This is a genomic window from Pseudonocardia bannensis (assembly GCF_012911875.1).
Taxonomy (GTDB): Bacteria; Actinomycetota; Actinomycetes; order Mycobacteriales; family Pseudonocardiaceae; genus Pseudonocardia; species Pseudonocardia bannensis.
Genome location: NZ_JAAXKZ010000047.1, coordinates 1 through 41,189, shown reverse-complemented (window position 1 = coordinate 41,189; position 41,189 = coordinate 1). Strand labels below are relative to the sequence as shown.

General features: G+C 72.7%; 43 protein-coding genes. 24 read left to right on the top strand and 19 right to left on the bottom strand.

Features of this window, described 5'->3' with window-relative positions; all coding sequences use genetic code 11:
* Positions 1-9 precede the first annotated feature (9 nt).
* From HF519_RS14575 to HF519_RS14560, 4 genes are read right to left on the bottom strand one after another with little or no spacing between them, the layout of a single operon-like run.
* The gene (locus tag HF519_RS14575; protein ID WP_169413478.1) at positions 10-369 is read right to left on the bottom strand and encodes a hypothetical protein; all 360 of its coding nucleotides are present in this window, start codon (positions 367-369) and stop codon (positions 10-12) included.
* On the bottom strand, positions 366-3,119 hold the full coding sequence (locus HF519_RS14570) for an FtsK/SpoIIIE domain-containing protein (protein ID WP_169413477.1): 2,754 nt from the start codon (positions 3,117-3,119) through the stop codon (positions 366-368). Before HF519_RS14570 ends, HF519_RS14575 begins: the two co-directional genes overlap by 4 nt.
* Positions 3,120-3,129: 10 nt before the next feature.
* Positions 3,130-3,384, bottom strand: a complete 255-nt coding sequence (locus HF519_RS14565; protein ID WP_169413476.1) for a hypothetical protein — start codon at positions 3,382-3,384, stop codon at positions 3,130-3,132.
* A 23-nt stretch (positions 3,385-3,407) separates the two neighbouring features.
* A complete protein-coding gene (locus HF519_RS14560) occupies positions 3,408-3,668 on the bottom strand; it encodes a hypothetical protein (protein ID WP_169380632.1) in 261 nt (86 codons plus the stop codon).
* Positions 3,669-3,958: 290 nt separating this feature from the next.
* On the opposite strand from HF519_RS14560, the gene HF519_RS14555 reads away from it, so the two are divergent.
* Positions 3,959-5,317 (top strand): Nramp family divalent metal transporter, encoded by a 1,359-nt coding sequence (locus HF519_RS14555; protein WP_169413475.1) that lies wholly within the window; start codon positions 3,959-3,961, stop codon positions 5,315-5,317.
* An 18-nt stretch (positions 5,318-5,335) separates the two neighbouring features.
* Here the strand turns inward: HF519_RS14555 and HF519_RS14550 are convergent, their stop codons facing one another.
* On the bottom strand, positions 5,336-5,989 hold the full coding sequence (locus HF519_RS14550) for a DUF5134 domain-containing protein (protein WP_169413474.1): 654 nt from the start codon (positions 5,987-5,989) through the stop codon (positions 5,336-5,338).
* A gap of 238 nt (positions 5,990-6,227) precedes the next feature.
* Between HF519_RS14550 and HF519_RS14545 the strand changes: the two genes are divergently transcribed.
* From HF519_RS14545 to HF519_RS14460, 19 genes are all read left to right on the top strand, one after another.
* Positions 6,228-7,295, top strand: coding sequence for an NADH-quinone oxidoreductase subunit B family protein (locus HF519_RS14545; protein ID WP_169413473.1), 1,068 nt, complete (start codon positions 6,228-6,230; stop codon positions 7,293-7,295).
* 13 nt (positions 7,296-7,308) lie between these two features.
* Positions 7,309-9,117, top strand: a complete 1,809-nt coding sequence (locus HF519_RS14540) for a nickel-dependent hydrogenase large subunit (RefSeq protein WP_169413472.1) — start codon at positions 7,309-7,311, stop codon at positions 9,115-9,117.
* A 1-nt stretch (position 9,118) separates the two neighbouring features.
* Positions 9,119-9,658 (top strand): NifU-related iron-sulfur-binding protein, encoded by a 540-nt coding sequence (locus HF519_RS14535; RefSeq protein WP_169413471.1) that lies wholly within the window; start codon positions 9,119-9,121, stop codon positions 9,656-9,658.
* A gap of 89 nt (positions 9,659-9,747) precedes the next feature.
* The gene (locus HF519_RS14530; RefSeq protein WP_211170024.1) at positions 9,748-10,377 is read left to right on the top strand and encodes a DUF5947 family protein; all 630 of its coding nucleotides are present in this window, start codon (positions 9,748-9,750) and stop codon (positions 10,375-10,377) included.
* A gap of 2 nt (positions 10,378-10,379) precedes the next feature.
* On the top strand, positions 10,380-11,006 hold the full coding sequence (locus HF519_RS14525; protein ID WP_312860111.1) for a DUF6084 family protein: 627 nt from the start codon (positions 10,380-10,382) through the stop codon (positions 11,004-11,006).
* 31 nt (positions 11,007-11,037) lie between these two features.
* Positions 11,038-12,447, top strand: coding sequence for a hypothetical protein (locus tag HF519_RS14520; protein ID WP_169413468.1), 1,410 nt, complete (start codon positions 11,038-11,040; stop codon positions 12,445-12,447).
* Positions 12,444-12,992 (top strand): hydrogenase maturation protease, encoded by a 549-nt coding sequence (locus tag HF519_RS14515; protein ID WP_312860110.1) that lies wholly within the window; start codon positions 12,444-12,446, stop codon positions 12,990-12,992. Before HF519_RS14520 ends, HF519_RS14515 begins: the two co-directional genes overlap by 4 nt.
* A complete protein-coding gene (locus HF519_RS33550) occupies positions 12,989-13,102 on the top strand; it encodes a DUF6893 family small protein (protein WP_438826394.1) in 114 nt (37 codons plus the stop codon). The genes HF519_RS14515 and HF519_RS33550 overlap by 4 nt, the downstream gene beginning before the upstream one ends.
* An 8-nt stretch (positions 13,103-13,110) precedes the next feature.
* Entirely contained in the window at positions 13,111-13,404 is a 294-nt protein-coding gene (locus tag HF519_RS14510) for a HypC/HybG/HupF family hydrogenase formation chaperone (protein WP_169413467.1), read from the top strand.
* Positions 13,405-13,417: 13 nt separating this feature from the next.
* On the top strand, positions 13,418-14,545 hold the full coding sequence (gene hypD / locus HF519_RS14505) for a hydrogenase formation protein HypD (RefSeq protein WP_169413466.1): 1,128 nt from the start codon (positions 13,418-13,420) through the stop codon (positions 14,543-14,545).
* Complete coding sequence (gene hypE / locus HF519_RS14500; RefSeq protein WP_169413465.1) at positions 14,542-15,717, top strand: hydrogenase expression/formation protein HypE; 1,176 nt, start codon at positions 14,542-14,544, stop codon at positions 15,715-15,717. The genes hypD and hypE overlap by 4 nt, the downstream gene beginning before the upstream one ends.
* 7 nt (positions 15,718-15,724) lie before the next feature.
* Positions 15,725-16,111, top strand: coding sequence for a hydrogenase maturation nickel metallochaperone HypA (locus HF519_RS14495; protein WP_169413464.1), 387 nt, complete (start codon positions 15,725-15,727; stop codon positions 16,109-16,111).
* Positions 16,054-16,851, top strand: coding sequence for a hydrogenase nickel incorporation protein HypB (hypB, locus tag HF519_RS14490; RefSeq protein WP_169413463.1), 798 nt, complete (start codon positions 16,054-16,056; stop codon positions 16,849-16,851). The genes HF519_RS14495 and hypB overlap by 58 nt, the downstream gene beginning before the upstream one ends.
* Before the next feature lie 189 nt (positions 16,852-17,040).
* Entirely contained in the window at positions 17,041-18,438 is a 1,398-nt protein-coding gene (locus HF519_RS14485) for a uracil-xanthine permease family protein (protein WP_169413462.1), read from the top strand.
* 105 nt (positions 18,439-18,543) lie between these two features.
* Positions 18,544-19,386: a nitrilase-related carbon-nitrogen hydrolase gene (locus tag HF519_RS14480; RefSeq protein ID WP_169413481.1), complete on the top strand. Its 843-nt coding sequence runs from the start codon at positions 18,544-18,546 to the stop codon at positions 19,384-19,386.
* Positions 19,383-20,723: an aspartate aminotransferase family protein gene (locus HF519_RS14475; RefSeq protein WP_169413461.1), complete on the top strand. Its 1,341-nt coding sequence runs from the start codon at positions 19,383-19,385 to the stop codon at positions 20,721-20,723. Before HF519_RS14480 ends, HF519_RS14475 begins: the two co-directional genes overlap by 4 nt.
* Positions 20,720-22,129, top strand: a complete 1,410-nt coding sequence (hydA, locus tag HF519_RS14470; RefSeq protein WP_169413460.1) for a dihydropyrimidinase — start codon at positions 20,720-20,722, stop codon at positions 22,127-22,129. Before HF519_RS14475 ends, hydA begins: the two co-directional genes overlap by 4 nt.
* A gap of 9 nt (positions 22,130-22,138) precedes the next feature.
* Positions 22,139-23,128 carry a TIGR03842 family LLM class F420-dependent oxidoreductase gene (locus HF519_RS14465; protein ID WP_169413459.1) on the top strand — a complete coding sequence of 330 codons (990 nt, stop codon included), beginning with the start codon at positions 22,139-22,141 and terminating at the stop codon, positions 23,126-23,128.
* Positions 23,129-23,231: 103 nt separating this feature from the next.
* Entirely contained in the window at positions 23,232-24,173 is a 942-nt protein-coding gene (locus HF519_RS14460; protein ID WP_169413458.1) for an SDR family oxidoreductase, read from the top strand.
* A 36-nt stretch (positions 24,174-24,209) separates the two neighbouring features.
* On the opposite strand, the gene hypF is transcribed toward HF519_RS14460, so the two are convergent.
* From hypF to HF519_RS14400, 12 genes are all read right to left on the bottom strand, one after another.
* Complete coding sequence (hypF, locus tag HF519_RS14455; protein WP_169413457.1) at positions 24,210-26,663, bottom strand: carbamoyltransferase HypF; 2,454 nt, start codon at positions 26,661-26,663, stop codon at positions 24,210-24,212.
* Entirely contained in the window at positions 26,660-27,313 is a 654-nt protein-coding gene (locus tag HF519_RS14450; RefSeq protein ID WP_169413456.1) for a D-sedoheptulose-7-phosphate isomerase, read from the bottom strand. The genes hypF and HF519_RS14450 overlap by 4 nt, the downstream gene beginning before the upstream one ends.
* A complete protein-coding gene (locus HF519_RS14445) occupies positions 27,310-27,549 on the bottom strand; it encodes a HypC/HybG/HupF family hydrogenase formation chaperone (RefSeq protein ID WP_169413455.1) in 240 nt (79 codons plus the stop codon). Before HF519_RS14445 ends, HF519_RS14450 begins: the two co-directional genes overlap by 4 nt.
* Positions 27,546-28,124, bottom strand: coding sequence for an SIS domain-containing protein (locus HF519_RS14440; RefSeq protein ID WP_169413454.1), 579 nt, complete (start codon positions 28,122-28,124; stop codon positions 27,546-27,548). Before HF519_RS14440 ends, HF519_RS14445 begins: the two co-directional genes overlap by 4 nt.
* Entirely contained in the window at positions 28,036-28,488 is a 453-nt protein-coding gene (locus HF519_RS14435) for a helix-turn-helix transcriptional regulator (RefSeq protein ID WP_169413453.1), read from the bottom strand. Before HF519_RS14435 ends, HF519_RS14440 begins: the two co-directional genes overlap by 89 nt.
* 127 nt (positions 28,489-28,615) lie before the next feature.
* Entirely contained in the window at positions 28,616-29,416 is an 801-nt protein-coding gene (locus HF519_RS14430; RefSeq protein ID WP_169413452.1) for an MOSC domain-containing protein, read from the bottom strand.
* A gap of 132 nt (positions 29,417-29,548) precedes the next feature.
* Positions 29,549-30,472 (bottom strand): ABC transporter substrate-binding protein, encoded by a 924-nt coding sequence (locus tag HF519_RS14425; RefSeq protein WP_169413451.1) that lies wholly within the window; start codon positions 30,470-30,472, stop codon positions 29,549-29,551.
* 28 nt (positions 30,473-30,500) lie between these two features.
* Entirely contained in the window at positions 30,501-31,217 is a 717-nt protein-coding gene (locus tag HF519_RS14420; protein WP_169413450.1) for an ABC transporter permease, read from the bottom strand.
* Entirely contained in the window at positions 31,214-31,828 is a 615-nt protein-coding gene (locus HF519_RS14415; RefSeq protein WP_169413480.1) for an ABC transporter permease, read from the bottom strand. The genes HF519_RS14420 and HF519_RS14415 overlap by 4 nt, the downstream gene beginning before the upstream one ends.
* Before the next feature lie 56 nt (positions 31,829-31,884).
* A complete protein-coding gene (locus tag HF519_RS14410) occupies positions 31,885-32,976 on the bottom strand; it encodes an ABC transporter ATP-binding protein (protein WP_169413479.1) in 1,092 nt (363 codons plus the stop codon).
* A 144-nt stretch (positions 32,977-33,120) separates the two neighbouring features.
* The gene (locus HF519_RS14405) at positions 33,121-35,964 is read right to left on the bottom strand and encodes an EAL domain-containing protein (protein WP_169413449.1); all 2,844 of its coding nucleotides are present in this window, start codon (positions 35,962-35,964) and stop codon (positions 33,121-33,123) included.
* 193 nt (positions 35,965-36,157) lie between these two features.
* Positions 36,158-37,327, bottom strand: a complete 1,170-nt coding sequence (locus tag HF519_RS14400) for an NAD(P)-dependent malic enzyme (protein ID WP_169413448.1) — start codon at positions 37,325-37,327, stop codon at positions 36,158-36,160.
* Positions 37,328-37,545: 218 nt separating this feature from the next.
* Here HF519_RS14400 and HF519_RS14395 point away from each other — a divergent pair, with 218 nt between their 5' ends.
* Complete coding sequence (locus tag HF519_RS14395; protein WP_169413447.1) at positions 37,546-38,145, top strand: dTDP-4-dehydrorhamnose 3,5-epimerase family protein; 600 nt, start codon at positions 37,546-37,548, stop codon at positions 38,143-38,145.
* A 25-nt stretch (positions 38,146-38,170) separates the two neighbouring features.
* On the opposite strand, the gene HF519_RS14390 is transcribed toward HF519_RS14395, so the two are convergent.
* Positions 38,171-38,482 carry a S26 family signal peptidase gene (locus HF519_RS14390; RefSeq protein ID WP_281358529.1) on the bottom strand — a complete coding sequence of 104 codons (312 nt, stop codon included), beginning with the start codon at positions 38,480-38,482 and terminating at the stop codon, positions 38,171-38,173.
* 143 nt (positions 38,483-38,625) lie between these two features.
* Here HF519_RS14390 and sodN point away from each other — a divergent pair, with 143 nt between their 5' ends.
* Positions 38,626-39,042 carry a superoxide dismutase, Ni gene (gene sodN, locus HF519_RS14385; protein ID WP_169413445.1) on the top strand — a complete coding sequence of 139 codons (417 nt, stop codon included), beginning with the start codon at positions 38,626-38,628 and terminating at the stop codon, positions 39,040-39,042.
* Positions 39,043-39,103: 61 nt separating this feature from the next.
* On the opposite strand, the gene HF519_RS14380 is transcribed toward sodN, so the two are convergent.
* Positions 39,104-39,460 carry an ArsR/SmtB family transcription factor gene (locus HF519_RS14380; RefSeq protein WP_169413444.1) on the bottom strand — a complete coding sequence of 119 codons (357 nt, stop codon included), beginning with the start codon at positions 39,458-39,460 and terminating at the stop codon, positions 39,104-39,106.
* Between the two features lie 59 nt (positions 39,461-39,519).
* Between HF519_RS14380 and HF519_RS14375 the strand changes: the two genes are divergently transcribed.
* A complete protein-coding gene (locus HF519_RS14375; RefSeq protein ID WP_169413443.1) occupies positions 39,520-40,569 on the top strand; it encodes a cation diffusion facilitator family transporter in 1,050 nt (349 codons plus the stop codon).
* A 10-nt stretch (positions 40,570-40,579) separates the two neighbouring features.
* Positions 40,580-41,185, top strand: coding sequence for an acid phosphatase (locus tag HF519_RS14370; RefSeq protein ID WP_169413442.1), 606 nt, complete (start codon positions 40,580-40,582; stop codon positions 41,183-41,185).
* Positions 41,186-41,189: the final 4 nt, after the last annotated feature.

Here is a 41,189-nt window from a genome sequence, read left to right as displayed (position 1 = left end):
GGCCGGGGCTCAGCGGCGGCGTAGGGCGAAGCCGCGCCGCCGGATGGCGTCGCGCAGTTCGGCGAAGCGCTGCTCGACGGCGGCGTCGAGGGCGTCGATGTGCGCCGGGTCGACCCGCTCGTCCGGCGCCGGCAGCGGGCGCAGCGTCATCCACGACTCCGCCCACAGCATCTCCAGCGCGGCCTCCCAGTGCAGGTGCACCCCGAGCCGGGTCATCGCCGCCCGCTCACCCGCCCGGACCATCGCGTCGTCGAGACCGACCAGGTCGCGGGACAGCTCCACCGCGCGCTCCCGGTCCCGTTCCCGCAGCTCGTCGGCCGCGGCGGTGATGCCCGCGATGATCGCCTTGTACTCCCGCGCTGCGCTCATGACGACTCCAGCTCCGGAACGATGACGACCTCCGGGCGCGCGTGCTGGGCCCGGTCGAAGAACAGTCCGCGCCCCGGTCGCGGCGACCAGTTCAGCAGCGGCCCCGGGGCGAGCACCCCCAGCTCGGAGCCCTGCACGTCGAGGCCCACCCAGGCGCCGAGGTCGTCGGCGGACGCGCCCATCGTGAGGACCGTCTTGAGCCGCTGCGCGCTGCGCCACCAGCCGAGCACGTGCACGTCGGTCTCCGGCCCGAACCGCAGCACCTGACGCAGGGCCTCGGTACCGGGCCGCTCCAGGACCGCGTCGGCGGCGTCGGCGGCGTAGAGCACCACGAACACCGGACGCCGCGGCGCTCCGGACAGCCGTGCGCTCACCTCCGCCGCCAGCGCCTCGATACGTGCCCGGACGCCGTCGAGCCGGACGCTCTCGGTCTCGTGACCGGCCGCCGCCAGCGCGCTCGCCAGCCGTTCGGCCGGCTCCGCCGCCTCGGCGACCAGGGGCGCCAGCACGAAGTCGGCCGCTCCGGGCGGGTACTGCACGCCCAGCGACGCCGCCGCCGCACCCAGCACCCGGACCGAGTCGACCGTCCCGGACCCGATCACCCCGACGTTGCGGCCCGGCGCGGCCGGCAGTCGGACCGTGGCCGCGCTGCCCGCGACGTCGATGACCTGTCCGAGCAATGCCCGCGGCGGCGACTCCCCCGCTCCCAGCCCCGCCTCCGCCAGCAGGTCGGCGAACCGGGGTGTCCGCGACCCGTCGAAGAGCAGCGGTTCGGCCCGGCCGTCGGCGTAGGCCTCGTGCAGGGCACGCTGCACCTCGTCGACCGAGCCCTTGCCCGTCGCGTCCGGCACCCGGAGGACCTCGTTGCCGTGCCGGATCCCCGACTCGTGGTTGACGATCGCGTGCCAGCGCGGGAGGTCGAGCGCCGCATCGTTGAGGTCGGCGAGCACCCGGCGGGCCCGTGGCAGCGCGATCCGCAGCACGAACTGCTCGAAGATCGCCGGGCGGCCCCAGAACGCCTCGATGCCGGAGACGTCCTGGCTGGCGAACACGAGGTGGATCCCCTGGGAGCGGCCGCGCCGGGCGACGTCCTCCAGCAGGGTCGTGGCTGCCTTCGTCACCGCGTCGCGCTCGGCGAACAGGTACTGGAACTCGTCGACGATCGCGACGATCCGCGGCCACCGCCCGTCCGGGTCGGCCGCGCGCAGCTCTTCGAGCTTGGTGACCTCGTGCGCCTTGGCCGCCTGCGCCCGCCGGCGCATCTCGTCGGCGAGGAACTGCAGTAGTGCCAGGCCGAACTCACGATCGGTGTTGATGTTGACGCCGACGAGGCGGGCGTGCGGCAACCACGTGCGGTCCCGGCGACCGGGCGCGAACTGCGCGAAGGACACGCCCTCCTTGAAGTCGAGCAGGTACAGCTCCAGCTCGTCGGGGTCGTACCGGGCAGCCATGGAGCTGATCATGGTGAGCAGCAGGTTGGTCTTGCCCGAGCCGCTCGGACCGCCGATGAGGGCGTGCGGAGAGGCGTCGTCGAGCGCGATCTGCACCGGCAGCCCCTCGGCGAAACCCACCGGGACGTGGATCCCGCTCACCGAGGTCGACCGGCCCCACTGGCCCGCCGCGGGGAGCAGGTCGGCGAACGCCCCGATCCGGCTGCGCCAGTGCTCGTGCTCGTCGGAGATCGCGTGACAGGCCCGCGTGACCTCGTCGCGCGGGAGCGGCGGGTCGGGGGTGACCGTCGCGTACGGCCCGGTCATGGACGACACCGCGTACGGCGTGCCCGCCTCCGTCTCCCTCAGCTTGACCGTCTCGACGGGCGCGCTGACCGTCATCGGCACGTCGAGCAGCACCAGTTGGATCCCGCAGGCCGGTCCGCCGCGGGCCACCCGCTGCAGCTGCCGATGGTCGTCCTCCGACAACGCGGACCGGTTGCCGGCCAGCACCACCACGATCCACGGCTCGGTGCGCGCGCCGGTCGCCTCGGCCAGCGCCCGCAGCGACGGGTGGCCGTCGACGAGAACCCGGGTGTGCACCCGGCGGATCCGGTCGGACAGCTCCTCGAGCAGCTGCGGCAGCCGTCCCGGGTCGTGCACGGTGAGCAGACCCGTCCGGGTCAGCGGGTACAGCCCCGGCATCGAGCCGGTGAACTGGCCGACGTCCCACACGTGCACCGCGACCATGCCCGGCCGGAAGTAGGAGACGACGCGCATCAGCAGCGATTCGACCAGCGACTCGGCCTGCGCGCGGGTGCCCGGGGTCGAGCTGATCTGCAGGTGCGACTCGTCGAGCAGCGGGACGCCGACCCCGAAGCCCTCGTCGTGCTGGCCGATGCGGGCCGACCCGATCCGCCACAGCTCGGGGACCGGTCCCGCCCCGTCGACCTTGCCGGCCTGGCCCAGCCACCGCTCGGGCTCGAGGCCGGCCGCGTCGGGCGCGGCCTGCTCGAGCAGCGCGGCCAGCCGGTCCGGCCCGGTCGCCAGCCAGCCCTCGAAGGCTGCCGTCCGGTCGGCCTCGACCCCGGCGACGGCGCCGGCCAGCGCCGGGTTGCTCAGCCCGTTGCGCAGCCCGGCGTCCGCCCGGGCGGCGTCCAGGCCTTCCGAGCGCAGCCACATCTCGAACATGGCCTCGGCGTGCGCGCGGACCGCGGCCCCCCGCAGCCGGCTCGCGGCACCCAGAGCCGCCCCGACGGCCCGCACGAAATCCTCGAAGGCCGCGGTGATGCGCTCGCGCCGCCCGGCCCGCCGTGCCACCACCCCGCGCCTACAGCCGGGCGTCGATGTCGGCCACGACGGTCGCCGCGGCGGCGATCAGCCGCAGGCCGTTCTCGAGCTCGGCGACGGCCCGGCTCAGCTCCGCCGGCACGAGCGGCTCGGAGTGCTGTTCGCCGAGCTCGGCGAGCACGGCCGCGGCGTCGGCGAGCCGGGAGCGGGCGACACCCGCGTGCTGGTACGCGCTGTGCGTCTGCTCGGCCACGTCGGCCAGCACCGCCTTGATCTCACCGAACGACGAGTTCACACCCCACCCCGATCGCGCCCCGCTCACAGGCGGTTCGCGACGCCTTCCGAGGCCTGGATCGCGGCCGACACGGCCTGCTGCACGTCGGCGATGCTGCCGGCGGCCTGCGCGTAGAGCGCGTTGGCCTCGTCGACGTCGCCCTGCCCGCTGCCCTCGGTGACCTGCTGCAGGGCCGCCTGGGCCTGCTCGATGCAGGTCTGCGCCTGCTGCAGCGCGCCGATGCTCTCGGAGGCCTTGTCGTTGGCCAGCGCGATCCCGGCCCGGACCTCTTCGATGCTCGCCATGGCGGGGGTGGCCTCCGTGTTCTCCGCGTTCTGCGCGTTCTGCGTGTGCGTTCGGTGTGTTCGCGCACGATGTCCGTGCGGTTCTCCGAATCTAGCGCCCGGGCCACCCCGGACCCGCGCAGCACGCCAACACGTCAGAGGGGACGAGGTACGTCACTCTCACGGGGGGAGTCCGACGGATCGTCCGGTCTGGTCCCGGCGGCCGCGTTCGGGGCGTTGCGCCTGGCTCGACCACGCGAGGTCCCGATACCGTCGCCCCTCGAGGTGTCCGACCATCGGGGGGCGACGGTATGGCCGGCGATGTAACGCGAGCCGAGGAGCTCACGGCGGCGCCACAGGGCTGGCACGCGAAGATCGCGCAGGTCGGCCCGGGGCTGCTGGCCGCGGCCACCGGGGTCGGCGCGGGTGACCTGGTGGCGACGATGGTCGCCGGGGCCCGGTTCGGCACCGTGCTGCTGTGGGCCGCGGTCCTGGGCACCGTGCTCAAGCTCGCGCTGGCGGAGGGTGTCGGCCGCTGGCACCTGGCGTCGGGCACCACGCTGCTCGACGGCTGGCGCCGGCTGGGCTACTGGGCCACCGTGTTCTTCGGCGTCTACATGGTCGTCTGGGGCTTCGTGTACGGCGCCACCGCGATGTCGGCGGTCGGGCTGCCGCTCAACGCGCTGTTCGGCGGGTTGTCGGTGCGGTACTGGGCGATGATCGCCGGCGTCGTCGGGCTCGTGCTGGTGTGGGCGCAGCGCTACGCGGTCTTCGAGAAGTTCATGACCGTGCTGGTGCTGATCAAGTTCGTGTCCGTGGTGTCGGTCGCCCTGCTCGTCTCCCCCGATCCGGGGGCGCTCGCGGCCGGGCTCGTGCCGCGGCTCCCGGAGGGCTCGACGATCTACGTCCTCGGTCTCATCGGGGGTGTCGGCGGCACGATCACGATGGCGGCCTACGGCTACTGGATGTTCGCCAAGGGCTGGCGGGGCACCGCCTGGCTGCCGATGATGCGGCTGGACAACGCCGTCGGCTACATCATGACCGGCATCTTCGTGGTCGCGATGCTGATCGTCGGGGCGGAGATCCTGCTCGGCCAGGACCTCACCGAGAGCGACCGCGGGCTGCTCACGCTGGGCACCGAGCTCGGCGAGCGGTACGGCGAGTGGGCCCGGATCCTGTTCCTCGTCGGCTTCCTGGCCGTCACCAGCACCTCACTGCTCGGCGTCTGGAACGGCGTCGGCCTGCTGTTCACCGACTGGGCCCGGACGATCCGGCTGCCGCACGGGGCCAAGGCCGAGACCGGCACCGCCGCGGTGGCCGCGGGCTCGCCCGCCACCACGGCCGTCGGAACCGAGGAGGTGGCATCCGGTACGGCGTACGAGGCGCAGGCCGCCGAGCGGAGCCTGCCGTTCCGGGGCTACCTGCTCTGGCTGACGTTCCCACCGATGCTGCTGCTGTTCATCGACCGGCCGTTCGGGCTGACGCTGGTGTACGGGGTCCTCGGGGCGGCGTTCATGCCGTTCCTGGGGCTCACCCTCCTGCTGCTGCTCAACTCCAGGCGCATCGAGCGGAGCGGCCGCTCGGGCTGGCTGTCGAACGCACTGGTGACCGTCGGGGCGATGCTGTTCCTGGTGCTGTTCGTGGTGGATCTGGTCGAGCGTTTCTCCTGAGCGGGGACGCTGCGGGCGTCAGACCATGCCGAGCAGCATGACGGTCATCGCGCCCCCCATCACCAGGTGCGCAACGGCGGCCGTCCGCGGCGTCCGCAGCGACAACCGGACCGGCCGCAACGCGACGGCACCGCCGCCGTCGGCTGCCGGCCGCGGGGACGCGGCGGCCCCCGCACACCGGTCCGGCCGCGACACCCGGTCGATGCAGCGGAGCACATGCCAGGCGAAGTAACCGACGAGGACGATGGCCGCGACCGACGCCAGGCCGAACCCGCCGACCTCGGCGTGGGTGCTGTGACCAGCGGCGTGGCCGGCGCCCGCGCCGTGCCGGTGCGCACCGGTGAGCAGCATGAACAGCATCGCGCCGCTGCAGATCACGTGGTGACCGGCGTCGGCGGTGCCGAACCCGGAGCGCAGCGCCAGCGCCGCGAACCAGGCAGCGGTGAGCACGAAGACCGTGGTCCAGACCGGGGCGGGAACCGGGTCACCCAGCGGGGAGAACATCGCCGCCATCCCGAAACCCATGGCCGCATGCGAACCCTCGCCGACGACGTCGGTCCGCAGGGCCACCAGCCGGATGATGTGCAGCACACCCAGGACGAGGCACACGATGGCGAGGAATCCGGACAACCACTCCATGTGCACCTGGCCCTCCTCGCCCGTCCGGGCCACGCAACGTTTTCGACCCTAGAGGACCGGTGCCGTCCAACTCCATACGGTGAGGGGGTAGGGACAACCCGTCGAGCGCCCTCGCCGCTAGTGACACGCTGCACCCAGCGGCCCACACCTACCCCCGCACCCTTAGCTGCCGCGGTCACTTACCCCGCCTCCTGCAGGCCGTTACAACGGTGATCTCCCACCAGCCGGCACCGGCGCTGTCCTCGCCGACGGCGCCACGAGGGGCGACGACATGTCAGCACCGACTGCGCAGCCAGCCAGTACCGGACAGGACGAACCGGTCATCCATATCCTGTGGATCAACGCGGGGCTCAGCTGCGACGGCGATTCCGTCGCCCTCACCGCGGCCACCCAGCCGACCATCGAGGAGATCGCCCTCGGCGCGCTGCCCGGCCTGCCCAAGATCGCGGTGCACTGGCCGCTCATCGACTTCGAGTGCGGTCCGGACAAGGGCGCCGACACCTTCATCGAGTGGTTCTTCAAGGCCGACCGCGGTGAGCTGGAACCGTTCGTCCTGGTCATCGAGGGGTCCATCGCGAACGAGGCGATCAAGCCCGAGGGCTACTGGACCGGCTTCGGCAACAACCCCGAGACCGGCCAGCCCATCACCGTGAGCGAATGGCTGGACCGGCTGGCCCCCAAAGCACTGGCCGTGCTCGCCGCCGGCACCTGCGCGACCTACGGCGGCATCCACGCCATGCAGGGCAACCCGACCGGTGCCATGGGCGTGCCCGACTACCTGGGCTGGAGCTGGAAGTCCAAGGCCGGGATCCCGATCGTGTGCGTGCCCGGTTGCCCCACACATCCGGACAACCTGTCCGAGACCATCCTCTACCTGCTCTACCAGGCCGCCGGGTCCGCCCCGATGATCCCGCTGGACGAGGCGCTGCGCCCGAAGTGGCTCTTCGGCGCCACCGTGCACGAGGGCTGTGACCGCGGCGGCTACTACGAGGAGGGCCAGTTCGCGAGCGAGTACGGCTCGCCGGAGTGTCTGGTCAAGCTCGGCTGCTGGGGACCGGTCGTCAAGTGCAACGTACCCAAGCGTGGCTGGATCAACGGCGTGGGCGGCTGCCCGAACGTCGGCGGGATCTGCATCGGCTGCACGATGCCGGGCTTCCCGGACAAGTTCATGCCGTTCATGGACGCCCCGCCCGGAAGCCTCGTCTCGGCGACCGCGAGCAGCGCCTACGGCGGCATCATCCGCCGGCTGCGCCGGATCACCGAACGCAAGCTCGACCAAGAGCCGAAGTGGCGGCGCAAGGGCCGCGAGCTCGCCACCGGATACGCGAAGTCCTGGTAAGGAGCCCGACGCCATGACCACCACACAGCCGACGACCACGCCGACGACGAAGGACGAGACCGGTCTCGTCGAGATGGCGTGGGACCCCATCACCCGGATCGTCGGCAGCCTCGGCATCTACGCGAAGATCGACTTCTCGAACAAGCGCGTGGCCGAGTGCCACAGCACGTCGTCGGTCTTCCGCGGCTACTCGATCTTCATGAAGGGCAAGGACCCGCGCGACGCGCACTTCATCACCAGCCGCATCTGCGGGATCTGCGGGGACAACCACGCGACCTGCTCGGTCTACAACCAGAACATGGCCTACGGCGTCCGCCCGCCGCACCTCGGGGAGTGGATCATCAACCTCGGCGAGGCCGCCGAGTACATGTTCGACCACAACATCTTCCAGGAGAACCTGGTCGGGGTGGACTACTGCGAGAAGATGATCTCGGAGACCAACCCCGGGGTGCTGGAGCTCGCCAACCGCGCCGAGGCCCCGCACGCCGCCGAGCACGGCTACAGGACCGTCGGCGACATCATGCGCGCGCTCAACCCGTTCACCGGTGACTTCTACCGGGAGGCCCTGCAGGTCAGCCGCTACACCCGGGAGATGTTCTGCCTGATGGAGGGCCGCCACGTGCACCCCTCCACGCTGTATCCGGGTGGGGTCGGGACGCACGCGACGATCCAGCTGTTCACCGACTACTACTCCCGGTTGATGCGTTACGTCGAGTTCATGAAGCGCGTCGTCCCGATGCACGACGACCTGTTCGACTTCATGTACGTCGCGCTGCCCGGCTACGAGGAGGTCGGCCGGCGGCGGGTGCTGCTCGGTTGCTGGGGCTCGCTCAACGACCCGGCCTACTGCGACTTCGACTACCGGCACATGACCGACTGGGGCCGGAAGATGTTCGTGACCCCGGGCGTGGTGGTCGACGGCAAGCTGGTGACCAACGACCTCGTCGAGATCAACCTGGGCATCCGGATCCTGCTGGGCAGCTCCTACTACCGGGACTGGGAGGACCAGGAGACCTTCGTGACGCACGACCCGCTGGGCAACCCGGTGGACAAGCGGCACCCCTGGAACCAGCACACCATCCCCGCTCCGCAGAAGCGCGACTTCGACGACAAGTACAGCTGGACGATGTCGCCGCGCTGGTTCGACGGCAGCGACTACCTGCCGCTCGACACCGGCGGCGGCCCGCTGGCCCGGCTCTGGGCCACGGCACTGGGCGGTCTGGTCGACTGCGGGTACGTGAAGGCGGACGGCAAGGCCATCCAGATCAACCTGCCGAGGACCGCGCTGAAGCCCGAGGTCGGCTTCGAGTGGGCCCCGCCGACCGACAAGCAGGGCCGGCCGCTGTCCAACGCCATCGAGCGCAACCGCGCCCGGACCTACTTCCAGGCCTACTCCGCGGCCGTGGCGCTGCACTTCATGGACAAGGCGCTCGCCGAGGTGCGCAGCGGCAACAGCAAGACCTGGGAGAAGTTCACCGTCCCGGACGAGGCGATCAGCTGCGGGTTCACCGAGGCCGTGCGCGGCGTCCTGAGCCACCACATGGTGATCCGTGGCGGCAAGATCGCGAACTACCACCCGTATCCGCCGACGCCGTGGAACGGCAGCGTGCGGGACTCGTTCGGCACGCCGGGCCCGTACGAGGACGCGGTGCAGAACACGCCGATCTTCGAGGAGAACAAGCCGGAGAACTTCAAGGGCATCGACATCATGCGAGCCGTCCGCAGCTTCGACCCGTGCCTGCCCTGTGGGGTGCACATGTACCTGGGGAACGGCAAGCCGCTGCACAAGATGCACTCGCCCGGCTCACTGAACATCATCTGAGATGGGTGATCAGCTGGATCCACAGGACGTCGCGCAGCGTATCGAGGCGGTGCTCGACGACATGGACGACGGTGCCGACGGTGCCGACGGTGCCGACGCGGGTGGGGCGCGGCAGGCCGGCGAGGAGCTGGTCCGCCTGCTGATGCGGTTCTACGGCGCCGGCCTGGAACAGATCGTGACGATCGCCCGGGCCGGCGGCGGAGACGCGATGGTGCACCGGCTGGCATCGGACCCGCTGGTCGGCGGGCTGCTCGCGCTGCACGAGCTGCATCCGGTGGACGTGCGGACCCGGGTCGAGCACGCGATGGCGACCGCGAAGCGCAAGCTGGGCTCGCACGCCTCGGACGCCGAGCTGCTCGGCCTGGACCCGGACGGCACCGTGCGGGTCCAGCTGTCGGCCGGCGGCTGCGGTGCGCAGACGGTGCGCCAGGTCGTCGAGGAGTCGGTCGCGGCGGTCGCGCCGGACACCGCGGGGGTCGCGTTCATCGAGGCGGAGCGCGGGCCGACCCTGCTCCAGATCGGGCTGCGCAGTGCCCGGTGACCGCGTCCGGCAGCCGTGTCGTCCTTCCGAGGCCCTGAGGCCGGCGACGCGGCGGCCGATCGTCGTGGGGGGACGACGTGGTTAGCGGGTTGCGACGGTTCCTCGTCAGCTCGGCCGAGCCGGTCCCGGAGCGCTGCGACATGTGCGCCACCCCGATCCCGCCGGATCATCCGCACCTGGTGCAGGTGGCCGAGCGGCGGATGATGTGCGTCTGCGGGCCGTGCGGGTTCCTGTTCAACAACCCCGGCGCCGGGGGTGGCGGCTATCGGCGGGTGCCGGACCGGTACCTCGCAGATCCCGGCTTCACGCTGTCCGAGGCGCAGTGGGACGAGCTCCAGATCCCGGTCGGGATGGCGTTCTTCCTGCACAACTCGGCGAAGAGCAGCGTGGTCGCGTGCTACCCGAGCCCGGCCGGGGCCACCGAGAGCGAGCTGACGCTCGACGCGTGGAGCGCCGGGATCGGAGCGAGCCGGCTGGCCGCGGAGCTCGAACCGGACGTGGAGGCCCTGCTGGTGCGCCGCAGCGGGCCGGGCGGCGGGTCCGGTGACGGCGGCGAGTGCCTGCTCGTGCCGATCGACTCCTGCTACCGGCTCGTCGGCCTGGTGCGGATGCACTGGCGCGGGTTCGACGGCGGGTCGGAGGCCTGGCGTGCGATCGACGGCTTCTTCACCGAGCTGTCCGGCCGGGCCCGGGTGCTCGATCCGGAAAGGCGGGGTTGACCGTGCTGCGGTTCACCTGCACCGGGTCCCGCGCCGAACCCTACGCCGCCGGACCGGCCCTGCAGCTGGACCTGCAGGTCGACGAGGGCAGTGGACGGAAGGTGCACGCGGTCGCGCTGCGCTGCCAGATCCGCATCGACCCGCGCAGACGCCACTACTCCCCCGCGGAGACGGCCCGGCTCGGTGACCTGTTCGGCGAGCCGTCGCGCTGGGGCGAGACGCTCAACCTGCTGCAACTGGCCACCGTCTCGGTGATGCTGCCGCCGTTCACCGGCCGGACGACCGTGCCGGTCTCGGTTCCGCTGACCTACGACCTCGACGTCGCGGCCACCAAGTTCTGCCACGGCCTGTCCGACGGCGAGATCCCGTTGCTGCTGCTGTTCTCCGGGACGTTGTTCTACGCCGGCGACGCCGGGGTGCAGGTCGGCCTGGTGTCCTGGAACGAGGAGGCCGAGCACCGGTTGCCGGTCGCGGTGTGGCGGGCGGTGATGGACGAGCACTTCCCCGGCTCGACCTGGATCCGGGTCCGCCGCGAGACCGTCGACGCACTGGCCGCCTACCGCTCCGCGCACGCCATCCCGAGCTGGGACGACACGTTCTCCCGGCTGCTCAAGGAGGCCACGGAATGAGCACGGAATGAGCACGGGTAGGAGCTCGGGAATGAGCACGGGTCCCGACAGCTGGGCCGAGGCACTCGACGAGGTCGCGGCGGTCGCCGACGCCGTGCTGTTCGAGGGGTACCTGCTGTATCCCTACCGGGCGTCGGCACAGAAGAACCAGCTGCGCTGGCAGTGGGGCGTGCTCACGCCGGAGGGTTACGGCACGCACAGCAACGAGCCCTCGTCGTCGCGCACGGAGTGCCTGCTCGAACCCCGGGCCACCTCGGAGCTGCACGTGCGGGTGCGGTTCCTGCAGGTCCAGGAACGCACCGTGCTCGACGCCACCGGACGCGAGGTCGAGGAGCTGACCGTCGCCGGCACCCGGCACCTGCGCTGGGAGGAGGGCATCCCGCGGCAGGTGGACGTCACCGTCGCGGTGTCCGACCTGGCCGGTGGGGTCACCGTCCCGATCCGGATACCGGAATCGGAGACCGGAGAGGACATCGTCGACGCCACGGGGACGACGGCCGGTCGCCTGATCCGCCGCTGCCGGCCGCTGACCGGGCGCATCGTCGTGTCCACCACCGAGCTGCCCGGCCCGTACGACGTGCTGCGGCTGCGCCTCGACGTCCACAACGACGCCGGGTGTGCGGCCGAAGTACCACGCGAGGAGGCGCTGCGTTCGTCGCTGATCGGGACGCACGCCGTGCTCGCCGTGGCGCCGGGCGCGTTCCTGTCGCTCACCGACCCGCCGGAGTGGGCCCGGCCGGCGGCCGCGGAGTGCGTCAACCAGCACACCTGGCCCGTGCTCGCCGGGCCGAAAGAGCGATCCGACCTGCTGCTGTCCTCCCCGATCATCCTGGAGGACCATCCGCAGCTCGCCCCGGAGAGCACCGTCGACCTGTTCGACGGCACCGAGAACGACGAGATCCTCACCCTGCGCACGATGGCCCTGACCGACGCGGAGAAGGCCGAGGCGCGGGCGACCGACCCGCGGGCCGCGGCCGTGATCGACGCGGTCGATGCGCTGCCGCCGGAGATCCTGGAGCGGCTGCACGGCGCGATCCGTTCGATGGGGCCCGCCGCTCCCGGACCGACGATCATCAGCGGCGCGGGGTTCGGGGCGGACAGCCCGGCCGACCGGCCGCCGGACCACGTGCCGTGGTGGGATCCGGCCGCCGACGCGGCGGTCGACCCGGAGACCGACTCGGTGCTGGTCGGCGGCGTCCCGGTGGCCAAGGGCAGCACCGTGCGCCTGCGGCCCGGGCCCGGAGGCGATGCGCAGGACCTGTTCCTGATCGGTATGCGGGCGACCGTGCAGGCCGTCGTGCACGACGTCGACGGTGGGGTGCACGTGGCCGTGACGATCGACGACCCGGGCAGCCCCGACGGCGACCTCGAGACCGACCTGCAGCGCGCGCACGGCCGCTTCCGCTACTTCCGGCCCGACGAGCTGGAGGTGGCGCCGTGAGCCCGCGGGTGCTCGTGGCCGGGGTCGGCAACGTCTTCCTCTCCGACGACGGCTTCGGCGTCGAGGTCGCGCAGCGGCTGCTGGTCCGCGGCGGGCTGCCGGAGGGGGCCGAGGTCGCCGACATCGGCATCCGGGGGGTGCACCTGGCCTATCAACTGCTCGACGGCTACGACGGGCTGGTGCTGGTCGACGCCGTCCCGCGTGGCGGCCCCCCGGGCACGATCTACCGCTTGGAGCACGACCTGAACGCGTCCCGGGACGGCACCGAGCCCGGTGCCGCACTCGACGGACACGGCATGGACCCCGCCACGGTGCTGGCGCTGCTCGCCGAACTCGCCGCCGCGAACGGGGTGGCGCGACCCGTCCGCCGGGTCCTCGTCGTCGGTTGCCAGCCCGCCGTCCTCGACGAGGGCATGGGCCTGTCCGAACCGGTGGCGGCGGCCGTCGAGCCGGCGCTCCACGCGGTCGACGAGCTCGTCGGGCTACTGCTCGGCAGCACCGTGCGGCGCGCCGCCCAGAACGCTTCGGAAGGAGTCCCGTCGTGATCCGCAAGTTCCTGCTGCTGCTGGTGTTGGCCATCCTGGCCGGTGCCGCGGTGCTGGCCGTGGAGTCCCGGCACGAGATCGAGCGCTACCTCAAGATCAGCCGGATGTAGGAGGACCCATGTGCCTGGGCATACCCGGTGAAGTGATCGAGCTGATGACCGAGCACGAGGACCTGGCCATGGTCAGCGTCGAGGGGGTCAAGCGGGCGGTGAACGTCGGCCTGCTCCGCGAGGACTTCCCCGACGGCAGGGCACTGGATCTGCAGCCCGGCGACTGGATCCTCATCCATGTCGGCTTCGCCCTCTCCAAGATCGACGAGGCCGAGGCCAAGGCCTCACTGGAATGGCTGGCCGGCGTCGGCGACGCCTACACCGACGAGCTCGAAGCGCTCGCCGCGTCCGACATCACGTAGGGGATGAAGTGCTGTGCGTTTTGTAGACGAGTTCCGCGACGCCACCACCGCCCGCGCGCTGGCCACCGAGATCGCCGCCCTGTGCGAGCCCGGCCGGCGCTACAAGTTCATGGAGGTGTGCGGCGGACACACCCACACGATCTACAAGCACGGCCTGGAGGACTACCTGCCCGAGACCGTGAGCCTCGTGCACGGCCCCGGGTGCCCGGTGTGCGTGATCCCGATGGGCCGGGTCGACGACGCCATCGCGCTCGCCGAGCACGACGACGTGATCATGACGTCGTTCGGCGACATGATGCGCGTGCCCGGCGGGCGCGGTTCGTTCTTCGACTCCAAGGCCGCCGGGGCGGACATCCGGATGGTCTACTGCCCGCTCGACGCGCTGAAGATCGCCCGCAAGAACCCGGACAAGCGCGTCGTCTTCATGGCGATCGGCTTCGAGACCACCGCACCGTCGACCGCGATGACCGTGCTGCGCGCGGCGGTCGAGAAGCTCGACAACTTCGCCGTCTTCTGCAACCACGTCACGATCATCCCGGCGATCAAGGCGATCCTCGACTCGCCGGACCTACGGCTCGACGGATTCATCGGCCCCGGCCACGTCTCGACCGTGATCGGTTGCCGGCCCTACGAGTTCATCGCGCGCGACCACGGCAAACCGCTGGTCTGCTCCGGCTTCGAGCCACTCGACATCCTGCAGTCGGTCTACCGGCTGCTGCTGCAGTTGCACGAGGGCCGTTGCGAGGTGGAGAACCAGTACTCCCGGGTGGTGCCGTGGAACGGCAACGCCAAGGCGCTGCGGGTGATCGGCGAGGTGATGGAGCTGCGGCCGCACTTCGAGTGGCGGGGGCTCGGGTTCATCTCGCACTCCGCGCTGCGGATGCGCGAGAAGTACGCGCGGTTCGACGCCGAGCAGATCTTCGGGGTGCCCGGGGTGCGGGTCGCCGACCCGAAGGCCTGCCAGTGCGGCGAGGTGCTCAAGGGCGTGCTCAAGCCGTGGGAGTGCAAGGTCTTCGGCACCGCGTGCACGCCGGAGACCCCGATCGGCACCTGCATGGTCTCCAGCGAGGGCGCGTGCGCGGCGTACTACAACTTCGGCCGGTTCAGCCGGGAGCGCGTCAAGGAGGCGACCCGGGCATGACGACGCACGATCTCGGCCCGACCATCCCGGCCCGGGCGAACTGGGCCGAGGAGGCGGTCGCGGCCCATGCGGGGGCCGAGCACCTGACCCGCGAGGAGCAGGTCCTCGAACGCATCGCCAAGGCCCGCGCCCGCAAGGCGAAGATCAAGGAGCAGCGGGTCACGCTGTCGCACGGTGCCGGCGGCAAGGCCACGCACACGCTGATCGAGGCGGTGTTCCTGGAGGCGTTCCGCAATCCGGTACTGGAGCGGCTGGAGGACGGGGCGTCGCTCGCCGTGTCGTGGACCGACGGGGCCACGGGCCGGCTCGCGTTCACCACCGACTCCTTCGTCGTCTCGCCGCTGTTCTTCCCGGGCGGGGACATCGGCGACCTCGCCGTCAACGGCACGGTCAACGACCTCGCGATGTGCGGCGCCCGCCCGCTGCACCTGTCTGCCGGGTTCATCCTCGAGGAGGGTTTCCCGGTCGCCGACCTGCAGCGCATCGTCGCCTCGATGGCCGCCGCGGCGCAGGCCGCCGGGGTACAGATCGTCACCGGCGACACCAAGGTGGTGCAGCGCGGCAAGGCCGACGGCTGCTACATCACCACCGCCGGCGTCGGACTGCTCGACCGCCCGACGACGCTGTCGGCCGCGGCCGCCCGGCCCGGCGACGTGGTGCTGGTGTCCGGCCCGATCGGCGACCACGGCATCACCGTGATGCTCGCCCGCGGCGAACTGGACATCGAGGCCGACATCGAATCCGACACCGCACCGCTGCACGGGATCACCGCGGGCCTGCTCGACGTCGCCGGCGACGGGGTGCGGCTGCTGCGCGACGCGACCCGCGGCGGCGTCGCGACCATCTGCAACGAGGTCGCGGTGGCCTCGCAGGTGGCCGTCGTGCTGGACGAGAGCTCGCTGCCGGTGCGTCCGGTGGTCACCGGCGCCTCGGAGCTGCTCGGCATCGATCCGCTCTACGTGGCCTGCGAGGGCCGGCTGGTCGCGGTGGTCGGACCCGACCGGGCCGACGCCGCGCTGGCCGCGCTGCACGCGCACCCGCTCGGCGAGGGCGCCGCGGTGATCGGCACGGTGAAGGACGACCCGCCCGGTCTGGTGCTGCTGCGAACCGCGTTCGGCGGCACCCGGATCGTGGACCTGCTGGTGGGCGACCCGCTCCCGCGCATCTGCTGAGCGGCCGGTGCACGAGCTGTCGATCACCCAGAGCGTCGTCGCCGCGATCACGCAGCGGATGGGCGACGCCCCGGTGCGCCGGATCCGGCTGGAGATCGGCCGGTTGTCGGGGATCGTGCCGGACTCGGTGCGGTTCTGCTTCGAGCTGGTCGCGGCGGGTACGACGTGCGAGGGCGCCGAGCTCGAGATCGACGAGCCGGCGGGCCGGGCGCACTGCCGGACCTGCGGCACCGGCTTCGACACGGCCGAGGTGCTGCCGCTGTGCGACTGCGGCAGCGCCGACGTCGAAGTGCTCGGCGGGAGCGAGTTGCGGATCCGAGAGGTGGAGGTGGGCACGTGTGCGCGACCTGCGGATGTGCCGACGACGGCACGGCCGGGCCCGGGGTCCGGGTGATCGACCCGGCACACCCCGAGCGGCACGTCCACCCGCACGCCGATGACGGCCCCGAGCACCGGCACGGGACCCGGGTGGACGACCACGCGGCGCGGACCGTCGCGCTCGAGGTCGATCTGCTGGCCAAGAACGACGATCTCGCCGGGCACAACCGCGACTGGCTGGCCGAGCGCGGCATCGTCGCGCTCAACCTGATGAGCTCCCCCGGCGCCGGCAAGACCACGTTGCTGGAGCGCACCATCCGCGACCTCGGCGCCGAACTGCCGTGCGCCGTGCTGGAGGGCGACCAGGAGACCCTGCTCGACGCCGAGCGGATCGGCTCGACCGGGGCCCGCGTGGTCCAGATCAACACCGGCGCCGGCTGCCACCTCGACGCCGACATGGTCGCCGACGGGCTGCGCACGCTGGCCCCCGAGCGGGGCTGCCTGCTCTTCGTGGAGAACGTGGGCAATCTGGTCTGCCCCGCCCTGTTCGACCTCGGTGAGGCGGCGCGCGTGGTGATCATGTCGGTGACCGAGGGCGCGGACAAGCCGCTGAAGTACCCGCACATGTTCCGCACCGCCGACCTGGTGCTGCTCAACAAGATCGACCTGCTGCCCTACGTCGACTTCGACGTCGACCGCTGCATCGCCGGCGCCCGGCGGGCCAAGCCGGACGTGGCGGTGCTGGAGGTCTCCGCGACGCGCGGCGACGGCCTCGACGCCTGGTACGCCTGGCTCCGCCGGGCCCGCGCGCGGTAGCCGGTACCGCGGCCCTGCCGACCGCGCACGACCCGATCTCCACCGGCCGCGGTGTGACGACGGGCGACAGCGCTTGTCCTGCCGGCGTGGCCGGGTAACCCTCACTCCGGCACACGGGCCCGCGCCGCCGCGAACGCCGCGCGGGGTCGCAGCGGGGCCGGCCCGATCGGCAGATGGAGGGGATCGGGAATGGGCCAGTTCAACTGGAAGGTCGTGCACGGCGGGCACGCGCCGCCACCGGGTGAGGTGGTGGCGCCCGACGAGCGGCTGTCGTGGCCCCGCACGCTCGGGCTCGGAGCCCAGCACGTCGTCGCGATGTTCGGCGCCACCTTCGTCTTCCCGGTGCTCATGGGGCTGAACCCGAACGTCGCGATCATGATGAGCGGGGTCGCCACCGCGATCTTCCTGCTCGTCGTGAAGGGCCGGATCCCCAGCTACCTCGGCAGCTCGGCGTCGTTCGTCGGGGCGGTCGCCGCGATCCGGGCCCAGGGCGGCGACAGCTCGGACGTCACCGGCGCGATCCTGGTCGCCGGACTGGTGCTGGCCGCGGTGGGCGTGCTCGTGCACCTCGTCGGCGCGCGGATCGTCAACCGGGTCCTCCCGCCCGCCGTGACCGGCGCCGTCGTGATGCTCATCGGCTTCAACCTGGCTCCCGTCGCCGCGACCGTCTACTGGGCCCAGGACCAGTGGGTCGCCCTCGCGACGATGGTCTTCGTCATCGGCGCCGCGGTGCTGCTGCCCGGCTTCTGGGGCCGGATCGGCGTCCTGCTCGGCCTGATCTTCGGCTTCGGGCTGTCCTGGTTGTTCGACGTGACGACGGGCCCGATCACCTCCCCGGACGCGAGCGGTGCGGTCACCACCCGGCCACGGGTCGATCTGTCCGCGGTCCGGGAGGCGGACTGGATCGGGCTGCCGCCGCGCACCATGGCCGCGCCCGACGGCACGGAGCTCGTCGGCTTCCACCCGCCCTCGTTCTCCGTGGCGTTCGTCCTCCTGGTGCTGCCCGCGGTGATCGCCCTGATCGCGGAGAACACCGGGCATGTCAAGGCGGTCGCCGAGATGACCGGCGACGATCTCGACCCGCTGCTCGGCCGCGCGCTGATCGGCGACGGCGTCGGCACGGCGGTCTCCGCGTCCGTCGGCGGTCCCCCCACGACCACCTACGCGGAGAACATCGGGGTCATGGCGGCGACCCGGGTGTACTCGACGGCGGCGTACTGGGTGGCCGCGGCGGTCGCGGTGCTGCTCGGGTTCTGCCCGAAGTTCGGCGCCGTGATCGTCGCGGTGCCGGGCGGGGTGCTCGGCGGGCTGACCGTGGTCCTCTACGGGATGATCGGCCTGCTGGGGGCGAAGATCTGGGTGGAGAACCGGGTCGACCTCGGAAACCCGGTCAACCTCGTCCCGCTCGCGGCCGGGCTGATCATCGGCATCGGCGACGTGACGCTGCGCATCACCGGCTCCTTCCAGCTCTCCGGGATCGCGCTGGGCACGCTCGTGGCCGTGCTCGGCCATCACGCGATCCGGGCGCTGGCCCCGGCCCACCTGGCGGAGGCCGCGACATCGCGCAGCGGCGACGGCCGCCGCTGACGGAAGCGTTCGACCGGCCGCTGTCGAGAGCCTGAAGCCTCTTGCGCCGCGCCGTCCGGCAGCCCCACGGTGTCTGCTCCGGCAGAAGGGGGACCGATGTCCGAGATGCCGTCCGTCGTCCGCGCGGCGATCCTGCAGGCGAAATGGACCGGGGACACCACGTCGATGATCGAGGTGCACGAGGGCTGCGCCCGCGCCGCCGCCGGTCAGGGCGCACGGATCATGGGCTTCCAGGAGATGTTCAACGCCCCGTACTTCTGCCAGGTGCAGGACGCCGAGCACTACCGCTGGGCCGAGCCGGTGCCCGGCGGGCCGACCGTCCAGCGGATGCGCGAGCTGGCCCGGGAGACCGGGATGGTGCTGGTGGTGCCGGTGTTCGAGGTCGAGGATTCGGGGCACTACTACAACACCGCCGCGGTGATCGACGCCGACGGAACGGTGCTGGGCAAGTACCGCAAGCACCACATCCCGCAGGTGCACGGGTTCTGGGAGAAGTTCTACTTCCGGCCGGGCAACCTCGGCTGGCCGGTGTTCGACACCGCCGTCGGCAAGGTCGGCGTCTACATCTGCTACGACCGGCACTTCCCCGAGGGCTGGCGCGCACTCGGGCTGGCCGGCGCGCAGATCGTCTTCAACCCGTCGGCGACGAGCCGCGGGCTCTCGGCGTACCTGTGGAAGCTCGAACAGCCCGCCGCGGCGGTGGCCAACGAGTACTTCGTCGCCGCCATCAACCGCGTGGGCGTCGAGGAGTACGGCGACGACGACTTCTACGGCACCAGCTACTTCGTCGACCCCCGCGGGCAGTTCGTCGGCGATCCGGCGTCGGGCTCGGACGAGGAACTCGTCGTGCGCGACCTCGACCTCGGGCTGATCGACGAGGTGCGCCGGCAATGGGCGTTCTACCGCGACCGCCGTCCCGACGCCTACGGCCCCCTGGTCGCGCGATGAGCGCCGGCTCTCCCGTCGACTCTGCCGCCGACCTGCACGCCCGCACCCGGGCGGTGCTGCCGTCCTGGCTCGCGCTCTACTACGACGAGCCGATCGAGATCGAACGCGGCGAGGGCCGCCACGTCTGGGACTCCGCCGGCCGCCGCTACCTGGACTTCTTCGGCGGCATCCTCACCACGATGACCGAGCACGCGCTGCCGGCGGTCACCAAGGCCGTCACCGAGCAGGCGGGGCGGATCCTGCACACCTCGACGCTGTACCTGAACCGCCCGATGGTGGAGCTGGCCGAAGAAATTTCAGCGATCGCCTCCATTCCGGACCCCCGGGTCTTCCTCACCACCAGCGGCACCGAGGCCAACGACACCGCGCTGCTGCTGGCCAGCTCCTACCGTCGCTCCAACCAGGTCCTCGCCCTGCGCGGCAGCTACCACGGCCGGTCGTTCTCCACGATCGGCGTCACCGGCAACCGCTCCTGGTCGCCGACCAGCCTGTCGCCGTTCCAGACCTACTACGTGCACGGCGGCAACCGGTACCGCTCGCCGTTCGCCGGTCTGTCCGACGGCGAGTTCATCGCGGCCTGCGTCGCCGACCTGCGCGAGGTCCTCGACCAGGCCGGCGGCGACGTCGCGGCGTTCATCGCCGAACCGATCCAGGGCGTCGGCGGCTTCACCCACGGCCCGGACGGGCTGCTGGGCGCGTTCGCCGAGGTGCTGCGCGAGCGCGGCATCCTCTGGATCAGCGACGAGGTCCAGACCGGGTGGGGACGCACCGGTGAGCACTTCTGGGGCTGGCAGGCGCACACGCACGGGGACCTGACCCCGGACGTCGTCACGTGTGCCAAGGGCATCGGCAACGGCCTGTCGATGGGCGGTGTCATCGCCCGCGCCGACGTCATGAACTCGCTCACCGCGAACTCGATCTCGACGTTCGGCGGCAGCCCGGTCACCTCGGCCGGCGCCCTGGCCAACCTGCGCCACCTGCTGGACCACGACCTGCAGGGCAACGCCGCCCGGATCGGCCCCGGCCTGATCGACGGGCTGGCGGCGCTGAACTCCCCCATCGTCGGCGACGTCCGCGGCAAAGGCCTGATGATCGGCGTCGAACTGGTCCGCCCGGGCACGGGCACACCCGGCGAGCCCGCTCCGGAGCTGGCCACCGCGGTGCTGCAGGAGGCGAAGGACCGCGGGCTCCTCATCGGCAAGGGCGGGCTGCACGGCCACGTGCTGCGCATCGCACCACCGCTGTCCCTCACCGCGACCGAGGCCGCGGAGGGCCTCGCGATCCTGACCGCGGCGCTGCACGCCGTCGCTCCGATCGGCGCCGAGGAGGAGCCGTGACCCGCACCCTGATCCGCGGCGGCCTGGTCGTCACCGCCACCGACGAGATCGCCGCCGACGTGCTGATCGACGGCGAGCAGGTGGTCGCGCTGGCCACGCCCGGATCCGGACTCGCGGAGGCGTTCGCCTCCGACGGCACGGCGACCGTGCTGGACGCGACCGGCCGCTACGTCATCCCCGGCGGGGTCGACGCGCACACCCACATGGAGATGCCCTTCGGCGGCACCGTCGCCGCGGACACCTTCGAGACCGGCACCCGGGCCGCGGCCTGGGGCGGCACCACCACGATCGTCGACTTCGCCATCCAGCCGGCCGGCGGCTCGCTGCGCGAGGGCCTGGACACCTGGCACGCCAAGGCCGAGAGCCGCTGCGCGATCGACTACGCGTTCCACATGATCATGTCCGACGTCACCGAGGCGTCGCTCAAGGAGATGGAGACCCTCGTCGGCGCGGGTGTCACCAGCTTCAAGCTGTTCATGGCCTACCCCGGCGTGCTCTACAGCGACGACGGCAAGGTCCTGCGCGCGCTGCAGCGGGGCGCCGACACCGGCGGGCTGATCATGATGCACGCCGAGAACGGCATCGCCATCGACGTGCTGGTGGAGCAGGCTCTCGCCCGCGGCAACACCGACCCGCGCTACCACGGCGAGGTCCGCCACGCCCTGCTGGAGGCCGAGGCGACGAACCGGGCGATCCAGCTGGCCCGGGTCGCGGGCGCCCCGATCTACATCGTGCACCTGTCGGCCACCGAGGCCCTCGCCGAGGTGACGCAGGCCCGCGACGCGGGCGTCAACGCGTTCGCCGAGACCTGCCCGCAGTACCTGTTCCTGTCGGTCGACGACCTGGCCCGCCCGGACTTCGAGGGCGCGAAGTACGTCTGCTCGACCCCGCTGCGGCCGGCCGAGCACCAGGCCGCGCTGTGGCGCGGGCTGCGCACCGACGACCTGTCGGTCGTGTCCACCGACCACTGCCCGTTCTGCTTCACGGGACAGAAGGACCTCGGCGTCGGCGACTTCTCCAAGATCCCCAACGGGGTCCCGGGCGTCGAGACCCGGATGGACCTGCTGCACCAGGCGGTGCTCGACGGGCGCATCGGGCGGCGGCGCTGGATCGAGATCGCCTGTGCGACCCCCGCGCGGATGTTCGGGCTCTACCCGCGCAAGGGCACCATCGCGCCCGGCTCGGACGCCGATGTCGTGATCTACGACCCGGCTGCGGTCCACGTGCTCTCGGCGCGGACGCACCACATGGCCGTCGACTACTCCTGCTACGAGGGCCGCCCCGTCACCGGCCGGGCCGAGACGGTGCTCTCCCGCGGCCGGGTGATCGTCGACGGCGGGCAGTACCTGGGCAGCGCCGGGGACGGCTGCTTCCTGCGCCGTGACACCTGCCAGGCCCTCCGATAGGCGCCCGGGATGGACATCGGACTGGTCCTGCAGACCGACCCGCCCGCCTCGGCGGTGATCGAGACGATGGTGCGGGCCGAGGACCTCGGGTTCAGCCACGGCTGGACCTTCGACTCCCACGTGCTCTGGCAGGAGCCGTTCGTCATCTACAGCCGGATCCTGGACGCGACCTCACGGCTGCGGGTCGGGCCGATGGTCACCAACCCCGGGACCCGGGACGTGACCGTGCTGGCCTCGCTGTTCGCGACGCTCGACGACATGTACGGGCCCCGGACGGTCTGCGGCATCGGCCGGGGCGACTCCGCCGTGCGGGTGCAGGGCCGCCCGCCGACGACGCTGGCCCGGCTCGAGGCGGCGGTGCACGTGATCCGCGAGCTCACCGCCGGCCGCGAGGCCGACGTCGACGGCACGCCGGTGCGGATCCCGTGGGTGCGCGCGGGGGTGTCGCCACCGATCTGGGTGGCGGGGTACGGGCCCCGGGCCCTGGAGCTGACCGGGCGCTGCGCCGACGGGTTCATCCTGCAGCTCGCCGACCCCTACCTGGTCGAATGGACGGTCAAGTCGGTACGCGCCGCGGCCCACGCCGCGGGGCGGGACCCCGACGCGATCACTGTCTGCGTGGCCGCACCGGCCTACGTCGGTGACGACCTCGCCCACGCCCGCGACCAGTGCCGCTGGTTCGGCGGGATGGTGGGCAACCACGTCGCCGACCTGGTCGCCCGCTACGGCGAGTCCTCGGGCGCGGTCCCGGCGGAACTGACCGGCTACATCTCCGGGCGCGCCGGCTACGACTACTCCCACCACGGCCGCGCCGGGAACCGTTCCACCGACTTCGTACCCGACGACGTGGTCGACCGGTTCTGCCTGCTCGGGCCCCCGTCGGCCCATCTGGAACGGTTGGCCGAGCTGCAGTCGCTGGGCGTCGACCAGTTCGCCGTCTACGCGATGCACGACGCCCGGGACGCGACCATCGAGGCCTACGGCCGGCTCCGCCCGTGAGGGCGTGACGCTGCCCCTATTCACGAGCGCGTCAGCACCTGGGACGAACCCGGGCACCCTTCCCTGACAGCAGATGTCAGGAAAGCCCTGCATCGTCGACGTCATGCAGACGACGCAGGACCGCCCGCTCACCGGACGGGTCGCCCTGGTGGCGGGAGCGACCCGCGGGGCCGGACGGGGCATCGCCGTCCAGCTCGGGGCGGCCGGTGCCACGGTGTACGCCACCGGCCGGACGACGCGCGCGCACCGCCCGGGCCGGGACCAGGGCGGCTACGACCGCCCCGAGACGATCGAGGAGACCGCCGAGCTCGTCACGGCCGCGGGTGGCACCGGCATCGCCGTCCAGGTCGACCACCTGGTCCCCGAGCAGGTCGCGGCGCTCGTCGGACGCATCGACGCCGAGCAGGGCCGCCTCGACGTGCTCGTCAACGACATCTGGGGCGGGGAGTTTCTGGCCGAGTGGGACAAGCCCGTCTGGGAGCACTCGCTCGACGACGGGTTGCGGTTGCTGCGGCTGGCCATCGACACCCACCTGATCACCAGCCGGTACGCGCTGCCGCTGCTGATCCGCCGGCCGGGAGGCCTCGTCGTCGAGATCACCGACGGCACCGCCGAGTACAACGCGGAGCACTACCGGCTCAACGTCTACTACGACCTGGCCAAGGTCACCCCGATCCGGCTCGCCCGCAGCTGGGCGCACGAACTACGGGTGCACGGCGGGACGGCGATCGCGCTCACCCCGGGCTGGCTCCGCTCGGAGATCATGCTCGACGCGTTCGGCGTGACCGAGGAGAACTGGCGCGACGCGTGCGCCCTGCAGCCGCACTTCGTCATCTCCGAGACGCCGCACTTCGTCGGCCGGGCGGTCGCGGCGCTGGCCGCCGATCCGCAGCGGGAGCGCTGGACAGGGGCGTCGCTGTCGTCCGGTGGACTGGCACAGGTGTACGGCTTCACCGATCTCGACGGTTCCGCCCCGGACGCGTGGCGCTACCTCGTCGAGGTGCAGGACCCCGGGAAGCCGGCCGACGCCACCGGCTACCGCTGAGCCCCTCCCGAGCGGCGACAGCGGTCACCTCCGCTGTCACCGCCCACCGAGGACGGCCGCGGCGACGGCCACCTGGCCCAGGCTGACGCCGCCGTCGTTGCAGGGGACCCGGGAGTGGGTGAGCACCCGCAGGCCGGCGCGCTCGCACCCGGAGCTGACCCGCTCCAGCAGGAGCAGGTTCTGGAACACCCCGCCCGACAGCGCGACAACGTCCAGCCCCGCGTCCGTGGCCGCGTCGGCGGCCGCGGCCACCAGGGCGTCAGCCAGCCCGTTGTGGAACCGCGCCGAGATCACGCCGGCGTCCACACCGGATCGCAGGTCGCCGACCACGCCACGGACCAGGTCGGCTGCCCGGATCGACTTCCCGTCCCGGCCGGCGCGGTACCCGTCGCGCACACCGGCGGCGGCAATCTGCTCCAGCTCGATCGCGGCCTGGCCCTCGTAGTTCACCCGGTCCCGGACCCCGACGAGCGCCGCCACCGCGTCGAACAGCCGCCCGGCGCTGGTCGTGATCGGACACTGCACACCGGACTCGAGCAGCCGCGCCACCGCCGCCCACTGCGCGCGGTTGCGCCGGGTCACGTCCAGCCCCCCGGCATCGATCCCGGCCGTACGCAGGTACGAGGCCGCCGTCCGCCACGGCTGGCGGATCGCCGTCGTGCCGCCGGGCAGGGCGACGGGCTCCAGGTGGGCCCACCGCCGGAAGCCGGTCAGCGAGACCTCCATGATCTCGCCACCCCACAGCACCCCGTCGGTGCCGTAGCCCAGCCCGTCGCAGGCGATCCCGATCGTCGGGCCGGTCTCCCCGTGCTCGGCCAGGCACGCGGCCAGGTGTGCGTGGTGGTGCTGCACGCCGATCAGCACGGTGCCGTCCCCGCCGTCCTCGCCGTCCTCGCCGTCCCCGGCCGCGCGCTGCCGGGCGTACTTCGTGGACAGGTACTCCGGGTGCAGGTCGTGTGCCAGCACCGCCGGCTCCACGTCGAGCAGCCGGCCCAGGTGGGCGATCCCGTCGGTGTAGGCACGCAGCGTCTCGGCGTTCTCCAGGTCGCCGACGTGGTGCGAGCAGAACGCCTCGGCCCCGCGGAGCAGGCAGAACGTGTTCTTCAGCTCGGCGCCGCAGCCCAGCACGGGGCGGGGCGCGGCGATCGGCAGCGCCACCGGTTCCGGGGTGTAGCCGCGCGAGCGCCGGATCGGGTAGGTGCGCCCGCGCACCACGCGCAGCACCGAGTCGTCGGCCCGGGTGCGGATCGGCCGGTCGTGGGTCAGGAACGCGTCGGCGATCCCCGAGAGCCGGGCGCACGCGTCGTCGTCGAGATGGGCTATCGGCTCGTCGGAGACGTTGCCGCTGGTCAGCACGATGGGTTCGCGCAGGTCGTCGAGCAGGAGATGGTGCAGCGGGGTGTACGGCAACAGCATCCCGAGGTGCGCGTTGCCCGGTGCGACCGACGGTGCCACCCCGGCTACCGGCCGCCGGAGCAGCAGCACGATCGGCGCGCGCCGCGACGCCAACTCGGCCTCCTCCACCGGGCCGACCTCGCACAGCGCGCGCGCCGCCGCCAGATCCGGGGCGAGGACGGCGAACGGCTTGTCCTCCCGGTGCTTGCGGGCCCGCAACGCGGCGACGGCGGTCTCGTCGGCCGCGAGCGCGGCCAGGTGGTAACCACCCAGGCCCTTGATCGCGAGCACCGCGCCGTCCCGCAGCGCCTGCGCCGCCACCGCGATCGGGTCACCGCCACCACCGGTGCCCGTCCCACGGCCCGCGCCGGTAGCCGCCTCACCGCCCGCCGCGGTACCCATCTCGCGGCCCGCCGCGGTGCCCATGTCACGGCCCGCCGCGGTGCCCATGTCACGGCCCGCCGGGGTGAACCGCAACGTCGGCCCGCACTCCGGGCAGCACACCGGCTGCGCGTGGAAGCGGCGGTCGGCCGGGTCGTGATACTCCGCCGCGCAGGCCGCACACATCGGGAAACCGGCCATCGTCGTCACAGCGCGGTCGTAGGGGACGCCGGTGACGATCGTGAACCGCGGCCCGCAGTTGGTGCAGTTGATGAACGGGTGCCGGTAGCGGCGGTCGACCGGGTCGCGCAGCTCGGCGAGGCAGTCGGCGCAGGTCGCGGTGTCCGGCGAGATCAGCGTGGCGCGGCGACCGGTCGACGCGCTCGCCGCGATCGCGAACGCCGTGTCCCCCAGCACCGCGATCCCGGTGGCGGCCACATCGGTGACCACGGCGAGCGGCGGCGGCCGCTCCCGCAGCGCGGACAGCAGCGCGTCGAGCGCTGCGGGAGGTCCCTCCGCCTCGATGAACACCCCGGACTCGTCGTTGCCGACGAACCCGGCCAACCCCAGCTCCCCGGCGAGGCCGTACACGAACGGCCGGAAACCGACGCCCTGAACGATGCCGCTCACCCGGACCCGCCGGCGCTGGACACCCGGTGGGCCCGTCACCGTGGCCGGACCCGAAGCCCCGCGATCAGACCGCGCGATGCTCATGTAGAGCCGAGCGCGCGCTGCACCAACTCCCACAGCACCTGGTAGACCGTGGTCTGGGCCTCCTGGATGCGGTGTACCGACACCGACGGCATGACGAACAGGTGGTCGATCTCGCCGCGTTCGGCGGCCTCCGCCATCGCGCCGCCCGAGTACCCGGCCAGCCCCACGGTGAGCAGGCCACGCTCGCGCGCCGTGGCCAGCCCGCGCAGCACGTTCGCCGAGCCGCCGCTCGTGGACAGCCCGAACGCGATGTCGACCGGCCGCCCGGCGGCGGCCAGCGGCCGGGCGAACACGACCTCGAAGCCGATGTCGTTGGCCAGCGCGGTGAGGGTCGCCACATCGCAGGGCAACGCCAGCGCGGGCAGCGGCCGACGGCCGGGCCCCGGATCGACGTACAGCGAGGCGACGGCCATCGCGTCGGTGCTGGATCCGCCGTTGCCGAACACGTACAGCCGCCCGCCCCGGGCGAACCGGTCCGCCATCTCGGAGGCACACGCGGCGAGGGCGCCGGCGTCGGCGTCCAGCACCTCCTCGCGCAACCGGCCGATCTCGGCGACCTTCTCCCGTGTCGAGCGGGCGACGTCGGCGAGCAGCGCCGCAGCGTCGGTCGCCCCTGCGTGCAGGAAGGGATAGAGCGACTCGGTCGTCATGGTTCGGGCGTCACCTTTCCGGCCATCAGTGCGATCGCCTCGCCGGCATGCACCAGCACCACGTCGCCGACGCGAGCGTCGACCAGCGCGATGCTCACCTCCTCCTCGGTGCCCGGCCCGGCACCGGTGTCCACGAGCGCCAGGCCGTCGTCCAGCAGCCGGGTCACCGTGACGGCCACGGCGGCGTCGGAGCAGGTGATGCAGGTCGGGCCGTGGCACTGCTCCGGAGCGGTCATGCCAGCACCTCCGGCGCGTCGAGGAAGACGTGCACCAGCTCCCAGAGCACGTGGTACGAGGTCACCCGAGCCTCCCGGACCACCCGCGGGTCCTCCGACGGCACGACGATCACGTGGTCGAGACCGGGGACCGCACCCACCGCGCCGCCCCGGCCGTCGGCACCGCCGCCCAGCAGGGCGACCGTGAGCAGCCCGCTGCGCACTGCGGCGGCCATCGCGTCGGCCAGTGCCGGCTCGGCGCCGTCCGAGGAGAACACGAGCGCGATGTCGTCGGGCCCGCCGAAGACCTCGACGGTCGCGGCGGACCCGCCGCCGGGCAGCGCCAGCGCGGGCAGGGCCCGCTTGCCGACGATCACCGGGTGCACGAACTCGACGACGACGTGCGCGGCGTCGGCCGCCGCGGGACCCGTCCCGAGCGCGAGCAGCCGGCCGCCCCGGTGGAACCGCCGCGCCATCGCATGGCAGGCCGCGGCCAGCGCGTCGGCGTCAGTGCCCAGCGCGGCGATCGGCGCACGGCGCCTGGCGAACGCCGTTGACACGTCCCCTGCCGTCACCTCGGTCAGTTCGACGGTCATCGGTCACCCCCTCGTGTTCCAGCAGCCGATCGGCCGCCACCACGCGGGCGTAGCGCTCCAGGAAGACGTGCAGCACCTCGTGGATGTGCTCGAGGCCGCGGGCCTGCGCATCGAGGCAGGCCAGGCCGTCGGCCGTCACGTGATAGGTCCGGCGGGCCGGCCCGACATCGGAGGTCTGCCACTCCGACCGGACCAGTCCCTGCCGCTCCAGGCCACGCAGCGCTCGGTAGACGCCGCCGGCGTCACCGTCACCGTCGTGCATCGGGCGCAGCCGGGCCGCCAACTCGTAGCCATGGTCGGCCTGCTCCCGCAGGAGCAGCAACAGGCACGGCTGCAGGAAGTTTCTCGGCTCGAGTTCGGCCATCGGGGCAGCTCTCTGGTCGGCGGTGGTGGACGCCTGACCGTCCCGATACTCTCACCAGGTGACGGAGATCACAAGGTAACTGGGTCTTCCCGTCAGCCCACAGCCCGAACGCCCGCGGGGCGCCAGGTCAGTGCAGAGCGACCTCGTCACCGGCCCGGATCGGGCCACCGTCGAGGATCTCCAGGTAGACGCCCGCGCAGGGCAGCACGCCGAAACCGGGCACGTCGACCCGGTTGTCGGACATCAGCGGTCGCACCGCCCGGGGATCGCGGGGCAGGTCGCCGTGGGCGAGGGTCGGCACCGAGCAGCGCGGCGTCGGCAGCGTGCCGCGGGCCAGGACGGCGCCGATCCGTAGTTCGCGGCCCACCCACTCGTTCTCCGCGAACGCCGGGTAACCCGGCGGCGTCTCGACGATCACGTTGGGGCGGTAGCGGATCGCCTCGACCCCGATCCGGTCCAGCGTCGCCGTGGTGATCAGGTGCAGCGCCGCGTAGTCCACGAACGTCGCGCCCGGGGTGCCCTGCGAGATCTCCAGGGTCTCGAAGTCGACCTCGGCCTCGACACCGTGCTCGAGCACGTCCTCCGGTGCCGGCCGCTCGACCTCGGCGCCCGGCGCCCGCTCGCGCGACAGCGTCACGCGGCGACCGAGCAGCCCGGACAGCAGTTCGTCGACGTCGGCGTCGTCGGCCGGCACGCTGCGCCCGTCGGGAAGGGTGATGTGCACCCCGCCGGGGCCCCCGGTCGCGGTGTAGCTCAGCAGCGACCGCCACAACCGCGGGTGCTTGGCGGTGGCGACCCGCCCGGTCTCGACGTCGACCAGCGCCAGCCTGCGGTCGCCCTCGACCCCCTGCTCGTCGACGTCGGCGGCGGCGACGTCCTCGCCGAGCATGGACTTGACCGGGTAGCGGCGCAGCCTCGCGACCTTCAACCTGGGCTCCTCACGGTAGATCGTTGGGAACCTACCCGCGTGGCCGGAGCGCGGCCAGAGGTCCGCAGACGCCGACGGCGCAGGGGCGGAGCCGTCGCCGACCCCTGTCCCTGCGCCGTCGCGGGTCGCGGTTCAGACCAGCCCGTTGGCGGTCAGCCACTCCTTGGCCACGGTGTCCGGGTTCGGCTTGTCCGGCCCGCCGAGCTGGGCGTTCAGGTCGAGCAGCGCCTGGGTGGTCAACTTGGCCGAGATGCCGTTGAGCACCTCCTTGACCTGATCGGTCGCCTTGGCCGTGTTGATCAACGGCACCACGTTCTGCGCCGCGAAGTTGTTCTCCGGGTCCTCCAGGGCGACGAACCCGTTGGCCTCGATCGTCGGGTCGGTGGTGAAGAGGTCGGCGGCCTGCACGGTGCCGTCGCGGAGCGCGGCGACGGTCAGCGGACCTCCGACGTCCAGCGAGCGGTACTCCTTGAAGCTGCAGCCGTAGGTCTGCTGGATGCCCGGGATGCCGTCGGGCCGGGTCTGGAACTCCGGCGGACCGCCGAAGACCAGCTCACCGCAGTTGGCGGCCAGGTCCCCGATCGTCCGCGCCTGCAACCGGTCGGCCGTCTCACGCGTGACGACGACGGCGTCCTTGTTCTCCGCCGAGGACTTCTCGAGCACGGTCAGCCCCTGGGGGACCACGCCCTGCAGCGCCGCGTACACCTCGTCGGGCGCCTTCGCGGTGGCGTCCTTGTCGAGGTACTGCAGCAGCACCCCGGTGTACTCGGGAACCAGGTCGAGCGACCCGTCGCGCAGGCCCGGGAAGTAGGCCTCGCGGCTGGCGATCGGCGGCAGGACCTCGACCTGCACGCCCTTGGCCTGCAGCGCCTGGCCGTAGATCTGGGCGAGCAGGGTGTTCTCCGGGAAGGCCGCCGAGCCGATCCGGATCGGACCGGCAGGTTGGGCGGAACCACCGGAGCCGTTGGACAGCGGGTCACCGCCTCCCCCACCGCAGGCGGTGAGCACGAGGCCCGCCACCAGCGCGGTCGCCAGGCCGGCGAGACTGCGTTTCATCGATGATCTCCTTCTCGGGGAGGACAGGTCAGGCGGCCGCAGGCCGTTCGGCGGCCGGGCGGGGAGCCGGGGTAGGACGGCGGGAGGCCGAGACCGAGCGCAGCCCCGGGGAGACGAGCAGGCGCTGCGACCACGCGAGCGCGAGGTCGGCGGCGACGGCGAGCAGGGCGACCAGCAGCGACCCGGCGGCCATCTGCGGGTAGTCCCGGACCGCGAGTCCGTCGATGATGAACCGCCCGAGCCCGCCGAGGCCGACGTAGGCCGCGATGGTCGCGGTCGAGATCACCTGCAGGGTGGCGCTGCGCACCCCGCCGATGATCAGCGGGAGCGCGTTGGGCAGCTCGACCTGCAGGAGGATCTCGCGTTCGCTCATCCCCATGCCGCGAGCGGCGTCGACCACCGAGCGGTCGACCGCCTGCACCCCGGCGTAGGTACCGGCGAGGATCGGTGGCACGGCCAGCACGACGAGCGCGATCAGCGGCGCCCCCAGGCCGATGCCGATGAACGACACCAGCAGGACCAGCAGGCCCAGCGTCGGCAGCGCGCGCAGGCTGTTGGCCAGGCTCACCACCAGGAAGCCACCCCGGCCGGTGTGCCCGACGAGCGCCCCGGCGGGGATCGCGATCACCACCGCGATCGCCACGGTCAGCGCGGTGTACCAGAGGTGCTCCAGGAGCCGGACCGGCACGCCGGCGCCGCCCGACCAGTGGGCCGGGTCGGTCAGCCACGCGATCACCGCGTTCATGCCGCCGCCCCCGCCCGCACCCGGGCCCCGGCGCCGACCCGGGTCCACGGTGTGATCCACCGGCCGATCGCCAGCAGCAGGCCGTCGACCAGCAGCGCCAGCGCGAGCACCAGCACGATGCCGGTGACGATCTCGGCGGGGATGTCGCGCTGGAAGCCGTCGGTGAACAGCCGGCCCAGACCGCCGAGGCCGACCAGCGCCCCCACGGTCACCATGCTGGTGTTGGACACCGCGGCCACCCGCAGGCCGGCCACCACGACCGGTACCGCCAGCGGCAGTTCGACGGAGACGAACCGGCGGAACGGCCGGTAGCCCATCGCGGTCGCGGCGGCGATCGTGACGGCGGGGACCGCGGCCAGCGCGTCGGCGACGGATCGGACCAGCAGCGCCACGGTGTAGATGGTCAGCGCGACGATCAGGTTGAGCGGGTCGAGGATCCGGGTGCCCAGGACGATCGGCAGCACGACGATCAGCGCCAGCGACGGCACCGTGTACAGCAGACCGGTCACCGGAACCAGCACGGCGCGGGCGATCCGGGTACGGCCGGCCAGCCAGCCGAGCGGGATCGAGATCGCGAGCCCGAGCAGCACGGGAACCAGCGCGAGCACCATGTGCTCCCACGTCAGGCTCGCGACCAGATCGATGTTGCGCGGGATCCAGCCCCAGTTCACGCGGCCGCCCCGGTGCGGCGGGCGTCGGCCAGCGCGCGCAGCACCTCGTCGGCGCTGACCGAACCGACGACGCGGCCCTCACCGTCGATCGCGACGCCCTGCCCGGACGGGGACGACAGCGCCGCGTCGAGCGCACTGCGCAGCGACCCGGAGTCGGTGTCGTAGAGCGAGCCGCCCGGGACCAGGTCCCCCGCGGTGACCGCACCGTTGGCCTGTGTGCCGCCGTCCAGCCAGCCCAGTGGGCGACGCTCGCCGTCGACGACGAGCGCCCATCCCTCCGACGGCCCGGCGTCGCCGACCGAGACGGTCGCGAGCTCCCCGATCGGCAACCCGTCCGAGGACAGGAACCCCAGCCCGCGGTAGCCGCGGTCACGTCCCACGAAGTTGTCGACGAAGTCGTCGGCGGGGCGGGAGAGCAGCACCCCCGGCTCGTCGTACTGGGCGAGCACGCCCCCGGTGCGGAACACCGCGACCTTGTCGCCGAGCTTGATCGCCTCGTCGATGTCGTGGGTGACGAACACGATCGTCTTGCCCAGCTCCGACTGCAGCCGCAGCAGCTCGTCCTGCAGGCTCTCCCGGACCACCGGGTCGACCGCGCTGAACGGCTCGTCCATCAGCAGCACCGGCGGGTCGGCGGCGAGCGCGCGGGCCACCCCGACGCGCTGCTGCTGGCCGCCCGAGAGCTGCGCCGGATAGCGCCCGGCCATCTCGGGGGCCAGCCCGACGAGCTCCATCAGCTCCGCGGCGCGCTCCCGAGCCTGCTTCTTGTTCCAGCCCAGCAGCAGCGGCACCGTGGCCACGTTGTCGAGGATCGTGCGGTGCGGGAACAGCCCGGCCTGCTGGATGACGTAGCCGATACCGCGGCGCAGCTCGGCCGGGTCGTGGTCCATGATGTCCGCGCCGTTCACCAGGATCGTTCCCCAGGTGGGCTCGATCATCCGGTTGACCATGCGCAGCGACGTGGTCTTGCCGCACCCCGACGGACCGACGAACACCGTGATGCGGCCGGCGTCGGCCACCAGGTCCAGATCGTCCACCGCTGTCGTGCCGTCGGGGAATTGCTTGGTCACTCCCCGGAACTCGATCATCCGGGCGGCCTCCGTATTCACCGACGACCCCTTGCCGGCCGCCGCGTTCGCCAGAGGCTAACCCGGTTGCCGACGGGCGTGCGAGCGCTGTGACCTGACCGCGACCAGCGACGTTGGTGTCGGCAGGCCGGCGATCGGCAGCATCTAGGCCCCGATCGCCGCCGCGGGAGTCGGCAGCCGGCCGCTCGCCAGAAGCTCCCGGATCGCCTCGGCCGGCAGGGACCGGGCGAACAGCCATCCCTGGTAGGCGTCCACTCCGATGCCCCGCAGCACGTGGAACTGTTCCGCGGTCTCAACGCCCTCGGCGACCGTGGTCCGACCCATGGCGCGGGCCATGTCGACCACCGCGCGGGCCACGGCGAAGTCGGCGGGATCGGTACCCACTCCTGTGACGAACGCCCTGTCCACCTTCACCGTCTGGGCCGGCAGCTCCTTGAGCCGCGCCAGCGAGGAGTAGCCCGTGCCGAAGTCGTCGACGGCGAACCGCACGCCGCGCTCGACGAGCTCGGCCATCGCGGCCAGCGCGTGCGGCGGCAGCGCGACGAGACTGGTCTCCACGAGCTCCAGCACCAGCTGGTCCCAGGCCAGGCCGGCGTCGGTGACCGCGGCGGTCACGGCGGCGAGGAAGTCGACGTCACCGGGCAGCAGCCCGGCCAGGTTCACCGCCACCGCGATCCGCCGCTCGTGGTGCGCCGGCCAGCTCGCCGCCTCGCGGGCCGCGGTCCGCAGCACCCACAGATCCATGTCGCGCAGCAGGCCACCGCGCTGCGCGACCGGCAGGAAGTCGGCCGGCGAGATCATCCCGCGCTCCGGGTGCGGCCAGCGGATCAGCGCCTCCGCGCTGAGCACGACACCGTCCGGGCCGACGACCGGCTGGTACTCCAGCAGCAGCCGGTCGTCGGCGATCGCGGCGCGCAGTTCCGCCTCGAGCTCCAGCTGGCGGGTGGCCGAGCGGACGACGCCGTCGGTGGCCATCCGGATCCCGCCGCGGCACTGCCGCTTCGCCTCGTGCATCGCGACCTCGGCGAACCGCAACAGGTCGGCGGCCCGCACCTCCCCGGTCGGGGCGGGGGTGGCGAGCCCGACCGACGCCGTCAGGTGAACCGGCCGGCCGTGCACGGTGACGGTCGCGCGCAACAGGTCGGCCACGGTACGGGCGAGCCCGTCCGGGCCGCCGGCCTCGCCGTGGTCGGCGCAGATGACGACGAACTCGTCACCGGAGAGCCGGGCCGCAGTGCAGCCGAACGGCAGCTCGCGCTGCAACCGCCCGGCCAGTGTGATCAGCAGGTCGTCACCGGCCTCGTGCCCCAGCGACGAGTTCACGCGCGCGAAGTCGTCGAGGTCGCCGCAGACCAGCGCGACCCGGTCGCGCCCGGCGCCGGTCAGCAGCCGGTCGACCAGCTCCAGCGCGGCGGTGCGGTTGGGCAGCCGGGTCAGCTCGTCGATCGTTCCGGCACTGCGCAGCAGCTCCGCGGCCCGGCGGCGCTCCCCGATGTCGGTGCAGACGACCAGCCAGAACGCGCCGCCGTCGTCGGAGAGGGAGACCGAGACGCCCACCTCGCACCAGACGCGGGTGCCGTCGCCGCGCAGCATCGGCAGCGCGTCGATCCGATAGGCGTGCCGGGCCCCCGGCGGGACCCGGCGCAGCCAACCGGGCAGCCCGTCCCCGCTCACCTGCGTGTTCCGGTCCGGCTCGATCCCGTCCGGCTCGGCCGTCAGCGCCGTCGCCGGGATCCCGCGCAACCGCTCCAGCGGGACGTCGAGCAGCGCGCACAGCGCCGGGTTGGCGTCGACCAGCCGCCCCGATCCGTCGATCAGCCCGATCCCGGCGGGGACCAGGGACATCAGGTCCGCGAAGCGCTGCCCCGAGGACCGGACCCGGGCGTCGGCCTGGCGCTGCGTGCTCACGTCGCGGACCACCCCGACCAGCCGGACCGGCGTGCCGTCGGCGGCCCGCTCGACCTCGGCACGGCAGCTGAGCATCCGGTCCCCGGGCAGCCGCAGCTCCACGTGGTGGTCGAAGGTGCGGGCGCCCGAGCGCAGCGATTGGCACAGCAGCGCGACCTGCTCACCCTCGACCGGGCCGCCGTGCGCACCGGCCCGGCCCGGCGCCCCGTCGGCGGCGATCCCGACCGAGCGGTACAGCTCCTGGAGCGTCTCGCTGCGCGTGAGCGTGGCCGTCGACAGCTCGTAGGTCCAGGTGCCGACGCGGGCCATCCGTTCGAGCTCGGCCGTCCAGCGACGGTCGGCCTCACGGGCGAGATCCGCCGCGGTCTGCTCTCCGAGTTCGACCAGCAGCACGGCGTGCAGGTCGCCGGGGAGCTCCCAGCGGATCACGCGGACCCGCACGAGCGAGCCGTCGCCGCGGACCAGCCGGGCGTCGGCGTCGGGCCCGACCACCAGCTGGGGCAGCCGCCGCCCGAGCGGGCCGTGCTCCGGGTCGTCCAGGTTGCGACCCGCCAGCCGGAGGAAGGCGGGGTTGACCCGCAGCACCCGCTCCGACCGGTCGCACACGAGCGAGGGGGCGGTCGGCAGCGGCACGACCCCGAGGCCACCCGGCGCGACCGGGGGGCGCGTGCCCTCCGGCAGCGGAGCCGGTGGGGCCGAGCCGAAGGCGGCGTCGCGCAGCACGGGGAGCACCCGCGGGAACGCCCCGCCCGGATCGGTCGGCGCGGCGTGCTCGGTGTCGGTGCCCACCGGGCGGGGAGGTTCGACCAGCCGGACGGGACGCGGATCGGCGGCCTCCGGGACGGCGGCGCCGCCCGGCACCCGCTCACCGGGAGCCGGTTTCTCGGCGATCGCCCGGGCGAGCTGGTGGGCGAACCGCACCGCCTCCGGGCGAGCGTCACCGAACACCGCATGACGGGAGCGCAGCAGATCGGCGCGGGCCACGGCCTCGGAGGGGACCCGGGTGGCGGACGGCTCGGCCGCCCCGCCCGGGTCGGCATCGTCGAAGCCCTCGCCGAGGCGATGTCCCAACTCGCTCACGGGCGTCTCCCTGAGGCTTGTGCCGACCGGTCACCCGACACAACGACAGACTCGCCCACTCGATCCGGTCACATCACTCGTTTGGAGTACGCCACCCCGAGTGAGTTACCGCAGCTCTCCGGACCCAGCGTGACAGCCACGGCCGTCCGGACGAAGATCCGCAGGCTGGAGCCGCGCGCCCGATCACGCTCCGCTACTCGACGGCGGCTGCCGCCGCCACGGCCGCCGCCACGGCCGGCGCCACCCGCGGGTCGAACGGGCTCGGGACGATGCGGTCTGCGGCCAGATCGTCGCTCGCCACCGAGAAGATCGCCTCCGCCGCGGCCAGCTTCATCCGCTCGGTGATCCGCCGCGCGCCGGCGTCGAGCGCACCGCGGAACACCCCGGGGAACGCCAGGACGTTGTTGATCTGGTTCGGGAAGTCGCTGCGGCCCGTCGCGACGATCGAGGCATGCCGGGCGGCGACCTCCGGGTGCACCTCCGGGTCCGGGTTGGACAGCGCGAAGACCATGCTCCCCGGCGCCATCGTGGCGAGCAGCTCCTCGGGCAGCTTCGCGCTGGACAGCCCGACGAACACGTCCGCACCCGCCAGGGCCTCGGCGATGCCGCCGGTGATCCCGCGCGGGTTGGTGACCGCGGCGAGCTCGGCCTTGACCCCGCCGCGCCCCGCGTCGAGGACCCCGCGCGAATCGAGCACGACGACGTCCCGGGCGCCGGCCGCGAGCAGGATCTTCGCGCAGGCCACACCGGCGGCGCCGGCCCCGGAGATCACGGTTCTGAGGCCGGACAGGTCACGGCCCGCGACGGCGCAGGCCCCCCGCAGGGCCGCGAGCAGCACGATCGCGGTGCCGTGCTGGTCGTCGTGCATGACGGGGCAGTCCAGCGCCTCGATCAGCCGGGCCTCGAGCTCGAAGCACCGGGGGGCCGAGACGTCCTCCAGGTTGACCGCGCCGAAGCTCGGCCGCAGCCGGACCAGCGTCTCGACGATCTCGTCGACGTCGGTGGTGTCGAGCACGATCGGGATCGAGTCGAGCTCGGCGAAGGACTTGAACAGCGCCGACTTGCCCTCCATCACCGGCAGCGCGGCGCGCGGGCCGATGTCGCCGAGGCCGAGCACCGCGGTGCCGTCGCTGACCACCGCGACCAGCCGGTTCGTCCAGGTGTAGCGGGCGGCGAGAGCCGGGTCCGCCGCGATCGCGCGGCTGACGTCGGCGACCCCCGGTGTGTAGGCGATGGCCAGGTCACGTGCGTCGCGCAGCGGAGCAGTCAGTCCGGTGGAGAGCTTGCCGCCGCGGTGGGCGTCGAAGATCTCGTCACTGGTCGGGAACGGGACGGCGTCCAGGCGCTCGGGAACGATCGTCATCGCAAAGGCCTCTTTCTCGGGTGCGGAGTCGTCGGGGCGCGCGAGGCGTGCCCACTCGCCGTGCACCGGAGGTCGCGGGTATCGGCCCTTTCGCGGTGCCGGACGGCCCCTCCCGCCGCCGCCGCAGGATGACGCGGCCGACGGTGGAAGGTTCGGCTGTCGGGTACGTGGGCGATGCTACCCGCTGACGTACCGACCCGCCGGTAGCCTTCCTCACCGTGCGGGTGACCGAACTGCCGATCGTCGGCGCGTGGATGTTCGAGCCTCCGGTGTTCCCGGATGCGCGCGGCGTGTTCGCTGCACCGTTCCAGTCGGCGGCGTTCCGCTCGGCGCTCGGTTTCGACCTCACCGTCGCCCAGACCAACCACAGCGTGTCCGCGCGCGGGGTGATCCGCGGCGTGCACTTCGCCGACACCCCGCCCGGGCAGGCGAAGTACGTCTACTGCCCGCGGGGCGCGCTGCTGGACGTGATCGTCGACGTCCGGCTGGGCTCGCCGACGTTCGGGCGTTTCGAGGCGGTGGAGCTCGACGCCACCTCGTGCCGGGCGGTGTACCTGGCCGAGGGGCTGGGGCATGCGTTCGTCGCGCTCACCGACGACACCGTGATGGCCTACCTGTGCTCGACGCCCTACAACCCGGCCGGGGAGCGCGGGGTGTCACCGATGGATCCGGACCTCGGCCTACCGTGGCCGTCCGATGTGGCGCCTGTTCTGTCCGAGAAGGACGCGGCGGCGCCGACGCTGGCCGAGGCGGCCGACCAAGGGTTGCTGCCGAGGTGGGACGCGTGCGCGGAGTGGTACCTGCGCTTGCGCTCGTGAGTGCCGGGTAGCGCTGCGGCATCACTCACCACTCGCGGGCGCGCAAGCGCCCGGGCCGTGGCCACAACCGGCGGCGCACCACCCCCAGCACCTCCGCCGGGCCGAGTTGCCGTGAGTCGGTGGAGCCGTACGGGTTGTCGCCCAGCACCCACCAGCCCGGGCCGTCGGCACGGACCGCGCGCTTGACCGACAGCTGTCCGGGCCGCGCGGCCCACTGCACGAGCACGACGTCCCCCGGCCGGACGGCGGTGCCGAAACGGGCCAGCACGACGTCACCGTCGGTCAGGGTCGGAGACATGGACGGACCACGCACCGCGACCCTGCGTAATCGGCCCATCGCCTCCCCCGACCTTCCCGACATGGTCCACGTCCCTGGGCCCACACGGGTGACGGCGGCGGACTGCGGCTGTCCACCCTGTGACCTCAAGATCCCGAGGGTAGTGTTGGCCACGCCAGAACGATCACCACCAGGGAGGACCCATGCGGCTTCTGTCCCGCATTCTCCGCCCGCGGCTGGAGGCCACCGCTCACTGCGACCTCCCCTGCGGCGTGTACGACCCGGCCCAGGCCCGGATCGAGGCCGAGTCCGTCAAGGCCATTCAGGAGAAGTACCAGGGCAACGACGACCCGGAGTTCCGCAAGCGGGCGGTCCTGATCAAGGAGCAGCGCAGCGACCTGGTCAAGCACCACCTGTGGGTGCTGTGGACGGATTACTTCAAGCCGCCGCACTTCGAGAAGTACCCCCAGCTCCACGAGCTGTTCAACAAGGCCACCAAGAAGGCCGGCGGCGGCGAGGGCGGCACCAAGGCCTCGAACGACCCGGCCACCGGCCAGGAGCTGCTCGACTACATCGCCCAGATCGACAAGATCTTCTGGGAGACCAAGCAGGCTGCCTGACCCAGGCTCCGTGCAGCGGCGCCGACCGGTCCCGGTCGGCGCCGCTTCGCGTTCCGGGGCGTCAGTTGTGGTCCGGCGCGCCCGTCAGATGGTGGTCGGCGGCCTCCATGGCCTCCCTCAGCAGGCGCCGGACGTGGCCCCCGCGCGCCCGGTAGACCACCCGGCGCCCGTCCCGGCGGGCGGCGACCAGGCCCGTCATGCGCAGCTTGGCCAGATGCTGCGACACCGACGGCCGCGCCGCGACCACCTTCTCCGCGAGCGTCCCGACATCGTGCTCGCCGCCGCAGAGCAGCCAGAGGATCCGCAGCCGGGTGGGGTCGGCGAGCATCCGGAACGACTCGGCCGCCGCCTCGACGTGCTCGCTCTCCGGTAGCCGTTGCCAGGCTTCCGCACTTGCACTGTCGTCGCGTGCGTACATGAGCACGTATGGTGTCAGTCGTCCGGGGATGGCGGAACCCCGGGGCGGGAGGCACTGCCATGAGCGTCGACCAGCACCACGGGCACGGCCACGGGCACGGCCACGGGCACGGCCACGGGCACGGCCAGGCCGATCGGGCGACCCGGGCCTGGCGGGCGGTGACCCATCTGGTCGTGCCGCACAGCCACGATGCCGCCGATCGCATCGACCCGGCGATGGAGAGCTCCCGGGCCGGCATGCGCGCCCTGTGGATCTCACTGATCGCGCTCGGCGTGACCGCAGCGTTCCAGGCCGTCGTCGTGCTGGCCTCCGGATCGGTCGCGCTGCTGTCCGACACCCTGCACAACGTCGCCGACGCGCTCACCGCCGTCCCGGTGGGCATCGCGTTCCTGCTCGGCCGCCGCCCCGCGACCCGCCGGTTCACCTACGGTTACGGCCGGGCCGAGGACGTCGCCGGCATCGTCGTGGTGGCCGTGATCGCCACCTCCGCGATCCTGGCCGGCCTCGAGTCGCTGCGACGCCTGGCCGAGCCCACGGACATGCGCCACATCGGCGCGGTGGCCGTCGCGGGCCTCATCGGGTTCGCCGGCAACGAGATCGCTGCCCAGGTGCGCATCCGGACGGGCCGCCGGATCGGGTCGGCGGCACTGGTCGCCGACGGCCTGCACGCCCGCACGGACGCGCTCACCTCCGCCGCCGTACTGCTCTCCGCGGGCGGCGCCGCGATCGGCTGGCGCTGGGCCGACCCCGTGATCGGCCTGCTCATCACGGCGGCCATCGGTGTGGTCACCGTCGGCGCCGCCCGGCACGTGCTCGCCCGGCTGATGGACGCCGTCGACCCCGCCCTGGTCGAGCAGGCGACCGCGGCGCTCGGCCGCGTGGACGGCGTCGCCGGGGTGGACCGGGTCGGGCTGCGCTGGATCGGCCACACGCTGCGCGCCGAGGTCACGATCTCGGTGGCGGCCGACCTCTCGCTGGACCGCGCCCACCGCATCGCGCACGACGCCGAGAACGCCCTCGTCCGGTCCGTGCCCCGGCTCACGACGGCCACCGTGCACGCCCACCCGGGCGTCCCCACGGCCCTGCGGAACTCCCCGATCGGCCCGTAGTCTCGATGACGTGGCCGACGATGGCGAGCCCGGGCGGGTGTTCCTTCTCCGCCACGGGGAGACCGAGTGGTCGGCCACGGGCCGGCATACCGGAGTGACGGACATCCCGACGACCGAACGTGGCCGGGAGCAGGCCCGCGCGGCGGGTGCGGTGCTCGCCGCGCTCCGCGGAAGCGACGCGGCGCCGGCGCTCGTCCTCAGCAGTCCGCGGCAGCGGGCCAAGGACACGGCGAAGCTCGCGGGCCTGCAGATCGACCGCGTCGACGACCGGCTCGCCGAGTGGGACTACGGCGACTACGAGGGCATCACCACCCCCGAGATCCGGCGGACCGACCCCGGCTGGACGGTGTGGAGCCACCCGGTCCCCGGCGGCGAGAGCGCCGAGCAGGTCACCGCGCGGGCCGACGCGCTGCTGGCCGAGATCCGCACCGTACTGGCGGGGGGAGACGTGGTGCTCGTCGGCCACGGCCACTTCAGCCGGGTGCTGATGGCCCGCTGGATCGGCCTGCCCGCGACGGACGGGGTGCACTTCGCGATGGACCCTGCGGCCTGGAGCGTGCTCGGCACCGAGCGCGAGGAACCCCGGCTCGATCACGTGAACCTGCGCGCCCTGTGATGAC

What these genes read in the sequence shown, in the direction of transcription:
- HF519_RS14575 (WP_169413478.1), bottom strand. Translation starts at nt 369, where the DNA reads ATGAGCGCAGCGCGGGAGTACAAGGCGATCATCGCGGGCATCACCGCC.
- HF519_RS14560 (WP_169380632.1), bottom strand. Translation starts at nt 3,668, where the DNA reads ATGGCGAGCATCGAAGAGGTCCGGGCCGGGATCGCGCTGGCCAACGAC.
- HF519_RS14555 (WP_169413475.1), top strand. Translation starts at nt 3,959, where the DNA reads ATGGCCGGCGATGTAACGCGAGCCGAGGAGCTCACGGCGGCGCCACAG.
- HF519_RS14545 (WP_169413473.1), top strand. Translation starts at nt 6,228, where the DNA reads ATGTCAGCACCGACTGCGCAGCCAGCCAGTACCGGACAGGACGAACCG.
- HF519_RS14540 (WP_169413472.1), top strand. Translation starts at nt 7,309, where the DNA reads ATGACCACCACACAGCCGACGACCACGCCGACGACGAAGGACGAGACC.
- HF519_RS14535 (WP_169413471.1), top strand. Translation starts at nt 9,119, where the DNA reads ATGGGTGATCAGCTGGATCCACAGGACGTCGCGCAGCGTATCGAGGCG.
- HF519_RS14520 (WP_169413468.1), top strand. Translation starts at nt 11,038, where the DNA reads ATGAGCACGGGTCCCGACAGCTGGGCCGAGGCACTCGACGAGGTCGCG.
- HF519_RS14510 (WP_169413467.1), top strand. Translation starts at nt 13,111, where the DNA reads ATGTGCCTGGGCATACCCGGTGAAGTGATCGAGCTGATGACCGAGCAC.
- hypE (WP_169413465.1), top strand. Translation starts at nt 14,542, where the DNA reads ATGACGACGCACGATCTCGGCCCGACCATCCCGGCCCGGGCGAACTGG.
- HF519_RS14485 (WP_169413462.1), top strand. Translation starts at nt 17,041, where the DNA reads ATGGGCCAGTTCAACTGGAAGGTCGTGCACGGCGGGCACGCGCCGCCA.
- HF519_RS14480 (WP_169413481.1), top strand. Translation starts at nt 18,544, where the DNA reads ATGCCGTCCGTCGTCCGCGCGGCGATCCTGCAGGCGAAATGGACCGGG.
- HF519_RS14475 (WP_169413461.1), top strand. Translation starts at nt 19,383, where the DNA reads ATGAGCGCCGGCTCTCCCGTCGACTCTGCCGCCGACCTGCACGCCCGC.
- HF519_RS14465 (WP_169413459.1), top strand. Translation starts at nt 22,139, where the DNA reads ATGGACATCGGACTGGTCCTGCAGACCGACCCGCCCGCCTCGGCGGTG.
- HF519_RS14460 (WP_169413458.1), top strand. Translation starts at nt 23,232, where the DNA reads ATGCAGACGACGCAGGACCGCCCGCTCACCGGACGGGTCGCCCTGGTG.
- hypF (WP_169413457.1), bottom strand. Translation starts at nt 26,663, where the DNA reads ATGAGCATCGCGCGGTCTGATCGCGGGGCTTCGGGTCCGGCCACGGTG.
- HF519_RS14450 (WP_169413456.1), bottom strand. Translation starts at nt 27,313, where the DNA reads ATGACGACCGAGTCGCTCTATCCCTTCCTGCACGCAGGGGCGACCGAC.
- HF519_RS14445 (WP_169413455.1), bottom strand. Translation starts at nt 27,549, where the DNA reads ATGACCGCTCCGGAGCAGTGCCACGGCCCGACCTGCATCACCTGCTCC.
- HF519_RS14440 (WP_169413454.1), bottom strand. Translation starts at nt 28,124, where the DNA reads ATGACCGTCGAACTGACCGAGGTGACGGCAGGGGACGTGTCAACGGCG.
- HF519_RS14435 (WP_169413453.1), bottom strand. Translation starts at nt 28,488, where the DNA reads ATGGCCGAACTCGAGCCGAGAAACTTCCTGCAGCCGTGCCTGTTGCTG.
- HF519_RS14425 (WP_169413451.1), bottom strand. Translation starts at nt 30,472, where the DNA reads ATGAAACGCAGTCTCGCCGGCCTGGCGACCGCGCTGGTGGCGGGCCTC.
- HF519_RS14420 (WP_169413450.1), bottom strand. Translation starts at nt 31,217, where the DNA reads ATGAACGCGGTGATCGCGTGGCTGACCGACCCGGCCCACTGGTCGGGC.
- HF519_RS14415 (WP_169413480.1), bottom strand. Translation starts at nt 31,828, where the DNA reads ATGGTGCTCGCGCTGGTTCCCGTGCTGCTCGGGCTCGCGATCTCGATC.
- HF519_RS14410 (WP_169413479.1), bottom strand. Translation starts at nt 32,976, where the DNA reads ATGATCGAGTTCCGGGGAGTGACCAAGCAATTCCCCGACGGCACGACA.
- HF519_RS14400 (WP_169413448.1), bottom strand. Translation starts at nt 37,327, where the DNA reads ATGACGATCGTTCCCGAGCGCCTGGACGCCGTCCCGTTCCCGACCAGT.
- HF519_RS14390 (WP_281358529.1), bottom strand. Translation starts at nt 38,482, where the DNA reads ATGGGCCGATTACGCAGGGTCGCGGTGCGTGGTCCGTCCATGTCTCCG.
- sodN (WP_169413445.1), top strand. Translation starts at nt 38,626, where the DNA reads ATGCGGCTTCTGTCCCGCATTCTCCGCCCGCGGCTGGAGGCCACCGCT.
- HF519_RS14380 (WP_169413444.1), bottom strand. Translation starts at nt 39,460, where the DNA reads ATGTACGCACGCGACGACAGTGCAAGTGCGGAAGCCTGGCAACGGCTA.
- HF519_RS14375 (WP_169413443.1), top strand. Translation starts at nt 39,520, where the DNA reads ATGAGCGTCGACCAGCACCACGGGCACGGCCACGGGCACGGCCACGGG.